Below are 52,492 nucleotides of genomic sequence, written 5' to 3'. Positions count from 1 at the left end.
GCTTCGAATAGGACCGGGAGGCAAGTCGGGTCGTCGATCTCTCCACGCGCGATCTTGCGGGCGCGCTCGATTACTTCCCAGGCGATGCTATCCTGCCCGCGCCCGGCGGTCGTGGCGACGACAAGCAAGCTATTGTCGGTCTTGTCGAGGCCGTTGGTCAGCACCTTCCAAAGGCCATCGCCGCGCCACACATGGATTTCGTCGGCCAAGACGAATGCGGGGGTGCGGCCTTCCTTGCTGGGTGCATCGGCTGAAATGACTTCAACCTCAGTCCCGTCACGCGGATAGGCGATCTTTTTGGCGCTGTTAAAGGCGTCATAGACCTTCGTCACCGGGACAAGGTGCTTGGCGTCCGCCTGAACGATGCCGCGAGCCTCTTTGAACGCGATACCGGCTTGGCTGCGGTCGCTGGCAGCAAAGATCACTTCGCCACCGGAAACCCGTTCAGGGCCGATGGTGTGAAGCAGGGCCAGGGCAGCGGATAGGCTCGTTTTGCGGTTGCCACGCGGGACCAGGATCACAACCGTCGATACGATCCGGTTACCGCTGCCGTCGCGTGGCCCATAGATAGCGCGAACAATGCGCTCTTGCCACGGATCAAGCTGGAATTGCTTGCGGGGCAGGGTGGATTTCGGGTGCTTCAAAGACCTGAGCCAGCGGACCGCGCGCTCGCCATACCCCAACGGGTCCGGAATGGGCGAGTTGTCGTAAATCCAATGCGGATAGGTATCAGACGATGTTGAAAGGGTTTTCATCATCGTCCTGTTCGTCATTGTCGCGGACTGCCGGTCGCGATCGGGAAACGGGGGTCAAGCCGAGCTCGGCCGCGAGCTGGCGCGCCGTCACCATGGCCTTGTCCTGCATGCGGAAGAGCTTTGGATCGATACCGGCGCGCAACAGCTTCTCAAGCTCGCGGATGCGGCCGATCGCGATGCAATAGCTTTCGAGGCTGCCGAGATCGGCCGTTGTCAGGATGCGCCGTTTGGCAAGCTCCGGCATGACGCGGCGCCATTCGGCCTTTGCTGCCTTACCCAGCCAGGACGGCGGTTTGGTCGTGGCGTCCAGTGCAGCGGCATCGGCGCTGAGTTCGGGCTTCCGTCCGCGCATCAGGGCCTCGCAAACTCGCCAAAGTGCTCGCGCGCCGCCGTGGCATAGGCTTCCGCCGCCGCCTCTTTGGTCGTGAACGTTCCCAGGTTTAGGGTGCGATCATTCACATGAATGGATGCGCGGAAATTACCGTTCGGGGTTTCGCGAATGCCTTTGATGCCCAGCTTGTTTCGGGCCGTGCGGCCGTATGCTGTCTGCTTAGGCGAGGCCAATCGGAGGTTTCCCCAGCGAAGATTCGCCGGGTCCTTGTCCCGATAGCTCACGCTGCGGGGCGGCCACTCGTCGGTCATGTACAGCCAGGCCAAGCGGCTCGCGAGGTAGGAGCGGTAATCTACCGTGATATAAACCAAGCGATCGGACGGCCGCGCCCAGCCGACAGCTTTACCGTCCCGGATAAAGACGCCGCTTGCGGGGTCGTAGGTCAGGATTTCGCGAAGCCGATCTGCGGCAAGCTGTGGTTTTTGGTGGGTCACGCCGCAACCCTCTCGACACCGCGCCAAACGCTCGGCATTTTGTCAGCATGAACAAATTTTCTCACTGGCATGCCATTCTTCTTGGAGTATGCGCAGGCATATCCCTTTCGTTCTTTACTCTTCCCCTCTGGGTGGTCGGGCTTATCAGTTTCACACGCGATGGAAATCGTTCCGACTGGTTGGGATTTGTAGGAGCGATGATAGGAGCCATTGCAACGCTGGTGGCTGCCGGAATGGCCCTCTTTGCCGCTTACCGGACGCTCGCGCCCGTCAAGGCGCAGCTTGATCAACTCGTCAAACAAAACGACTACAATTTGTTCGAACGCCTCAGCGGCAGGGCAACAAGCCTGAACAACGAAGAAATTCTTATTCAGAGGGTTGCTGCTAATTGCCAAGTTTTGAGTAATGCTCTGGAGCCGTTTCAAGGAACTCAGCAAATTACTTATGTCACGTCCGCTGTCAGCGCACCCGTTGCTGCACTCCGAGTCGCAGTTGAAAGATTGCAAGACTCGGTGGTGGAAATTCAAAAACAGAGGGGCGAGGTGTGGGGCAATACAAACACCCAGGGATTGCGCAGGAGGTTCATCGATGTGGCTTTGATAGCTGCCGCGCATGGATTGGAGATGTTGACGACGGCGGAGGGGAATCAAAGAATGGCGCACATTCTCTTGAAGAAAGAAATCGAGCACTGGAAAACGCTGAATAAAGAGATTCACGAGTTCGGTAATCAGTTGTTCCAGTTGGGACAACTCGAATCGCAAAAAATCGGCAGGGCCATTGCCGAAGTTGAACAGAGGCTGTTTTAAACTCACGGTCCAACCCTCCGACAGATGAGGTCGAGGCCGCGGCGACGCCCGATCTCACTCATACCGATGATCTCGAATTGCTGGCCCTGATAGGTAACGCGGTTCTCCAGTGTGACGCCGTCCAGAAAGCGCGTCCGGAAGGTCAACGCTGCGTTGGTGGTCTCGCCGCGTTGGCCTTCCTGCGTGTCGCTGGCATTCTTCAAGAGCTGGGCGCGCATGGTCGCGACCGTCCTCCAGTCCCGGATTGGCGTGCCGTCTATGCGGCTGATCGCGGTGACTGCGCGCTCAATGACGATGAGGCGATCGAGGTTACCGGCGCGCATCAGTTTGCTTTCATGATGCCTGCGACGGTGACCACGCCATGGCTATAGGAGCCGTGCGGGTCGCGCATGAACCGGGTCTGCGTCACCATCAGGTCGTGACAGGTGAAGTTATCCAGGGCCAAGACGCCGCTAACCTGGGCGTCAACGCGCAAGGCCTCAACGATCGCGCCAACGGCTTGCTTGCACCGGACCAGACCCGGTTCCTGAAACCAAACGTGCAACGTCGCGTGGGTAGTCGAGTCCCAACGCCGGAAGATGGTTTGACCCTCGCCGATCTGGACGCACGGCCTGCGTTCAGGGCGTCCATTGGCGTCAATGATCGCGTCGGGATCAACAAGGGCCGCAAGCTCTTCGGACGCGATCAGGCGCGCCCGGATGGCCTTTTGCAGGTCATATGAGGGATCAGAAGCGGTCATTATCCGAAGCAAAACGCGCGGTAAGGGGCCAAAAGATCGATGAAACCGAACGGCAATTCCTGGGCGGTGACACCCACAAGCGAGGCTTCCCGGTTCTGGTAGAGATGCGCCGCCAATTGCAGCACCGCTTCGTTCACCGGGGCCGGGGTGCCGTCCGTGTCCACATTCGAGGCTGTATAGGCGCCAACCCACGCCTTTGCTGCCGCCAGCTTGTCAGTAAGCAAGGCGTCGTCGGCGTCGATCGTGACGTTCAGGTGGGCCTTGGCTTGCTCCAAGGTGATACCGGGCATGGTCAGAAAAACTCCAATTAGACGCTCTCTTGTGCGACCCGGGGGCACCGGTCGCGGCGACTTTCTGCGAACATTTCGACCACCCCCGGGGTGTCTGTCTCTTCGAACACGTAGCTGCCGATTCGCTTGCGGAAGACACGCAATGCGCCATCGATCGAACAGACGAGCTTGTAGAACTCACTCTCTAGTATAGCGCCGCGCGTTGGCTTGGTGCGCTTGCGTGCAGGCATGGTCAGGGTCTGCTCGACAGACCAACCGATGTTGAGGCGGCGATAGATTGCCTGCACCGGAATGCCGGTGCGGTTGGACCACTCACGGATGGTGAGGGTATGACCATCATGTGTTAGGCGGCGGACTGACATTCGGTGTTCCTGCTAGTTCTGCGGCGGCGAGGTGCGTCGGTGGTAAGGGGTTGATCGTGCTGAGCGGCCTTAGCGACAAGATCGGCCGCGTAGGACCGCAAACGCATGGGCTCTAGGCCTGCGAGATTGCAGACGACGGTGAAATCCTTGTTGGGCTTGGTCAGCCAATCGCGGGCGTTCAGTTGTTCAATCCGGCGCCACTTGAACTTGGTCGAGAGCGGCTCTGTTGCGTCAATGACCGCTTGCTGGATCACGGCACACCACAATTGCTTTTCGCTCATTGCTGGCGCTCCCTCGATTGCTTGCGGCTCGCGTGGCAAGGGGAGCTGGCGAGCGGCTGCCAGTTGGAGCGGTCCCAGAACAGCTTCATGTCGCCGCGATAGGGAACCTTGTGGTCGACGCAATCCGCGATGCGACCGCAGCCGCATGCACAGAAGCGGTTCTGAGGTAGCGCAAGGAATTCCTTGCTCTCGCGGCGCCACTTGGAGTCGTAGCCGCGCTGGTGTGCGGTGGGCCGGAGGCGATCGGCTTCAGCCTTGCGTTTGACCTGACAGGGGCACAGCTCGCCTGCCCAAACGAGCTTGCCGCAGCTACAGACGCGACGGGGTTTGAAGGGCATTAGCGTTGGCCCCTACCGATTGCGTTGATCTCTTTCCGGAGATCAGCGGGCATGCCTTTGGTTGCGTCGATTGTCTCGGTGTCGTCGCGCTTGCCGAAGATGGCGGCAAGCATCTGAACGCGGCCTTCCTTGGCGTTGATGATCTCTGCCGGTGTCGCGTTCCAGGTCGCTTCGGGGGTCCATCCGAGCCAGCCGGTGCCGATCTGGTAGAGCTGGGTGAAAGATTCTTCAAACGAGATAGGCTCGCTGGTTTGCGGTTCGTCGTCGCCCTTGTCGTTGGCGCCGCACAGCACGGGGATGAATGCAAGCAAATGGTCGATCACTTCCGGCGCCAGCAATTCCGCAATCGACGGCTCGCGGTATCGGTGACCGGCTTGCGCTGCGTCGATCAGGTCATTGATAGCGGTTAGATTGCCTTCGCGGATTGCCAGATAGAGAGGCTGAAAGCCGTCATATTTCTCATTAAGACGGAATGCCGCCCGCAAAGACGGGCGCAAGGCCAGTGTCACGCTTGGAGACAACGTGAGGACCAATTCGTCATATGCGAGCGGCATAACCATTAGGGCTTGGTCGACCTGATGACGATTGCGGCCTCGCTCAGCAACGGCTTGCCGCCGACGCGACGACGCCAGCGAACCTTGACGATACCGTTATCGGCGCCGGTCAGGTCATCGGTGCGAACAGCGAGGCCCACGCGGTCAACAATCTGGTAAGCGGAGGCCATGTCGCCAAAAACCACTGGATAAGTCGTGCCGGTGGTCGCTGGCAAAAGGCTCATGTCGATCGACTCATAGACCGGGCGCCCCAAGAGGGTCGGGGGCGTGCCGTTGGCGAGGCCGTCGGACCAGATCGGCCCTTTGGTGCCAATGACGATATCCGCCATCTTACGAATGAGGCCCATGGTCTCCCGGCGCATCATCCAAGAGCCGTTGGCCGCATAGGCGCCGGGCAACTTGTAGAATGCGTCAATCAGCGCCGTGACGATGTCGGAGCCATCGGCCGCAGCGTTGACGAATGCATAGTTCGCGGGCGTATTGAGCAGGCCGGTCGGCTTGCCGTTGCCGTCACCGATCATGAAGGCCTTGGCTTCCACCTTGCCGGTGATCTTGGCAATATGGCCCGCGACGAACGAAAGCAGGTCGATATCCGCGTCTTCCAGCAATTGCTGGCTGATCGGGATATAGCGGGCATTTTCGAACGTCTTGATGTTGAGCTGGCCGAATACCGGCTCAGTCGCGGTGCGGTTGCCGGTTTCCGTAACCCAGCCTTCGCCGTCCGCGTCGGTTTCCAGCGTCGGGATATAGACCTCGGTGGTGCCGATGGTCATGGCGCTGGCGAGACCGCGAAGCGGCGAATACTGGCGCACTTTTTCCAGCACGCTCTTGCCGTATTCCGGACTGACGACGTAACCGCCCGCCGTGGTGGTGCCAAGATTGAGCGTCTTGCGCTCAAGGTCGTCGAGGGCGCCGACACCACCGCGCAGATACTTGTTCAGCGCCTTGGTTTCGATACCCGGCTCATTGTCGTTAGCGGCCCGACCGTTGGGCCGATTCATCTTGGCCTCGATACGATCCAGGCGCTCGGTGAGCTTGGTGTTGTCGTTGGCGGCCATCTTCGTGTTGAGGTCTGACTTCAAAGCCGCCAGTTCCTTTGCGACTTCAGCAATCGGATCGTCGGCATCGCCGGTGTCCTTGAATTCCAGTGCGTTCGCAGTCTTCATTGGGTAGTCAAAGCTCCTTGGACTATAGGCATTGCCGGAAATGCCGGATGAGGTCGGCCACGGCACGCGCCGCGTCGTCGGATTTCGTGCCGGTGACCCGGGCACGCGGATGGGCGGGGTTGCGCACAATCGACGTTTCGAACACGTCAAGCGCCGTGATGAGGCGCCGTGAGCCTTGTTTGACTGCGGCCTTAGTGCGGAAGCCAATGCTGAGACCCTTGGCGATCTCGCCTTTGATCATAGCGAGCACAGAGCGGGCGCGCGGGCGGTCCATGTGGAGCTTGCCCTTCACGATCAAGCCTTCATCGGTTTCTTTCACTTCCGTCCAGGTGCCAATGAGGTCGCTGGGGTCGTGGTTGAAAAGGATCGGCATGTCGCTGACAGCGATGTTGAAGGCGCCTTTTTGAATAAGGTCGCCGTAGCTGTCCGGCCCCGCATTGAACGGCCAAGCGATGCCGGTGATCTCTCCTTCATCGCTCACGCTCAGCCTTGCTTTGATCTCAAGGCGATCCATTTAGGAGCGGACCCAATTGCTGACTTTGGTCAGGTTGGCATCGGTCCAGGTGTTGGTCTGGGTCCAGGTGTTGATGCCGTCCGTAAACCAGACGGTCGCGAGCGTGCCGTCAGCGTTGTAGGTCAGGTTTTGCGGATAGTTGCTCGGATTGATCACCGCGCCCGTGCTATCGAGCAAATTGCCGAAGCCTTTGATGGGCAGCGGGTTGGTGTCGCTGATGGGTGTGCCGGTAGCGAAGCTCACTTAGTCGTTTCCTTTCTCGTGGGGATTGCCGCACAGCGTCCGCTCAAGGACCTTCGCGGCGAGTTCGTATGATTCGATGAGGGGCCGGCCTTCGACGTAGGCCACGACCAATTCATGGGCGCGCTTAGCGCTCATGCCGCCGCCGACGAGAGCGAGGCGGATGGTTTCGTTGATGTCGGCCTGGGCGAAGTTGCGCGCGAACAGACGATTGGCGATGGCGCCGATACCGGAGCCGCACTTGACTTGAAGCTCTTCGATCTCGCGCTTGGTGAGGCGGAATGTGTGTTCGCCATCGGCAAAAAATGCGATGTACGTCATGCTTCGTTGCCCCAATATGCAGGGTTTTCGCCGAAAGCCTCTTCGATCGATCCGGCCGAATTGGCGTAAACGCTGATGTCTTCGATCTGAGAGGCAACGGAGATGGTGATCCCAGGTGTCAGCACTTCCCCATAGATCAGCGGAATGGCGCTGCCTTGCTGGCCCGCCTCGCCCTGGGCAGCACCGGAAACCGAAACGTCATTGGAGCCGCCGGTTTGTTCGGAGGTCTTGGTAAGCAGCGTGGAGGCGCCGGAGAGGGCGAGGCCCACGCCAACCAGGGCGATGTTGCCCCACGTCATGCCGCTGAGGAGGCCAGTCGAGGCAAGAGGTGTTGCGAGTGTGCCACCCGATGCAAATACCGCGACGCCGACGAGCGCGGTGCCGAGAATGAGCTTTGTGGTACCCTTGGCAGTCTGGGTCTGGGCGCCGGAGGCAACAGGGATGAAGTGCAGATTTGCAGCGCCGAGCCGGAGGCTGGTCAGTAGCTCAAGGTCTAGCTCCATGCCTCGGTCAAGATCGCCGCGCACAACCCGGTAGGAGCCGCCTTCAAGCGCTTTCAGAAATTTGCCCGGGAATGCACAATTGAAGGCGCGGACGGCTTCAGCCGCCGTGTCGATCTCGAAACGGAAGCTCTCACCGAATTCGTCACCAAGGGCGCCGTGCAAAAATACAGTTCTCATGCGGCCTCCGCCTGAACGTTGCCGTTGAGCTTGCCGCCCTGATGCGCCGAGCTGGTATTGGGATTTTCAAAGACGTCGCCGCCCTCATAGGCCGGGTAGCCAAAGCCGAGTTGCCGCGCTTCGTTCGGGTTCAGAATGCGAGCGGAGACGGTGGCGCTGAGCGCTTGGGCACGCGCGAGAAGATCGGCGCGGGCGAAGCCATCAACGTTGAATTCGATGCAATATTGCTTCCGCTCTTCCGGGGTCAGAAGCTTCAACTCAAGCTCTTGCTCGAAAGACTTGAGCCGGGGCAGCAGAGCTTGCGATAGGAACTCTTGGCCGATGGCTTCAATCGACCGGGGCTGAGCACGATCGACTTGCATCAGCATGTGCAACGGGACGCGCCAGAGCCGCGCGATCTCCGCAACTGCATATGTGCGCATCTCCAGAAACTGCGCATCGACGCTGTTGAGTGTCAGGGACTGCCAATTGAAATCGGCGGGCAGAATTGCGGTCCCGCCGGACTTATTGCCGCCGTGGGCAGCATTCCAAGCCGTGGCAACCTTCGCGATTGCTTCCGCCGTGGCATTGCCCTTTGATGTGAGAACACCGCTGGGGCGGGCGCCCTTGCCGAACAGCCGCGCGGCGTGACGTTCCAGGACCAGGGCGAGAGCGATGGCCTCGCGGCCTTCGCCAACCAAGCCCTTGCGTGGATCGTAAGCCGGGGTCGGGAGATGGATCAGGTCCGCGCCGTCGATCTCGCGGCCATCAAGCTTGTAAGTCGGCTCAATGTCGGAATCGTCTACAGCAACCGGATTGGTTCGGGGATCAAGGCGGATCAGCTCAGCGGGTTTGCCGCCGTCGACGCGGTTGATCAGCGCAAAGCCGCCATGGGGCTGCAACAGCGCGTCGGCCATTAACTGGGTACGGAATAGCGCAGCGGCGCTAAAGCTGTTCGGCGCGTCATGCAAGAGGCTGTAGAGCGGGTGCTCAGGCGCTTTCTCTTTGCCGCCGTCCGGAAGCCGCTCGTAAATGTGGAGGGGCAGCGAACCGGCTGCTTCGCTGATCGACCGCACGGCACATGCGACGGGGGCGCACGACATGGCCGAATAGGGCGTGACGGACACGCCCGAAAGGGTGGGGCTCGCGCCGAACATCTCGACAAGCCAAGGCTCAGGCGAGGAAATGCCCGACTTGGTTTCAAGGCCGATTAGTTGTTTGAGGCGCGACGTAAGAGACATAACCAAAAGGGGTTGCGCGTCCGCTGGATTGCGGATGCGTGGTGTAGTTCCCCTTTGTGTGCTCTGAAGTCGGGATCACGTTGCTCGCGTGCGATCACCGACGCAATTATGATCTCACACGCTTTCGAATTGCGCAAGCGAAAATTCGGATTTGTCGCATTTGTATTATTGTAGACGCAACGCCAAGGCTCCGGAGGAGTGTTAATCAGGCCCCGGTCAGCCGGGAAATTTACAGGTGGGTATAAGGGCTGACTTACATCAGAAATATTTTCGGCACCTAACCTCCCGATATGACGCGCGGTCGATATCAGCACCAGCTTACATCTTCGTCTTTAACGAAGTCGGGCGCTTGTCAGCGGTCCGCAAATCGATTCATCTCGGTTCCGTTGCATCATCAACATGGGGCTGACATGACTGAGGACTATCTGCCGAATTCCCTTTACGCGATCATTGTCGAGCGCGTGACCAAGGTTGCCGGGCAGGATGACGTTGAGCTGATCAAAATCGCTATGGGGCCGCTGCTCAATGACCGTCCCGGACTGGCGGAACGGCTTGCCCGCCTAGAGCCGTGCCCGTGCACCGGGCGGATGACCGGTGATCAGGTCAAGCACTGCCTCGGTGAGCATGGCGACTATTGGCCGAAGGAAATCTATGGTGCGGCACTGTTGGCGGCGGTCGAGGGCTCAGCGGTTTGCTGAGCACGAACCAATTTGTGAAGAAGGCGCAGGAAATCGCGCCTCCTTATTGAAAGCTTGCGCTCGGTGAGGTTGAATACGATTCGGCAGAAGCCAGCAATTGAATCCGCAGACAATTTCAATGCCCAAAGCATATGACGACGACGAGATTATCTACAGTCAAGACGCGCCCAAATTTGCATTTGGTGAGGTCATCGCCGCATTGTCAGCGTTGTATGTCTTGTGCATTGCTTCTTTCAATGCCGGCTACTTCGCCCGCCTGAAAGGGCAGTTTTTACAACTTTTTTCGTTTGCCGATCTGATCGGATCAAATATTGCAATTCTCCAGTATCTGACCGTCGCTATTGGTTTCTACGTAATCCTGTCGTTCTATCTCTCCATCCTGCCCGGGGACGCTGCTGGCAATCTTGAGCGTTGGGCTCTCAAGAATTGGAACGCTCTTAACACTTTAGAGGTGCCCTACAACATTCTGGCGGTGATCGCTCTCCTATTCATCCCTTACGTGCTGGGATCCATGATCGAGAATTATAGCTTCACGCTGGCATTGTTGCCGACAGCTATTATTCAGGGTGTCTTTTTGCTCAGCCTTTGGACGGGATTTCAGGAAGGCACAACCACTTTTAAGGCTTTTGCTATTTGGACCGTGATAGCGGCCGCGAACTTTTCCTACTCGTCGGGAAGCTTTTGGGCCGCTAGCGAAATCTCGGAGCCGCGTAATCAGCAATCTCTGATGCTGGCAAGTGGCACATGTATTGACCGGATAATCCTTCGGACCAACTCTTCTGGCTTCCTGCTCTATAACTTCACGCTGCATCAAACGGAGTTCAGAAGTAAAGACGACGTGCGCACCGTGTTTGAGTCAAAATCTTGCACCTGAATTGTGCGAGGACACTCTTGGTTCACAAGAAATCAGAACGTAGAGCGATCGATGGGCCTCTGCCGCCCGAATACATGGAGGCACTTAATCTAGTTGTTAAGCTTGTTTCCGCCCGCATCGATGGCGAGCCCGGGCGCATGAAGGCGGCAAATGACAGTTTGATGGCCGATCTCCTTGGTGATGATCCGCTCCCGGTACCCTTGTCACCGGTTGACCAATCTGTCGTCAGGTTGCTTCATGGCCTTCTAGAACTAATGCAGGTGCCAAACCGTTTCAATGCTATGGCAACGATGGTGAAGCTCTACCCGTGGGGAGGGAAGATTTCTCGTTCGCAGCATTTGGAAAATTGCTACTACCTGATCGTGCACGAAACGTACATTTTAGAGGAGCGTCTCAAGGTCTTCCTGAACGCGCTGATCGATTGTGCAAAGGTGCGTTCGCTTCATGTGGACTTATCGCCTATCGGTAGAATGATCACCAAGCTGCATCAGGGATTTTTCGGGAAGATGGTGGCAGCGAGAGGCATTCACGTACATCAGCAGTCGAACGTTCCCAGAGAGATCAAGCGCATCGGAATGCTCGAACTCCTCTTGATGGGGAAGGGGGAGGAAACTGAGGAGGCGCCATGGAGGGTGTTGCAGCGTTTAGCGTTTGCTGAAGCCCGGAAGCGGTGGGTAACGAATGCCGATGATGCAGCTAAAGCCGCGCAGTACATCATCGGTCGTTTGCTGGTTCAGACGCAGCTGGTCTGGCGGACGGTTATCCAGGAGGAGCTTGACAAGGTACAAGGCACCGAATCTGAGCGATCTAGACCCCGTAACTGATCGCCTCAATCATCTTTACCCGATCCTGAAGCGGCCCCTCCGGCATGATGCCGTAGCGACCGGTCGTCGTCGCCTTGGCATGACCGAGCAACACGCCATGCTGTTCGTCTAGGTATCCAGCGGCCCGGAAAGCGTCCGCGACGCCATGCCGGAAGCTGTGGAAATTGTGCCGCTTGTCCGTCTTGACGCCAATCCGCTTGAAGTAGCCCGCAAAGAACCGTGAGGGCGTCCGCGAGAAGAATCCCCGGGTGTCCGGCTTCAACTCAGGGAATAGTTGGGCCTCGCCGCGCGCGGCCATGGCCGCATGATAGTCGAGGAAGCCCAGCTTGATCAGCTCGCTATGGACCGGCACCACGCGCTGACTGCCGTCTGTCTTGGTCGACTTAAGCCGCGAGCCTTCGCGGGTGACGTGGAAAATCCAGACGCCATGGAGCTGGCGAACGTCCGCCGTCATCAACTGCGCCAGCTCGCCCAACCGGGCGCCAGTATAGATCGCGATCAGCGGCAACCAATAACGCCAATCTCTGATCTCAACGTCGCCGGGCTTGTGCTCCTGATCGTCGCCAGCGCAGCGCGTGAGCAGCGGCGAAGTGAAGATGGTCCGCAACTGTTCGTCCGAATAGGGGAACACCTTCTGCTTTTTCTTGTCGATCGCGAGGAACATGCCCCGGATCACGTCCTGCTCTATGAACTCATTGTTGAGCAGCCACTCGCAAAAGCCCGCGATGGCGGACAGATAGCGGTTGGTGGTGTTCTCGCTGATCGTCGGTTTGCCGATCGTCTTGTTTGCCTCAATGATCTTCCGGAAAGTCATGCCCTCGAATTCTTTGATCTTGAGGGCCTTCACAGGCCATGAGGAGAGGGCGTGTTTCCAGTCGCGGACGGCCTTCCGGGTGATGGCTGTGACGTGCGAGGTCTCGCCGATGAACTCAAAGAACAGCCCGACGATCACGCGGTTTTGCGTCCAGGTGTCGAGGCTGACGGAGGCCTTCTTTTCGCTTTCGAACCGGTCATAGAGTTCCCAAAGGCTTTCGCCGGGCGCCGCCTTCTTACGGCCCGCCGTGGGGTCTGCTGGTGCCACCGCCGAATCAGTAGGGGTGCCGGACCAGTTGCCCTGGTCGCGCTCCGCTGAACGTTCCAGCGCCTGAATTTCCGCCCGCTGTAGCTTCTGGCAGAGATCGCGGTAAGCCGGGGAGCCCTTTTCAATGAGCAGCCGTTCCTGCTCAATCACCGCGTCCGCCGCCCATTCGATCGCGCCGGTCTCGCCCGTGGCGAGATGCTTGCGGACCTGGGCCAGCTTGATCGCCCGCCGCTTCTGCGCATAGGCGGGTGCATCCTTCATCACCATCAGGTCCACGGCCGCGCCGAGCTGAACCGCCGGATCGTCGGACCAAGGCACCGCCCCAGCGGTAATGTCGGCCATCAACTGATTCTTGGCTGTCTCAACCTGGGCCGATGTCGGCATGGCCGCACGCTCGCGGCGGTCGTATTCCAGGGCGGCTTCATAGTGGCGCCAGACGGCCGCCTGTAGGTCCCCGGGCGTCGGCTCTTGCCGCTGGGCCAGCTCTTCAAACTGCGCTCTGTACTTCGCCAGAATGGGCAGTGCGGCGATGCGTGCCGCCTTCGGTTCCCGAACCCCGGTGCTCTTCCAAATCTCTTTCTTGCCGACGATGGACTGAAGCTTTTTGGGGACTGCGAGCCGAACGTAATAAACGGCGGAGCCGCCCCGCCGTTGGATGTTTGAAGCCAGTCCCATTAGCCCCTCGTAATACGAAGTCGTAACAGTTGATGGGGCTATCAGTAGCCAATAAGCCTTTGTGATTCAATCGTTTATTGATTTTGTTGGGTTTTTGGTAGGGGCAGAACCAATCCAGCTGCCCCGACCAGTGATTTCAAACACTTACGGCAAGACAGGAACGTCCGGCCTTCCCGGCAAATTCGAATTGGGAAGATGCCGGGGACGAGGCCGTCTGCCGCAGCCCTGATCGTTCGCCGCCATCGCGATCAATCTGCTGGAGGCTCAACGACGATCAGCTTGGCTTTGCCAAAATATTTGGCGATGCAATCCGTATTCACCATCACGTCGGCACTCAGCAGCAGAGACGGCGTCCATCGATGCTTCGGCACTGTCACGACCGAAGCGCCGGTGGTTGCAAGAAGCCGGTGCCGCGCGACTGTTTCCCGCCAGTACGGGTACAGGCTCGATCCTTCCGCGTAGACCAGGAACGCCGTTTTGCTAAGCAGGAGCAATGCAGCGACAAGAAAAGCCAGGGTGACGGGAAGGGGTCCCGAGCTGAGGGACGAGATGGTCGTGCTCTGCGCAATCATCCGCTCCAGCGGACTGCGATAGGTTCGGACCAGTAAGGAAGCAGACAGGCCGGAGCCGAAAAGAAGCAGGATCAGCGCCTGGTTTTGCGCCCGTTCAACCAACCGAATCCCCGTCGAATAATAGTGCGCGAAGTATTCGAGGTAGCAACAGGCCAGACAGAGAACGATGATGCCGGGCGCCAGGAAGCGCGCACGGGGATGAGCGGCCTCGGACCGATCAGGGATTGCGTACGTCAAGGCGGCGACGGCGACCAGCCAAGCGATCACCGCGGGTTCGCGCAGGAATTGTCCGAATTGCACCATCCCGAAACGCAGCCCCTCGAGGAGCGAATGGCCGATATGACCCCGGTCGGCGAACTGCGCCATACGTGCGCTGTTACCTTGGGCTGCAACAACGATCACCCAGCCGGCCGTGACGGCAATTGCGATCAGCGCGTGAGCACCGATCTGCATCTTCTGCTCGAGCATGCGACGCGCGACGGTTGAGCCCACGAGAATCGCGACGAGCCATATGCCCGTATACTCGTTGCACAGAGCTGCAACGAAGCCGCCGGCCGCCATCCAAAGGATCGCAGCGGACGAAAACTCCATCTTGCTGTCGAGGGCCCGAAGGCATTCAGCCAAAATCAGGATGCAAACGATCGCGGGGGGCACGTAGCAGGCCACGCCGGGCAGCCAGTAGAGCAGATCACGTACGCTCGTCGAAGCACCCAGCACCGCAGCAGCGAAAACGAGACCGAGGAAAATCGATGGCAGCCCGCGAATGCGCGGCCATGCACGCGCGACCGCGGCCATGCAGCCGGCGAGGAAAGCAACTGCGCCTGTTGCCATGGTCAGAGAATAGGCCGACAGCAGACTTAGGCCTGTCGCTTGCGAGATGGCAGCAGGAACGTCGATGAGACCATAGGCTACGATCCGACCTCCGAGCTCCCCGTAAAAGCCCCGGATCGAGGTCAGCCCCTGCTCGAGATAACGGTGTGAAAAGCAGAAGTCGTCGTGCTGCGGGTCCGCAAGGACCGTCAACACGAGGAAGAAGAGCACGAAAAGCGCGGGCGGGAGGGCAGCAAGAACCCAAGGCCACCGAGCTCGGTCGTAGTGCCGCCCCATTAAATTTCCCAACGAGTCATAGAAGGAATTTATCAAGAATCGGCGGCAATCGATAGACGAACTCCCGCGGGACGCAAGCGGCATTCCACATGGCGTTCCTTATGAAGGTTTCCGCCACGCCCCCTGCGGGAACTGGCGGATTTGGCCGGCGGCAGAAACATGACACGGCAGCTTCTATGGCGCCACAGCCGCGGATCAGAATAACAGCCAATCGGCGAGGCGCCAGGCGATCCAGGCGAGGGCGCAGATCCAGCCCAGCATGACGATCCCCGCGACGCCAAGTCCGCACAGTGCGAACAGCGAGTTTTCGGGCTCCGGCGCCTCCGGGAGTTTCTCGGTCGTATCGATCTGGCTCACAGTGTCCCCCTGCCTTGCGGCCCGTTGTTCATTGGTCTCTTCTCGCTCGACGAAATTCACCGACCGCGCTCCAGCTCACACGGACGTGAGACGAGATGACCGTCCATCCATGACACGCGCGCCGATCGTTGGCGCGCGCCGGTGCCCTGGACGGATGGGAAAACGCTGCAACGCGCCGTGCGGCGATTGGTTGCTGCCGTCCGGCTCGGAAAATGCGTACCGGATCGAATTTTTCACGCTGCCGGCGCCTGCTTTGCAGGCCCGGCGCGTTGAAGGAGCGGATAGGGCGCGCAACCGGCGCTGCACCCGGGATCTCCTTCAGCGAGGGTTTTCATGTCGATCAGCGCGATTGCATCAGCCAGTGCGGCGGTAACGACGTCCCCGTCCACCGCGACGTCGTCGGCCTCATCGACCACGGCGGCATCGTCGACGTCGGCGGCATCGGCGACGTCCTCGACGTCGGAGACGTCATCGTCGCAATCGGCGGGGGGAAGTTCGGGATCGGGAGGCAGTGGCAATTCGGCGAAGACCGTCGTCAGCGAGGTCTCCATCACCATCGACGGCGTCACCACCACCACGACCACCTATTCCGACGGTACGACCGAGGTCGAGACGTCCGTGAGCGCGCAAGGCAGTCAAGGCAATCAGGCCGGACAGACCTACAATGCGCAAGGATCGCTCGGCACCAACGCCACGAGCGCATCCGACAGCACGTCCAGCGCCAGCGCCAGCGCCGCCGCCGTCTAGCCGGGCTCGATCGCCGCAGCGGGCCGCGCGGCGTATGCGTGCTGAAAAGCTTGCGCGGCTCGCGCCTGACCCCGGCCTGAAGACGTTTCGTTCGTTCCTTGCGCAGCACGACTTCCGCACGATTTTTCAAGGCATTGGCGCGGGCGGGCCAGCGCAAAATTACCAAAGATTCATCGAACCTTTGGCTGTCGCCACAGACATATGGATGTTGGGGATTTCAGCGCCCAATACCTAACGGACGCCGCCAAGCGATAATATTCCGCTTGTGCGGCGTTGCGCTTTTCAGGCGTCACGTTCTTCAGAATTGGCCAATCAGCCCGACGCGTGCCAGCCGGACGGAAACGGCACGAACGGCCAGACCGTCTGGTTGTCGTTGGCGGCCTTTGGCGGCTCATGAGCTGACGTCCCGACGGCCGGGACGGGCGGGGTCGATCGCACCGCCAAGCGCAGACATGCACACTGCAAATTCATTTTCAAAAATTCCAGGTTCTCTAAAAACGCGACGTCATTTCAAATTCATGACGCGTCCCGAAAATGGCGCGCCTGTTCTCAAATCACGCTTGCATTGTAGAAAAACCGGCGCCGGCTTTCAACCAGTCCGGCGACCGATTCACGACAGGTAAGGTTGATGGGTTAGGTTAAGGGCGAGCGGTTGTTGCGGCCACTTTGGCGACTGTTATCAGATTGGCGCCGGCGCGCGATGGGCTGCCTGGAATCCGTGCTCACACGAGATCACAGTTCGTCGCGGCGCGCGTATCCTGTGAGTTCTGCGTCATGTCTTTCGATCGCAACTTCAAAACCGTCAGTCCGCAGTCGAGCTGGACCGAAATCTGGCACCTCTGGACCGTGATCGTGCCGCGCCGCTCGATCAATGGGCAGCTCGTTTATGGCAAGGTCTGGCGCCGGCACGACGGCCGCGACTGGATCTACAGGAAATTCACCGAGTTCGACGGCGAAGAGGCGGCCTGAAGCGATGCGATCGTAAATCGTCATCCCTCATTCAGGTTGGTGCCTGCACGCGCGGCAGCGGCAATTTGAAGTGACGTTTTGCGTAAGCGATGATCTCGCTGTCGGAGGGATGATCGGCCGCCTCCACTGCGGCAATCCGCTTGGCGACATCTGGCGCGTGGGCGCGGATGTGGCTGGCGAGTTCGGTCTTCGCGTTGGCCGGGCCGAGGATCAGGACTTCGCCGGCATCGGCGAGGGCTTTGGTCACCTCAGCGTAGAACGTCTTGTCGGGCGCGGCATGGCCGCTGCCGATCTCATTGGCCTTGTGATGGAGGTGGCGCGTCGCCAGATGCGGATGCAGCGTGATTTCGTCGGAGCCGCTCAGGCCGAGATGGAAGATCCGGGCCTGCGAGTGGTCGATCCATACCACGGCGTGAAAATGAGAGGGCATGTGCTTTGGCCTTGTCCGGGAGGAGGCGCCGACGTCGGTGCGGCGGCGCGAGTCGCGGCGACACTAGGTCGGCCGGCACCGGCCCTGGTTGACGCAGGTCAATCCGATCCCGGCCGAACCGGCCGCGGAACGGCCCACCTGGACGAGCGGACGTTCCGGCTTAGGCGGCCTTCGCCTCTGCTGCCGGCTTGGCCGGCGGCGGCTTCAGCGGCTTGTCCTGCTTCTTCGACCACGAGATGTAATAGGCCACGGTCGTCATGATCGCGATGCCGGCGATGCTGACGAAGAGCTGCGCGAATAGCGAGCCCGAGCTCATCGACAGCTCGAAATGGCCGACGAAGGACAGGAACACGCCGACGCAGAACACCGCGAGTGACTGCTGGCCGCACACGATCAGAGGGTCGAACACCTTCCACTCCAGGCCCGGCCAGTCCTTCGGCACGAAGCGGATCACCAGGATCACGATCACGACGAAATGGAGGAAGCGGTAAGGCGCGAGGTTGGTCTTGTCGTTCGGGTTGAAGGCCGAGAACAGCCATTCCGGGAACATGCCGCCGAAGGCGGGGAAGCGGCCAGCCATGGTCATGATCAGCGCGAACAGCATATAACCGAGACAAAGCCACAGCGTGATCGGCGAATTGATCAGCGTCATCGAGCGCCGAGCGCCGCCCATCGCGCACCAGGCGCCGAACACGAACAGCACCTGCCAGCAATACGGGTTGAAGTACCACTGGCCGGCCGGATAGGCGGTCAGATTCCAGCCGAACTGGCGCGCGGCGAGCCACAGCACGATCGACAGCGCCATCGTCAGGTCGGGCTTGCGCAGCATGAACCACAGCACCGGCGGAAACAGGCCCATCAGCACGATGTACAGCGGCAGCACGTCGAGATTGAGCGGCTTGAAGCGCAGGAACAGGCCCTGGCGCAGCGTCTCGGTAGCGTTGTCGACGAGGCCGGCGACGTTGAACTCGTTGATCATCTCTGAATCGCCGAAGCGCAGCGCCAGATAGCTGATCGAGGCGATGTAGATCACGAACAGGATGATGTGGGCGACGTAGAGCTGCCATACCCGCTTGGTCAGGCGCGTGGCGCCGACGATGAAGCCGCGGTCCAGCATCATCCGCGCATAGACGAAGGAGGCGGTGTAGCCGGAGATGAAGACGAACAGGTCGGCCGCGTCGGAGAAGCCGTAGTTGCGGGTCGTGATCCAGTTCACGACGTTTTCGGGGATGTGGTCGAGGAAAATCGCCCAGTTCGCGACGCCGCGAAACAGGTCGAGCCTGAGATCACGGCCCTTTTCGGGGAGCGTGGCGTTGATGTTCAGGAAGGCCATGCGACGGGAGCTCTCGGAGGGGACAAATGCGCTGATGTCGGCGAGGCAGTGCGGCCGGGCGGAATCCCGGCGCGGAAGGCGGGTACGGAATTGTCACGGTGCAGCATAATGACTATACCGTCGGTGAGGGTGACCGGGGGGCCGGAATCACCGATCAGTTCCCGATCGGTGTCTCTATACTATCCCTGAGGTTTCCACCAACTGCCACCCTGACGCATCGAAATCGAACGAAAAGACAAAAAGGCCCGGACGACCCATGACCGCACGCATTTTCAAGCCCGCCAAGAACGCGATGCAATCCGGCCGGTCCAAGACCCGGGAATGGCAGCTCGACTACGAGCCGGAGCAGCCGCGCGCGGTCGAGCCGCTGATGGGCTGGACCTCGTCCGGCGACATGAAGCAGCAGATCACGCTGCGCTTCCAAAGCAAGGAAGAGGCGGTCGCCTATTGCGAGCGCAAGGGCATCGCCTACCAGGTGATCGAGCCCCAGGATTCGATCCGCCGGCCGGTTGCCTATGCCGACAATTTCTCGTTCCGGCGCGGCGAGCCCTGGACGCATTAAAGACCATTCTCGTCCAAGACGTCGTCATGCCCGGGCTTGTCCCGGGCATCCACGTTTTGGCGGGAGGGTGAAGAACGTGGCTGGCCGGGACATGGGCGAGCGGAAGCGACGCCGTCCTTCGGACGGCTGCGGCCGGCCATGGCGAGAGGCAGCCGGCCGTCGAGGCCCTTGGCAGCAATTCCACCCCATGCTTCGCTGCCGCGCATGACAGGCTCAGGGCGAGGTGGGGTATGGCCGGGCGTGACCAGCTCGACGGCGTCGATCTGAAGATCTTATCCGAGCTCCAGCAGGACGGGCGGGTGCGCAACAACGAGCTGGCGCTACGCGTCGGCGTGTCCGCGCCGAACTGCCTGCGGCGGTTGAAGTCGCTGTTCAGCCGCGGCGTGATCCGGGCGGTGCGCGCCGTCATCGACGAGCGGCTGCTCGGCTATGAGGTGGTGTCGTTCGTCTCGATCCAGCTCGGCAGCCAGGCCCAGCCGGTGCTGGAGGCGTTCGAGGGCTCGATCGCCGCGATCCCGCGCATCCAGCAGTGCTGGCGCATTTCGGGCGACACCGATTATCTCCTGAAATGCGTCGCGCCGAGCGTCGAGAGCATGCGCCAGCAGCTGCTGCACTTCGCCGCGATGCCTGATGTCAAGAACGTCCGCAGCTTCCCCGTGTTGGGCGTCGCGAAGGACGTGCCGCTGCCGTTGCAGGCGGTCGCGGCGCCGGCAGGATAGGGGGACGCCCTTGCGTGGATCGATCGGGAATTTCACAAAAGCCGAATACTGACACATTAGTATCTCACCTAACTGTGACATGTGATTTGGGAAGTCCTGCCGGGGCCGCGGCCTCGCGCAGGCCTTAGCGGTACCGTCCGCGAAACTCGCGCGGCGAGGCGCCGGTCCAGCTGCGGAAGGCGCGCGAGAAGCTCTTCTCGTTGCGGAAGCCGGCGATCTCCGCGATCCGCTTGATCGGGGTGCGGCCACGCATCAGCTCCTGCTTGGCGAGCTCGAACTTCGCTTCTTCCTTGAGATCGCGCAGCGAGGTCGCCTCCTCGCGCAGGCGCCGGTGCATGGTGCGGGTGGAGAGCGCCAGCTCGCTTGCGACATCCTCGGCGCCGAGACTGCGTCCGCGCGCGTTGCGCAGCACGCGACGCACGCGCTCGACCAGCAGCCGGTCGCGCCGATAGGGCAGCACGGTCAGCCTCAGCGCGCCCTTGAGCATGTTGTCGAGATCGGCCGGGCTGCGCGTGAGCGGCAGCGAAAGATAGTGCTTGTCGAACACGATGCGGGCGCCATCCGCATCAAAGCTCAAATGCCTGCAGAAGATCGTCGGATAGACCGAGACGTGGCCCGGCTCGGAAAAGGGAAACTCGGCCGCGCGCAGCGCGATCGCGGAATCGACCGCCCAGCAGGAGAAGCCGAGGACATAGCGGAGCAGGGTGACGAGGCAGAATTCGCGCAAATGGCCGAGATCGCGCTGCTCGCGAAGGGAGATGGTCGCAGTCTCATCACCAAGCGAGAGCTCGAACAGCACGTCCTCGGTCAGCAGGCGATGATGCCGGCACCAGCGTTTGAGCGCGACTTCGAGATTGGGGGCCGTGATCGAGGCGCGGCACAGCATGCCATAGGTTCCCCAAGGCAGCCGGCGCGAGAACCAGCCGAGCGCCTCGTCGTCGAGCTCGCGCATGGCGTGGCCGGCCAGCGCCTCGAACTGGGCCGCCGTCACCCGTCCGTCCTGGGATCGAACGAGGTCCTCGGTGACCTGCCCCTTGCCCAATGCTTCGGCCGGATCCCGCCCGTAAAGGGCATAAGCGGCAACCACGCCGCGGACGAAGGCGGCTGGGGTCATGGCGCGGCGCGGCGTCGCGGTTGCGGCTTGGGACGGCATGAAAAATCCTCGCCAAACTTGGCGGAAAATGCAACCTTTTCGACCGCCAGGACGCCTGGGCGGGGGTAGGTTCGGACCCGACAAGAATACGGAGGAATCGCCTTGAACATCCCGAGCATCGATTTCGATCTGGGCGAAGACATCAGCATGCTGCGCGACACGCTGCGCGCCTTCGTGGAGGCGGAGATCGCCCCGCGCGCCGCCGAGATCGAGAAGGCCAACCTGTTCCCGGCGGACCTCTGGAAGCGCCTTGGCGACCTCGGCCTGCTCGGCATGACCGCGCCGGAGCAATATGGCGGCTCCAACATGGGCTATCTCGCCCATATCGTCGCCATGGAGGAGATTTCGCGCGGCTCCGCAGCCGTGGGTCTTTCCTACGGCGCCCACTCCAACCTCTGCGTCAACCAGATCCGCCGCAACGGCAATGACGCGCAGCGGCAGCGTTATCTGCCCAAGCTGATCTCCGGCGAGCATGTCGGCGCGCTCGCGATGTCCGAGCCCGGTGCCGGCTCCGACGTCGTCTCGATGAAACTGCGCGCCGACAAGCGCGGCGACCGCTACGTGCTCAACGGCTCCAAGATGTGGATCACCAATGGCGGCGACGCCGATGTACTGGTCGTCTACGCCAAGACCGATCCGGAGGCCGGCCCGCGCGGCATGACCGCCTTCCTGGTCGAGAAAGGCTTCAAGGGGTTCACCCACGGCCAGCATCTCGACAAGCTCGGCATGCGCGGCTCCAACACCTATCCGCTGTTCTTCGATGAATGCGAGGTGCCGGAAGAGAACGTGCTCGGCAAGGCGGGCGAGGGCGTCAAGGTGCTGATGTCCGGCCTCGACTATGAGCGCACGGTGCTGTCGGGCGGCCCGCTCGGGATCATGGCGGCCTGCATGGACGCGGTGGTGCCCTACATGCACGAGCGCAAGCAATTCGGCCAGCCGATCGGCGACTTCCAGCTGATGCAGGGCAAGCTCGCCGACATGTATGCGACCTGGCAGGCCACGCGCGCCTATGTCTATGCGGTGGGGCGCGCCTGCGACCGCGCCGACCACGCGCGGACCCTGCGCAAGGATGCCGCGGCGGCGATCCTCTATTCCGCCGAGAAGGCGACGTGGATGGCGGGCGAGGCGATCCAGGCGCTCGGCGGCGTCGGCTACACATCCGAATTTCCGGTTGGACGTCTGTGGCGCGACGCCAAGCTCTACGAGATCGGCGCGGGTACATCCGAGGTCCGCCGCATGCTGATCGGCCGCGAGCTGATGGCCGAGACGGCGTAAGTCCGGCGCAATTGAAATTGCCGCGGTCCAACCTGGCCGCCGTCTCTCACCAGATCACCAGAAACGCGGGACAACATGCCGCTCCATTCCAGCATCGATCCGTCTTCATCAGACTTTGCGCGCAATTCCGAGGCCATGCGCTCCCTTGTCGCAGACTTGCGCGAAAAGCTCAGTCAGGTTGCCGGCGGCGGCGGCGAGGTCTCGCGCAACCGCCACACCTCGCGCGGCAAGATGCTGGCGCGCGAGCGCGTTGACCTGCTGGTCGATCCCGGGACCTCGTTTCTGGAGCTGTCGCCGCTGGCGGCCTACGGCCTCTATGGCGGTGACGTGCATTCGGCGAGCGTCGTCACGGGGGTGGGGTGCATCTCGGGCCGCGAATGCGTGATCGTCGCCAACGACGCCACCATCAAGGGCGGCACCTATTACCCCATGACCGTGAAGAAGCATCTACGCGCGCAGGACATCGCGCGGCAGAACAATCTCCCCTGCGTCTACATGGTGGATTCCGGCGGCGCCTTCCTGCCGCTCCAGGACGAGATCTTTCCGGACGAGCGCCATTTCGGCCGCATCTTCTACAACCAGGCGCAGATGTCGTCGCTAGGCATCCCGCAGATCGCGATCGTGATGGGCTCCTGTACCGCCGGCGGCGCCTATGTGCCTGCGATGTCGGACGAGAGCATCATCGTGCGCAACCAGGGCACCATCTTCCTCGGCGGCCCGCCGCTGGTGAAGGCGGCGACCGGCGAGGTCGTGACCGCGGAGGAGCTCGGCGGCGCCGACGTGCATTCGCGGCAATCAGGCGTGACCGATCACTACGCCCAGAACGACGCCCATGCGATCGGCATCGCCCGGCGCATCGTCGGCACCTTGAAGCCGTCGAGCCGGCCGAACCTCAACATGCATCCGCCGCGCGATCCGCTGTTCGCTGCGGAGGAAATCTACGGCGTGGTGCCCGTCGACGGCAGGAAGCCGTTCGACGTGCGCGACATCATCGCCCGCGTCGTGGACGGGTCGGAGTTCGACGAGTTCAAGAAGCTCTACGGCACGACGCTGGTGTGCGGCTTCGCCCATATCTGGGGCTATCCGGTCGGCATCATCGCCAATAACGGCATCCTGTTCAGCGAGAGCTCGCTGAAGGGGGCGCATTTCATCGAGCTGTGCTGCCAGCGCGGCATTCCGCTGGTGTTCCTGCAGAACATCACCGGCTTCATGGTCGGCAAGAAATACGAGGCCGGCGGCATCGCGCGCGACGGCGCCAAGCTGGTGACGGCGGTCGCGACCGCCTCGGTGCCGAAATTCACCGTGGTGATCGGCGGCTCCTACGGCGCCGGCAATTACGGCATGTGCGGCCGCGCCTACTCGCCGCGCTTCCTGTGGATGTGGCCGAACGCGCGCATCTCGGTGATGGGCGGCGAGCAGGCCTCGATGGTGCTGAGCCAGGTCCGGCGCGACAATATCGAGGCCAGGGGCGATAGCTGGTCCAAGGACGAGGAAGATAAATTCCGCGAGCCGATCCGCGCGCAATATGAGAGCCAGGGCCATCCCTATTACGCGACCGCGCGGCTGTGGGACGACGGCGTGATCGACCCGGCCGACACCAGGCTCGTGCTCGGCCTCGGCCTCTCGGCGGCGTCGAATGCGCCGATCGAGCCCACGAAATTCGGCCTGTTCAGGATGTGATGCGATGGACCGCTCAAAGCTCTACCGGCGTTTTCGCACCCTTCTGATCGCCAACCGCGGCGAGATCGCCTGCCGCGTCATCCGCACCGCGCGCGCCATGGGCCTGCGCACGGTTGCGGTCTATTCCGAGGCCGACCGCGACGCGATGCATGTCGCGCTCGCCGACGAGGCCGTGCTGCTGGGGCCTGCACGGGCCCGCGACAGCTATCTGAACGTCGAGCGGCTGATCGAGGCCGCGCGAAAGACCGGCGCGGAGGCCGTGCATCCCGGCTACGGCTTCCTGTCGGAGAATGCCGAGTTTGCGCATGCCTGCCTCGATGCGGGGCTGGTCTTCGTGGGGCCGACCGCCGGAATGATGACGGCGATGGGCTCGAAGTCCGGCTCGAAAGCGCTGATGGAGAAGGCCGGCGTGCCGCTGGTGCCCGGCTATCACGGCGAAGCCCAGGACGAGGCGACGCTGGCGAAGGCGGCGGACAAGATCGGCTTCCCCATTCTGGTGAAGGCGTCCGCCGGCGGCGGCGGCCGCGGCATGCGCATCGTGCGCTCGGCCGCCGAGCTTGGGCCTGCGATCGTCAGCGCCAAGCGCGAGGCCAAGGCCGCGTTCGGCGACGACCGCATGCTGATCGAGAAATATGTCGACAATCCCCGGCATATCGAGGTGCAGATCATCGGCGACAGCCACGGCAACCTGCTCTCGCTGTTCGAGCGCGAATGCACGCTCCAGCGCCGGCACCAGAAGGTGATCGAGGAGGCGCCGTCGCCAACCCTCAATGCGTCACAGCGCGAGACGGTCTGCGCCGCGGCGCGCAAGGCGGCGGGCGCGGTGAACTATGTCGGCGCCGGCACGATCGAGTTCGTCTCCGACGGCAAGGACGTGTTCTTCATCGAGATGAACACGCGCCTTCAGGTCGAGCATCCCGTGACCGAGCTGATCACGGGGATCGATCTCGTCGAATGGCAGCTGCGTGTCGCCTTCGGCGAGGCGCTGCCGCTCAGGCAGGATGAGATCCGCCTCAACGGCCACGCGGTCGAGGCGCGCGTCTACGCCGAGAATCCGACCAAGAACTTCATGCCCTCGGTCGGCAGGATCTCGACCTGGCGGCTGCCGGCGGAAACCGGGGGCCTCCGCATCGATGCCGGCTATCGCGAAGGCGACAGCGTCTCGCCCTATTACGATGCGATGCTGGCCAAGATGATCGCGTGGGCACCGACGAGGGATGTCGCGATCGAGCGGCTGAACCGCGGACTGGAGGACTCCGACGTCCGCGGCATCGTCACCAATATCCCGTTCCTGTCGGCGCTGATCACGCATCAAAAAGTGCGGGCGAATGCGATCGACACCGGCTTCATCGAGCGCGAGCTGGCGGTGCTGACGCAGGCCACGCCGGCGCCCGGCGAGCTCGAGCTGTGTGCTGCGGTCGCCGCTGTTGTCAACGACGAGCGGCAGGCAGCGCAAGTGGGCGCGCATTCGCCGTGGCAGACCTTTGGTTGGATGCCGGTCGGCCGCCGTCAGCGTCATTTTGCCTTCCGCGCCGGACATGGTGTTGGTCATGGCGTTGGTCATGGGCCCGAGCAGAAGATCACGCTGAACTATGGCAGCGGCCCGTCGACGCTGGTGATCGGCGACCGCGAGCTGGCATTCGCGATTGCACCGAAGGATGGCGGCTTCGATCTGACGCTCGACGGCGTCAAATCGGCCGTCGCGGCCGTGATCGACGGCCATGAGCTGTACCTGCGTACGCGCAACGGCCGCTTCGACCTGCATTGGGTCGATCCGTTCGGCGGCGAGACCGAGGAGCAGGCCGGCGCGGACAAGATCGCGGCACCCTTGCCCGGTACGGTCGTCGCCGTGCTGGCCGAGGAGGGCGCAACGCTGGAGAAGGGCGCGCCGATCCTCACCCTCGAAGTGATGAAGATGGAGCAGACGCTGCGCGCGCCCTATGCCGGCGTGCTGACGTCGATCAAGTGCAAGGTCGGCGACATCGTGCAGGAAGGCGTCGAGCTCGCCGTGGTCGAGCCGTCGGGAGAATGAGATGAGCGATCCGGTCCGCATCATCGAAATGGGGCCGCGCGACGGCCTCCAGAACGAGAAGATGCCCGTCAGCGTCGAGGCCCGCATCGCCTTCGTCGAGGCGCTGGTCGGAGCCGGCCTCAATACGGTGGAGGTCGGCGCCTTCGTCTCGCCCAAGGCGATCCCGCAGATGGCAAGCTCCGATGCCGTGCTGCGCGGCGTTGCCCACATGACTGGCGCCGAATTCCACGTGCTGGTGCCGAACGAGAAGGGCTATGACGCCGCGCGCGCCGCGGGCGCGAAAGTGGTCTCCGTGTTCGCGGCGGCCTCCGAGGGCTTTTCCCGGGCCAACATCAACTGCACGGTCGCGGAATCCATCGAGCGGTTCAAGCCGGTGCTGGCACGCGCCAAGGCCGACGGCGTCAAAGTGCGCGGCTATATCTCCTGCGTGCTGGGCTGTCCGTTCGACGGCGAGATCAAGCCGAAGGCCGTTGCCGATCTTGCGAAGACATTATGGGACCTCGGCTGCTACGAGATCTCGCTCGGCGACACCATCGGCGTCGGCACGCCTGATAAGGCGAAGGAGATGCTGCGCGCGGTCAGTGGCAACATTCCCGCCGCCAAACTCGCGATGCATTTCCATGACACCTACGGCCAGGCGCTCGCCAATCTCTATGCCGGGCTGGAGGAGGGTGTCCGTGTCATCGATGCGGCTGCGGGCGGCCTCGGCGGCTGCCCCTATGCCCCCGGCGCGACCGGCAATGTCGCGACCGAGGACGTCGTCTACATGCTCGAAGGTATGGGTATCAGCACCGGCGTCGATATGGACCGGCTGCTGGCCGCCACGAACGAGATGAGTGCCGTGCTGGGCAAGCCGCCCGTGAGCCGCGTGGCGTCTGCACTGAACGCCAAGAAGAAGCGGGTAGCTTCGTAAAGTCGCTGTCATTGCGAGCCAACGGGTCCGCGCAAAGCGCGGCCCGATGACAGGCTCCGCGAAGCAATCCAGAATCCCGCCGCGGAAATAGTCTGGATTGCTTCGTCGCACCAGCGCAAAATTGCCTTGCAATTTTGTCGCGGGCTCCTCGCAATGACGACTGAGAGAGCTTTCGTCAGGCGGCCTTCAGGCCAACATCAGGCAAACGCGGACGGTTCTTGAGTGCCTTGACCATCATGGCCTCGACCTCGGCCTTCTCCTGCGGCAGCAGTGCGAGGCGCGGCGGACGGGTCAGCGCGGTGCCGCGGCCCATGATGTGCTCGCACAGCTTGATGCACTGGACGAGGTCCGGGCGCGCGTCGAGATGCAAGAGCGGCATGAACCATTCGTAGAGCGGCATCGCCTCGGCATAGCGACCGGCCTTGGCCAAGCGAAACAGCGTCTCGCCCTCGCGCGGGAAGGCGTTCGACATGCCGGAGACCCACCCCACCGCGCCCATGGCGACGCTCTCGACGATGACGTCGTCGAGGCCTGCGAACAGCACGAAGCGGTCGCCGACCATGTTCCTTGTGTCGATGAAGCGCCTTGTGTCGCCGGAGGAATCCTTGAAGCAGACGACCGTCTCGACGTCGGCGAGCGAAGCCAGGATGTCGGGGGTGACGTCGTTCTTGTAGATCGGCGGATTGTTGTAGAGCATTACGGGCAGGTCCGTCGCGGTAGCGACGGCGCGGAAATGCGCGGCGGTCTCGTGCGGCTTCGACGAATAGACCAGCGCCGGCATCACCATGACGCCGTCGATTCCGACGCGCGCGGCTTCCTTCGCCGTCTCGACCGCGAAGGCCGTGGTGAATTCGGCGATGCCGCACAGCACGGGCACGCGGCCGGCAGCGACGGATTTCGCCGTCTCCATGATCGCGACCTTCTCCTTGCGCTCCAGCGAGGTGTTCTCACCGACGGAGCCGCAGACGATCAGGCCGGAGACGCCGTCACGGATCAGCCCGTCCATCACCTTCGCGGTCGCATCGATGTCGAGCGAGAGATCGTCGTGGAATTGCGTGGTGACGGCCGGGAAGACGCCTTCCCAGGTAACGCGGCGGCTCATGGTCTAACTCCAAGCGAATCTGACGTGTGAATTTGGCGTGTGATTTGGCCGGCGGGGGGCTGGATCCGCCGGCCGTGGTGAAGAGGATGGGGGATCAGAGCGTGGCGCCGACCTTGCGCAATTCGGCGAGGACCGGAGCCTTGGGCAGCCAGATCTTGTCGAACTCGGCAATGACCGCCTCGGTGTCGCCGGCCGGGACCTGACGGATCGGGATCGGCGCGTTCTTGAAGTTCTCGATCAGGGCCGGCTCGTTGCCGGCGAGCTCGTCGATCTGCGCGTCGAGTGTGGTTTTGATCGTCTTGGTGATCAGCTCGCGGTCGGCGGCCGGCAGCGTCTGCCAGACCCGTCCCGAGACCACCGCAGCCATCGGCATGAAGACGGCGTTCATCTGGAGGATGACCTTCGAGACCTTGTCGAAGCGCTGGTTCCAGGAGAATTCGAGATCGGCCTCGAGGCCGTCGACCTGGCCGTTGGCCATGGCGTCGAACACCTGGGGCGTCGGGATCGGCGTCGGCGCGGCACCGAGCGAGGAATAGAAATCGCGATAGACCGGCGTCGGGTTGATGCGCAGCTTCATGCCCTTGATGTCGGCGAGCGAGGTCAGGTCCTTGGACGAGAACACCGCGCGCATGCCGGTGATGCCCCAGCCGAGCCCGATCGTGCCGGTCTCCTGCGGCAGCACGTCGAACAGCTTCACCGCCGCCGGATGCCGCACGAATTTCGCCACCGCCGGCGTCGAGCGGACGATGTAGGGCGCATTGATCGCGGCGATGTGCGGCACGCGCGAGCCGAGCTCGGCGGCCTGGATGAAGCCCATGTCGAGCGCACCGGACTGCAATTGCTGCATCATCGCGGGCTCGTTGCCGAGCTGGCCGGAATGGAACACGGTCAGCGTCAGGCGACCGTTGGTGGCTGCCTTGAGGTCATCGCCGAATTTGATCGCGGCCTTGTTCCAGGAATGGCCGTTCGGCGTGATCAGGCCGAGGCGGAATTCCTTGGCCTGGGCGAGCGCCAGCGACGGCGCGAACACCGATGCGGCTGCGCTGGCGGCGAGAAAGCGGCGACGTGAAAGCAACATGGTCGGGCTCCTTTTGGACGGGCCTATTTGACGAGGATCAGCGAGAGCGACGGGTAGAGCGAGAGCAGCACCAGGAGGACGCAGGAGATGACGAAGAAGGGCAGCGTCACCATGAACATCTTGCCGGGCTTGGCGCCGGTGACGGCGGCCGCGACGAAGAAGCAGAGCCCGACCGGCGGCGACAACAGGCCGAGCACCAGGTTGATCACCACGACGACGCCGAAATGCCTGGGGTCGATGTGGTAGACGTCGGTTGCAACAGGCAGCAGGATCGGCACCGTCATGATCAGGCCGGGAATGCCGTCGATGACAGTGCCGATCACCAGCAGGATGACGTTGCAGATCAGCATGAAGCTGATCGGGTCCTTGGCGGCCGTCTGGATCCACGCCGCGGTCTCCTGCGGCACCTTGCCGAAGATCAGGACCCACGAGAACACCGCGGCGGCGGCCACCAGGAACAGCACGATCGCGGAATAGATGCCACTGCGCAGCATCATCTGGGGCAGCTGCGAGAATTCGAACTCCTTGGTCCAGTATTTTCCGACCAGGGCTGCGGCGACCGCGCCGACGGCAGCGGACTCTGTTGCGTTGGCGAGGCCGCTAAGGATGGTGCCGACGATGACGATCGGGATCAGCAGGGTCGGCGAGGTCCGCACGATCGTCATCACGCGCTGGCGCGGCGTCTGATAGTCGGCGCGGGGATAATTGTAGATGTATCCCATCAGCGCGATGACGAGGCAGAACATCACGGTGAGGATGACGCCCGGCACGATGCCGGCGATCAGCATGTCGCTGACCGAGACCTGCGCGAGCACGCTGTAGACCACGAACATCACCGAGGGCGGGATGATCGGCCCGAGCATGCCGCCATAGGCGGTCAGTCCCGCCGCAAAAGTCTTGTCGTATCCCTTCTTCTCCATCTCCGGCACCATGATCTGGGCCATGATCGCGACCTGCGCGGTCGCAGATCCCAGGATCGAGGAGATGAACATGTTGGCGAGGATGTTGACGTAGGCGAGCCCGCCCTTCAGCGAACCGACAAACGCCATCGCCATGTCGACGATGCGGCGGGTGATGCCGCCGCCATTCATGATCTCGCCGATCAGGATGAAGAGCGGAATGGCGATCAGGCCGTAGCTGTCGACGCCGCCGAACAGCTGGAGCGGATAGGACTGGAACAGCACCGGATTGCCCGATGCGGCGATATAGACGAGGCCGGCGAGGCACAGGCAGAGCCCGATCGGCACGCCGACCAGCATGATCGCGACGAAGGCGGCAGACGTGATCATCAGTTGACCCCGTCGAGCTCGGAGAGCTGAAAGCCCATCAGTGGCGTGCGCGGGACCAGCTCGAGATCTTCGAGCAGATTGGCGAGGCCGTGAATGGTCATCGACACCGCGAAGATCGGCAGCGTCAAATAGAGCACCCAGGTCGGCCAGTTCAGCGTCTGGGTGTGCTCGGTGTAGAGGAAATTGAAGGTCTCGGCCGCGAGCTTGCGCCCGTCGAAGCCGGCGCGTGCCAGGCCGATCGGATCCATCCAGAGCACGCAGGTCATGATCAGGGCGACGCCGAACACCACGACGAGGCCGGTCGAGATGACCTTGGCGAGCTTCTGGTGCCGCGGCGAAAGCCGCTCCGTCAGCATCGTGACCGCGAAGTCGAGCCGCAGCCGCGTCATCGCGGAGGCGCCGATGAAGGTCAGCCAGACCACGCAATAAACAGCGGATTCATCGATCCAGTAGATCGGGAAGTGCGAATAGCGGGTGACGACGTTCACCAGGATCAGGCCGGTGAGCAGGTACATCAGGCCCATCAGCGCGAGACGCTCGAAGGCCAGCAGCGCGCTCGACGCCCTGATCACAATCCGCCGCGCGCTGAATGCGCGCGTTTCCGGCATCGTCCCTTCGATCATCAAAGGCCCCAACCCCCGCAAGATTTCTCGTGCCAAGGCCAAATGTATAATTTATACATTTTGGGTGTCAAACGGAGATTGCGGTCATTTCGGCGGCAGGACGCGCTTTTGCTGGGCACCTCACTTTTGCTGAGCACGCCAACATGCAAGAGAGGGACCGCTTCGCGCCGACGAGTCGGGAAGGACAACAGAAGGTCAGATGAAACAGCCTCTGAAGCATCGCACCCTGTCGGCGGCGATCGTGGACCAGCTCCGGCAGGCGATCCTCGACGGCACCTATCCGGCCGGATCGCAGCTGCGCCAGGATGCGCTTGGCGATGCCTATGGCGTCAGCCGCATTCCGGTGCGCGAGGCGCTATTCCAGCTCGAGGCCGAAGGGCTGGTGCGGATCGTTCCGCAAAAGGGCGCCATCGTCTCGGAGCTGTCGCTGGACGAGATCAACGACGTGTTCGATCTGCGCCGCATCCTTGAGCCGCGCCTGCTGGCACAGTCGGCGCCGCGTTTCACCGCGGATGATTTCGAGGGGCTCGACGACATCCACAAGCACTTCGAGAAGGCGATCAAGGCGCGCAATGTCAGCGAATGGGGCCAGCTCAACGCCGACTTCCACATGGCGCTCTACGTACACGCGCCGCAGCCGCGCACGCGCGCTATCGTGCTGTCGCTGCTTCAGACCAGCGACCGCTACACGCGCCTCCAGCTCTCCAACACCAAGGCGATGGGGACGGCCGAGAAAGAGCACGCCCATCTGATCGCACTGTGCCGTGCGGAGAAGGTCGATGAAGCCTGCCGCTTCCTGGAACGGCACATCGAGGCCGTGCGCAAGGATCTGTTGCAGGTGGTGGCCGGCAGCGCGCTCGCGCCGCGTGCGCGGCGCAAGCCGCAATCGTAGGGTGGGTTAGCCGAAGGCGTAACCCACCACCGTGTGTCTCCGCGGAAGCAGAAGAGGTGGCTTACGCCTCGCGGACTGCGCTGCGCGCATCCGCAAGGCTAACCCACCCTACGATCTTTGCCCACCTTACCGGCAGTTGCGATTGCCGCTACCTGCTGCCGTCGGGCCCCATCACCAGGTCCGGCAGCCAGGTCGAGATTTCAGGCACGAAGCAGAGCAGCAGCACCGCGAGCATCATCAGGAGCACGAAGGGCAGGGTGCCCCAGATCACCTCGCTCAGCGGGATGTCGGGCGCGACGTTGCGGATGACGAAGATGTTGAGGCCGACAGGTGGATGGATCAGCCCCATCTCCATCACGATGGTCATGACCACGCCGAACCAGATGATGTCGAAGTTCGCCGCGCGCAGCGGCGGCAGGATGATCGGCGCCGTCATCAGGATGATCGAGACCGGCGGCAGGAAGAAGCCGAGCACGACGACCATGACGAGGATCGCGAACAACAGGCCCCAGCGCGGCAGGTGCATCGCGACGACGGATTCGGCGGCCGACTGCGAGATGTGCAGATAGCTCATCACGTAGGAGTAGAGCAGCGACATGCCGATGATCATCATCAGCATGGTCGATTCCCGGATCGTCGACTTCATGATGGGCGCAAGGTCGCTCGGCCGCCACACGCTGTAGATCGCCGCGATCAGCGCCAGCGCCAGGAGGCCCCCGAGGCCTGCGGTCTCCGACGGCGTGGCGTAGCCGCCATAGAGCGCGATCATGACGCCGGTGAGCAGCAGCACGAACGGGATCACGCGCGGCAGCACGCTGAAGCGTTCGGCCAGCGTGTAGTCGTCGCGGGCGAGGATTGCGGCTTCCGGTCCGCCATTCTTGTAGATGGCTTCAGCCGCTGCATATTCCCGGCGGAAGCGGATCACGGCATAGGCTCCGAACAGGGACACCAGCAGCAGGCCCGGACCGATGCCGGCAAGGAACAAGCGCCCGAGGGACTTTTCCGCCGCGACCGCGAACAGGATCATGGTGATCGAGGGCGGCAGCAGGATGCCGAGCGTGCCGCCGGCGGCGATGATCCCGGCGGCAAAGCCGCCGGAATAGCCGCGCTTGCGCATCTCGGGGATGCCAGCCGAGCCGATCGCGGAGCAGGTCGCGGGCGAGGAGCCAGCCATTGCCGCGAACAGCGCGCAGGCGAACACGTTGGCGACGCCGAGCCCACCGGGGACGCGGTGCAGCCAGGCATGCAGGGCCAAATAGAGATCCTGGCCGGCACGCGACTTGCCGATCGCCGCGCCCTTCAGGATGAAGAGCGGGATCGACAGAAGCGTGATCGAGGCCATTTCCTCGTAGACGTTCTGGGTCACCGTATCGAGCGAGGCCGATGGCATGTAGATGCCCATGAACACGACCGCGACCGCGCCGAGCGCGAAGGCGATCGGCATGCCCGAGAACATCACCAGCAGCGTCGCAATCGCGTAGGCGAGGCCGATACCGAAAACGCTCATGGACGCTTGGCTCCTGCGAAAGGCAGCGCAAGCTGCACGAGAATCTGGACGCAGAGCAGGCTCATGCCGAACGCCATCAGCGAATAGGGAATGGCGAGTGGCGGCGACCACATCGAGTTCGAGACCTGACCATCGACATAGGCCTCATGGGCCAGCGTCCAGGACTTCCAGGTGAAGAAGGCGCAGAACAGGAATGTCGCGGCATCGACCAGCCAGAGCCTGATCCGGTTCGCCAGCGGCGAGAGCAGGCCGACGAAGGCCTCGATGCCGATATGACCGCGGTTCTGCTGCACATAGGCGGCCGTCATGAAGGTCGCCCCGACCAGCAGGAACACGGCGGCCTCGTCCTGCCAGTAGTTCGCGGCCTTGAACAAGGCGCGGCTGAGCACGCTGTAGCTCAGGATGGCGCAGGCCGCGACCAGCGCGATCGCTGCGAACACGATGATGATGCTGTTGAGGATGGCGAGACCGCGATCGATCGCCGCCGCAAGGCCGGTCCTTGCGGCAGCGTTTGCCTGGTCGTCACGATCCGGAAGCGGACCGTGGCTCATGCCGAGACGTCGGAGGCGAGCTTGAGCAGGTTCGCGGAGGTGGCGGTCTTGGCGCCGTAATCCTTCCACGCGGTGTCGCGGGCGATGTCGCGCCACTTGCCGACGGTCGCGGCATCGAGCACCGAGACCTTGGCGCCGGCCTTCTCGTAGACCTTGGCGACCTCGACGTCGTCGTCCTGCGCGCCCTTGCGACCAAAGGCTTCGAGCTCGGTGCCGACCGCGAGCAGCACGTCCTGCTGGTTCTTCGGCAGCTTGTCGAAGATCGCCTTCGACATCATCAAGGGCTCGAGCATGAACCAGTAGGAGGCGCCCGCGCCTGATGTCAGCGACTTCGCGACCTCTTCGAGGCGGAACGAGATCAGGCTGGTGGAGGAGGTGAGAGCGGCGTCGCAGGCGCCGGTCTGCATCGCCGCGTAGATTTCGTTCGAAGGCACCGACAGCACCGAGGCGCCGGCGGTCTGGAGCACCATGTCCATCTCGCGCGAGCCGCCGCGCACCTTCATGCCCTTGGCGTCTTCCGGCACGACGATCGGCTTGGAGCGGCTGGCGAGGCCGCCGGCCTGCCACACCCAGGTGAGCAGGATGATGCCCTTGTCGGCGAGGAAGTCCGAGAGCGCCTTGCCGACCGGCTCCTTCTTCCAGCGCATGCCCTGGTCGTAGGTGGTGACGAGGCCCGGCATCAGGCCGATATTGGTCTCGGGCAGTTCGCCGCCGGCGTAAGGCATCGGATAGAGCGAGATGTCGAGCGCGCCCTTGCGCATCGCGGAGAACTGCGCGTTGGTCTTGATCAGCGAGGAGTTCGGATAGATCTCAGCGGCAATGTCGCCATTGCTGCGCTTGGCGACTTCGGCGGCGAACATGCGGCACAGCCGGTCGCGGAAATCGCCCTTGTCGATGGTGCCGCCCGGGAATTGATGCGAGATCTTCAGCGTGGTGGCGGCATGCGCGGTGCCGGTGCCGAAGCGGAGAATGGCGGGTGCGGCGACGGCGGTCGCGATCAGGTGGCGGCGCGTGAGCATGGTGTGATTCCCTTGAACGTTTTTTTGAACGGTTCTTGTTTGGTGTGATTTGGGTCGGGCCTTGTGAGACCGGCGCAGAGGCCCATCCTAGCCGGTCTTTCGCCCGATGTTCTCTCATCTGATAGTTCGAGACCGAATGCCGCGGCAAGTGTCGGCCGTGCTGCGCTGCACACTTCCGTTCCCCGCAGGCTACGCCGAACGATGGACGGCGGCGGCGCGCAGAAATTTATCTGCGACCGCGTAACAACGCCGCGTGGCAATCCGTCGAGATTGAATAGCGGCGTCCGTCGCTGACAAACACCATCTCGAAGGGAAGACTAGTCATGACCATCCGCACCCGCATCGCGCTCGGCGTCTCGGCTGCCGCTCTCTCGCTTGGCCTCGCGCTGTCGCCGGCCGCCTTTGCCCAAGACAAGATGGGCGACAAGATGGGCAAGGAGGACGGTATGATGAAGAAGGACACGATGTCCAAGGACGGCATGAAGAAGGATGCCATGACCAAGGACGACGGCATGAAGAAGGATCACATGTCGAAGGACGGGATGAAGAAAGATGACGGGATGATGAAGAAGAACTGATCTTCCGTCGTCGCGGGAGGCGTTTGCGCAAGGCAGACGCGCGCTCTCGAAAGTCCGGGGGCGGTCAGGTGGACCGCCCCCGGAGCGATGTCTAGTTCAATTGAACGTGATTTGTGAACGTTACTTGCGCTTGGCCTTGCGGGCGGCGTAGCGGGCGTCGCGCTTGGCCTTCTGTTCAGCCTCGAGCGCAGCCGCCTTGGAGGCCGCTTCCTCGGCCTCACGCGCAAGTCGCGCAGCTTCGGCGGACTTGGCTTCTTCCTCAAGTCGCTTCTGCTCGGCCCTTTCGGCCTCGCGCGCAGCCTTTGCCTCGGCGCGCTTGGCCGCGAGCGCCTCGCGCTCGGCACGCTTCGCCGCAACCGACGGATCATCTGGCCCGGGCTGGGATTTGAATTTGTTCAAAAGATTTTTGCGGGCGTCTTGCGCCGCCTTTTGCCGGTCTGCAAAACCGGGTTCCCTGAATCCACTCATCGACGAGCCTTGTCTTCCTCGCTTTCGACCCTACATCACTGCGTGTTGGTACGTCGGCTGGGCATAGCGGGCGCCACGCGACGCACATGCGTGTACATCGCCGCGCGTCGCAACGCCACCCAATTCGCAGCCGATCAGGTAGACGAAAATCGCCCCCCGACGATCTCTCGTAGCCCGGAAAAACTGCCGAATTGTGATGTCCCTCATAAGGGAGCATGCGGTGCGGCGCCTAGCGTCCGCGCCAGCAAGACGGAGCACGGGCATGACTATCTTCCGATTGAGCCTGAAGGCGCTTGCAATCACTGTCGTGGTGGTCGCTGCGGCGGCCGCCGCGCTGCTGCTCGCCCGTCCGCAGCCGATCGAAAGTGCCGTCCTCGGCGCCGGCTGGGAGTGCAGCCAGACCGCATTCGTGCTCACGACCTGCGCACCACGCGTCCGTGAGTCGATCCCCGCGGTCGAAACCTCACGCAAGGATGCGATCCGGGCGACCCGCGGCTGAACCGGAGCTGATTGCGATGTGACGCGACGCCGCAGAGGTGTTAAAGCCGGCTCGCCCCCCGCGATCAGTCCGTCATGACCAAGCCCGAGTCCAAGCCAAAGCCAAAGCCAAAGCCAAAGCCCGAACCGGGTGACAGGCCCAGATCCGCGTCACCTCAATCCGGTGACAACCGCCGCGGCGCGGTCGCCGGCCTGATCATCGCGATCGTGATCCTCGGCGTCGGCTGGTGGCTTGCCCGCGATCTCACCGCCGCCAGCAAGATGCAGGACTGCCTGATGTCGGGGCGGAGCAATTGCAACGTGATCGAGCCGGCCCGCTAGCAGTGCTCAAGCACGCCCAATAGAGCCAAAAAATGCCGTGATCTTAATCATTTGTAACGGGACTTCGCCGATCAGGCAGGCCAGTTATGTCAGCCGGCATCAGCCCAGCGCGCGGCGAATCGCCTATCGCGCTGGGACCACGGCAATCGAAAGAGTAGGGGGTCAAGCACGCATGAGTGCGTCCAGCCGTATGAAGATCATCATTCCCTTGGTTTCGGCCATGTCGCTGCTCGCGCTCTCGGCGCAGGCGCAGGAAGCCCGGCCGCCGAAGGACGCGGGCCAACCGCCGGCAGGGCGAGCCGCGGGCGCACCGCCCCAGAACAATCAGAACATGCGCAAGGGCCCGCCGCCGCAGCAGGCGGCCCGGCCTGCGCCGCAGCCCGGCGGCCAGCCCCATGCGGGGCCCGGTCATCCAGGTCCTGGTGCCGGCCCAGCTGCCGGTCCAGCTCCTGGCCCGCGCAATGCGGGCGGTCCGCCGCCCGGCCGTAATTACGCCAGGGGTCCCGCACCGGCGCGCGACTGGGGCGGGCACGCCTATCGCGGCAATGTCGCCTGGGATGGCGGGCGCTGGCGCCACGAGGTCCACAACGGCCGCTCCGGCTGGTGGTGGGATGTCGGCGGCGTCTGGTACTATTATCCGCAGCGGATGGCCGGTCCGCCCGGTTATATCTCGGAGGAGTATTACGACGACGTGCCGGTCGCCTACGCCCCGCCGCCCGTTGCCTACGAACCGCCGCCTCCGCCGCCGCCGGCTGATCCCGGTGCGAGCGCGCTTGGCGGTGCCATTGTCGGTGGTGTGCTCGGCGGCCTGATCTCGGGTAACGCGTCGGGCGCCGCCGCAGGCGCCGTGATCGGCGGCGCCACCGGCGCGATCGCCGGTGCGACCGCTGCCTCGCGTCCCGGCTACTATCTGGCCGAGGGCAATTGCTACTACCGCTATCCGAGCGGCCAGTATGTGCAGGCCGATCCCCGCGCGTGCTACTGAGATTCCAGGCAGCTCTGAAACGAAGAGGCGGGCGAAAGGCCCGCTTCTTTTTTGTCCCGGTTTGTCATCCTGGCGCCGCGGCAGAATGACCGATCGCCTCGCGCCTCAAGACACCAGCCAGGTCATGAACGCCATGAGGCCCCAGACCAGGCCTGCGATCCACGCCAGCATCACGATGCCGATAGTCGCAAGAAAGGTGACGCCGAACACGTCGGGCCTTTTTCGCTGCGTGGGGACGTGAGCCTCGGCTGCTGCTTCTCGTGTCATGACCGCAAGACCACCCGTGCTTTCTCCCGCCTTTGGGAGCACTGAGATGTTCTAGCCGAGGCGCCGGGCGCTGGCTGTGACGCAATTCACATCCGTCTGGATGACGCCGGGTCTCACGGTTTCGTGCGGTATGGGCGTCGCACGGTCGCCGTGGCGCGTTTTAAAACCGCGGGTGCAGTTTCATATCCTGCACAATGTAAGCGTGTGGAAATCGCTCGCGACAACGCTGGTTATCCGCAATCATACGGACGAAATTGCCATGCACTTGTCCAGATCGGACGGCTAGAATCCGCCTCATGTGTCACAAGTACGATCCACAGCACGAAGCCGAGGCGGCGATGAAGCGCGCTGCGGCATCCGAAGGCCCCGACCGGCAAAGACTCATCGAGCTCGCCATTGCCTGGCATCAGCTGGCCCGCGACCGGCGCGACGATGAACCGACGGAATAGTCGGATTGAGGCGACGACTGCCGGCCGAATCCTTTAGCCTTCGATCCAGCACAAGCGACGTCTCGTTCCTGTTGAAGCATGAGCCGCAGCCAACGTGCTGATCTCGTTCCAGGCTGCTGCTGTCAAACGCCGGGATCAATGCTCGCCGGTTTCGGCCTGGGCTCGTGACCCTGGATGCATGGTCGATCCGCCGAACGGCGGTTCTGGTCGCTCCCGCCCGCCAGCGAACGAACGGCGAAGGCCAGCTGGTGCTGGCTCGCCGCGACGCTCATGATGGAAGCTTGTGCCACCTCGAGGTGTCTTGCCATCCCGCCGGAGTTCAGGTCCACGCCCGCATCGATCGCCAAAAACGACATTGCGGCGACGGCAATTCCGGACCCGACGGCCATTCCTGTCCATTCAGATGACGGCATCACAAAAATCTTCGACACCTTTTTCGCGTGCCCGATAGATAGGACCCTCTCGTCGCCAGGACAGGCCTGCGCACGCATTCTTGAAGTGCGACAGATTTGCAAATCACGTTGCCACGGAGATCGCGGGCCGGGATGATTTCTGGCCCTGCCGTCGGCTCGGCCAAGCCAGAATGAAGCCAATCCGCTCGAAGAGCTAAGACTGGCGATCCCAGCAGAACAAGCACATCAAGCCATTCCAGCAACTTAGACTGGCAAACTGGCCATCCGGACCAGATTGACCCGCAAGCGCTTTTTCCGACGTTGGCAAATCTCGCGGAGATCCGGGCGAGGAGGGTGGCTCGGCTCTACTCACTCCCGATCGCCACGGCGGCGACGGTCTCCATGCTCGCCTACGGGGTACGGGCATGATGGCGCACCAGATTGCCGCCAAAGCCGCTGGCGGCCGGGTCTCTGTCGTCCTGTTCCGCAACCCTGCCGACGGTAGCGAGGCCTCCGGGGTCGCCTATATGGCCGTCGGGAGCAGCACCGCCGCGGACTGGATCTCTCCGCAGCGCTTTACCGACCAGGCGCACGCCGATGCCGCCGCTGCCGTGCTGGCAGCCTTCCTGGGGGTGCGCGTGGGGGCGGGGCAATGAGCTGGCAAGCCACCGCGTGGGCCGCCAAACAGCGGGCGGGCTCGCCGGGCGCTAAGCTGTTGCTGTTGGCGCTCGCCAACTACGCCGACGACACGGGGCATTCTTGGCCGTCCCAGGAGACGTTGGCGACCGACACGGAGCAATCGGTCGACACGGTCCAACGCCAGCTACGCAAGCTGGAAGCCGCAAAGCTCATCGAGAAGGCCGTGAGGCCTCAGGGCCGTGGTCGGTGGCCGGGCCGGACCTACAGGCTGAACATGCCTGTTGCAGAAAAGTCCAAGCCGCAATCTGCGGCATGGTCAGAACAGGAAAACCCGTCGATCCCGCCCGAGGGTTTCGGGCCTCACCATGCCGCACCAGACCCGTCCACCGTACCGCATAGCTATGCGGTGTCTCCGTGCCGCACAGCTATGCGGCATGAACAGACAATAGAACCGTCAAAAGAACCGCCAGCCCAACATCAGCATCTCAGAGGTGCTGCGCGCGAGAGCCCCAAAGGAAGGCCGTCAGTCGCGGAGAGGCAGGCGGGTTTCCAGAGGAAGCGAGGCAATGTCGAGACCGTTCAAAACCGCATAGCACAGCGGCTAGGTGCGGACGGATGGGTGATCCTCCAAGCAATCGGGGAGCGTGATCTAGACCGACTGACTAAGCTCCAAGAGCGGGGGCGGCTATCAGACAGCGCCATAGAGCGCCTCCGGCTCGCCTTCAGGGCGATGAGTGCAGCATGACTCGGCCAGTGGATGCATGGGCTCCAGGGGGCGGAGGGGCAGGTCAAATCTCTCGAGCCGTTTCCTTTCCGGACCGGTGGCATCCCAAAATTCGCACCTTGGCAAAATTGCATCGCGGAAATCGAGTTTGACATGACCAGAGGACGAAAGCCTAAGCCTCCGCATCTCCGCTTGGTCGACGGGACCCACAGGCCCGATCGTCACGGTGATGCAAAGCAAGTCCAAGACGGCGTGTCTCAGGCGGCTGCCGCCTTCGGCCCGCTCCAGAGGCCAGCGTACCTGAAGGCGTTCGCCAAGGAAGCCTGGGAGCGCTACGTCGCGCCGGCGAGCTGGCTGGACGCTTCGCGGGAGCCGGCAGCAATCGCGTTCTGCGAGCTCTGGAGCGAGTTGCGGAAGGCACCCGCACAGTTTCCCGCGGCTAAGCACACGCAGCTTCGCGGCTTCATGTCCGATTTGGGCCTGACCGACGAACGTCGGCGGCCGGTCAAAGCTGACCAGGGCCGAGATGAGTTCTTCGATGACTAAGCTGTCTTTGCTCGAATGCGCCTCTCTGGAAGAGGACGCAGCTGAGTTGGCGCGCCGCGCGGACCGATCGACGAACCCCGCTGTCCGTAGCGTATACCTCCGCGCATCCCGACTTCTGCTGCAAAAGTTCGTCGACGACGACAAGCTAATCGATGATGCCGAAAACCTGCTTGCCTCGGGCACAGCGCATTCCATCAACAATGCGCTGGAGATGGTCGCTCGCGCTGCCGGCGCGCACAGCGCCCGTGAATTGCACGCCGACGTCGAGCGACTCCGACGTCGGCTAAAGAAGAGACGTGCACGGAAACCTTCCCACGAGTGGAGCGAAAACAGTTCTCCAGATGCAGAAGTGTAGATAGCGTGTCGGTGGTCGAAGTTTCGAGGAAATGTCATATGGCGGTTGCTGCATTGAAATCGGCGAAGCGAGAATTTGTCGTTCCCTCACTTTCGGAGGCGTCGCCCCAGTACGCTAAGTTGCTCACGCGTAGGAATGAGTTGCAGGCCCAACGGGCAACGACCGACGCGGAGATCCGCCGGCTGGTTACGGCGCTGCAGAGTACACCGCGGGAGCTGCATCGGACCAAAATAGCGGAGCTTTTGGGAGATCAGGTGCCGCACGGTGCCGAACCCGCGCCATCGCGAGAGCAACTGAATGAGCTTCGGCAGCATCTCAGCGCTATCGATGAAGCTGTTTCGTTGATCGAAACCCGGATCGCGCAAGAGCGCATCAAGGCATCCGCTGTGGTTTGTGATCAGGTTCAGGACGAGCACCGACGGCGCGTGCGGGATATCTGCTTCAAGCTTATCGAGTTGCGCGAAGCCATGCTGGCTTACTCGCAACTCGTCGACACGTTCAACGATGAGGATATTGCTTGGAGCCGACTGTTACCGTCGCAGCTACTTGCTCTCGGCAATCCGCGTGATCGGCAGTCAGAAGCGGCGCTGTATCTGCGTGCGGCCGTCAAGAGCGGCTTTCTTGATCAGAACGAAGTGCCGGAGGCTGTCCGATGAAGGAAGTAAGTTTTCAATCCGCGGCGCAGGGAGCTGCGCGCAAAGCCAAGTCTGACACCACCCGAATCTGCATCCTTAGATTTTCCGATGGCCGCAAGCTTGAATTCAGGGATGGTGACGTGCCCTCGGCGAAAGAGATTGCCCTCTTCTACAAGAAGAGGGCGGAAAAGCGCGCAGTTTGCGCGGCGAAGATCCCCGAAATGAAGCGCCGCTTGGCGGCATTGCGTGGGGCCAGACTGGCGCGAGCGCACTAGAGCGCCGCAGCAACAACAGCGGAATGAGAAGAGGTTTCAGGTCATGACAAACAGCTTTCGCGTCGAGGTTAATGGTCGGAGCCTGTCAACAATTCGGGATGCTTCCTTGGCCGATCTCGAGGCCCTAGGTGTGCGGCTCGGAGTTCAATGCGAGCAGCGTATTATGAGGGGGTACGACAAAGATCCCGCTCAGCCGGATACATCATCGCTCGCCGTGCAGGACCATTACACAGCGATGGTGAACGATTTTGTTTCACACTGGCGCGCTACCACCGGTCTGACTGATGCCGGCGAAGCTGCCTATCGGAAGGGCTTCCAGTGCGGGTTCCAGAAGGCGGACCATGACCCGCGCGAGGAGGTGTCTCGTAGCATATCCGCGACTGAAGATGCATCGCTGAAGCCCTACTTGGAATCGAGAGATTGAAGGCCCCCGGCCCCCAGGGGGGTGGATCGAATCTCTTCGACCGTTTCCTTTCCGGACCGGTGGGGCCCCCAAAACATAGATTTCGCAGAATTCTAGAAAGCGGGACATGGGACGTAGGAAGAAACTGGCAGAAATCGATCGTTTGGACGGCAATCCGAGCCGGCGTTTGATTGAGGAAAGCGGCATCGAAGCGCTGGGGGAGCCCTTCATCCCTGAGCACCTTTCCGATGACGCTCGCGGATGCATCGATGTGATCAAACAGGCGATGCCGCCGAACATCTACTCCGCCCTCGACAGCTTCATACTTTCGGCGTTTGCGACGGCTTGGGCGATCCATAAGAAAGCCACGCTCGTTATCAGCGATCCGAAGTTTCAGTGGATCGAGGCCAGCAAGCGCGGTGCCGGTATCGAGAGCGCTTGGATCAAAATGCAGCGACAACAGGCGGCCCTAATGGCTTCGCTTGGTGACCGGCTCGGCCTCGATCCGAAGAGCCGCGCAGCGCTCAAAATGCCAGACGCGACCAAGCGGAAGAGCAAGTTCGCAGGTCTGCTCGGAGCCCAGTCCTATTCATCGTCTCTAAAAAATTGAAAGGCCCCATGCAGATGGAAGCGGATAAGATGCAGAAACTGAGCAAAGCAGAGCTCGAATTACTCGCGAAGTTGCGCAGCGGCGATCCGTTCCGCCTCGCGATCAATTGCCAGGGACCAAGAGAGTGGACGGTCACGACCGCGCCGGCGCTTCCCGAAGTTCACCCGGTCAATACCGGGGGCGGCTACTCCTTTGACGACGCCTGGGAGCATTGCCACCGATGACCCTCGCCCGAAAATCGTTCTTTGTGCAGGACCGCGACGGAAATATCGTCCCGGGTGCGCATGTGGAAGTGCGCAAGGAGGAGCTGGGCCAGCCTCTTGCACCGCTCTACACGGATCGGGCTGGAACGATCAGCGCCGGAAATCCCATCGACGCGGACTCGGAAGGGTATGTCTATTTCCACGTGGCCGGAGGCTACTATCAAATCCGAGTTTACACCGGCACTAGCGGGGCTCCGACCACGGAGCATTTTGATCGCTATGTCGGCATTGGTCTGGCCCAGGGCAGCGATGTGGCGCCGACGCCAAAACCGATCGTCATCCTCTGTATGGGGCAATCTGACTTCGTGCAGCGTCCGGCCTATACCTGGACTCCGGCGTCAAACGTATCGTCATGGAATTGGGACGACAACGACGGCACCGTCGGCACGGCGTTCGTGGCCGTGCCTGGCTCGACCATCAACATGCCGGAGCGCATCGGCTCAGTTATCGCTGAGATATATGCTGATCGACCCGTGTACGTCATAGGTATTGCAATCGGCAGCCAGCCGATCTCGCACTGGATGACCGGCGCCAGCTCGCCGGACATGTACGCCAACACCAAGGTGAACGTGGAGGCTGCACTTGCCGTACTTGGCCTCTCCAAGATCGACGAGGTTTATTGGTGGCAGGGCGAGAACGCGACCTCCACGCCGGAGACCTATGCGGCGGACTTCACGACCGTCATGAACCGCTTCCGCGGAGAAACGTGGTTCCCGCGATCGACGCCGATCACCATTTTCAGCATTGCGCCGACATCCATCAGCGGCAATGCCTACACTGACCAACAGAATCTGATGCTTCAACAGGTCGTGCGGGACGAGCCTGATCTTCGGCGGTTTGTCTACACGGGCCAACTTGGCGCCGCCGCTTGGGCGGATACTCTGCACCCTAGCGGCGTCGGAATGTTCGACATGGGTAGGATGGGCGCGGAGGCTCGCCACAAGGGCGAGACCCACCAGCCGCTGTTCGATCCGGTGACGCACATCCAAAGCAATGGCTCTCTGGGCCGTCCGGCGGCTCGCAACCTCATCAAAGGTGGTGACTTAACCGTCAATCCTTGGCGGTACGGCACGTCGTTTACCAGTGCGGCGAACGGCGCGAAGATCCTTGATGGTTTTACGTGGGTCCAGTCTGGCGCCGGCGTTGTCGATATCTTGAAAACGACTGACGCGCCGACCATCGCGCAGGCCGGAATCTTCACTCAGCACTGCCTGCATGTCGATGTTACAACGGCTGATGCCTCGATCGGGAGCACTGATTACTACGGCATCCAGGCGACAATCAGCGGTCTTGATTGCAGCTTCCTTGGCTTCGGTCAGACTGGCGCGCTCTCGATCGTCATTCCGTTTTGGGTGAAATCGTCGGTCACAGGAAATTATTTCGTCGCGGTCGAGAACAGCGCGCAGAATCGCTCCTATAATGTCCAGTACACCATCAACGCCGCAGACACGTGGGAGAAAAAGTACGTCGTCATTCCGGGGGACACCTCCGGAACGTGGCTATACACGTCAGCAATCGGCTTGCGAGTGCTCTGGACCATCGCGTCGGGCGATACGTATCTGTTCACGCCGAATGTCTGGAACGCCGCGGACGTTCGCGTTGGCAACGCCACGCGCGCCAATGGCATGTCTTCGACCAGTAACAATTTCAAGTTGGCGCTGATCCAGAGCGAGGAGGGCAGCTTCCCGTCAGTCTTCGCTCGCGTGCCTGGTACGCCTGGCCTAGTGGGATATGCAATCGGGTCCGGCGGAACCGTCACTCAGGCGACGAGCAAGTCGACTGGCGTCACGTTGGATGCCCTCTGCGGCGCCGTCACCATGAATGCAGCTGCGCTCGCTGCCGGCACGATCGTTTCGTTTCCGATGGTTAACGTCACGGCCGCTGCCGGCGATCTCGTGGTTGCGAACCACGTGTCTGGCGGAACGCCTGGTGCCTACACCATCAACGCGAGGTCAACGACGGGTTCGGTGACCTTCGACGTCAGGAACAACACTGCCGGCTCTCTCTCGGAGGCGATCGTCATCCAGTTCGCAATCATCAAGGGCGTGACGAGCTAACGTCCTGCGCACCCTTCGATTGTGAATACGCCAGCTAATTTCGTGCCAGACCCATCAATTCTCAGGTCAACTAATCGGGAGGCTTCACATGGCCGGATCAAGCGTGGTGGGGGCTTTAAGGGTCGTGGGGGCACGTCGTTGCCATGCTGGAGGCCATCCAGGCGGAGTACGATCGCCGGCAAGGGACATCGAGCGCCGGCCGGACGCCGATCGGGCGGGCGTAGGCGCGCGCCGAAGTCCTCGTTACTAGCCGTTAGTAACGAGGCTTAGGATGACCCGATAGAACGTCTGTACAGTGGGAATTAACAAGAGTGCAAATCCGATAGCATAGCAGCCTGCAGTGCACAGCCGTAGGATCGGTTTGCTGTGATCTTGGGCCATGTAGGAAAGGGCTAGCACGTCGTTGCGAGTATTCTCATTAAAGGCCACGTCTGCCAGTTCGTCGACAAATATCGATCGTATCCTATTGGGAAAGGCCATCGCATAAGCCAATTTCGACGTATCTGGGGGCGCGTGTCGATCCTCGTAGACTTCGTGATCCAGTTCGCTTTCTGGATTTTCGCGGGCCCATGCCCCAAAGACCTCTAGAACAACATTGTGGAAGAGTATCTGAAAATCGCCTGGCGCCCCCGCTCGGCGAAACCAGACCGGCGATGTGATGAATAGCTGCTCATCCTCGCTAAACCAATCCCAAAAGCAAGACTCGTATGCAATCTGGCGCAGCATAATCCTGAATTTTGGCTTGCTGGCGAACTGTGATTCAATCGACTGAAAGGCGGATGCCGACGAGTGATCCTTAATCGTTGTAGGACAGAATAGACCGAATAAAGCTGATCCAAAGCCGAGGAAGCTGAGACCGAAGTAGGTGTAATACAAGCGAGATAGCGTCAGTACGTGAGCCGCATCGTTAAGCTGTTCGCCACCGTCTTGGTTCAGGTGTAGCCACCGCCTGACCAGCTCTGGAGAGAGCGAAAGGGCCTCGACCACGGTTTGGTTGAAAAGAATGGTCGACCCCAGAAATGGTACGATCACGGTAAAGGCCAGCAGCCGCGACTGGCCAATGCGACGAATTGCCGACCAAGGGACTTTAGCAATTGGGTGATTTTCCAACGTCCGGAAGATCGCGCTATTCCACCTTTGGCGAAACGCGCTGCCCAAACCGGAGAGCTTACTGGTGACAGATGTAAGGTCCATGCTACATGCAACGCGGGCAAGAGATTAGAGACGATCGAGGTTGGCCAAAAGCCAAATCTTGAACTCGACCATGCGAGGCGACCAATTTTCTATCTTTGACGCCGCTCTCGCAATCATGAAAGCCGCGGAGGAGCAGGCGATCTCCATTGATGGTTGCCCCCCATGCTTGAGCCAATCGCGCTCTATATTAAGGATAGATATCCACTGGGCCTTGGTGAACCGTTCTAACGCTTTTGGCGATGACTTTAGCTCGCCGAACATGTGCAAGCCTTTTCGTTCGATCATGCCTTCGGCTGCACCGGCCAAGGTAAGGGCTACATCGAAATCACCGGCTTCCAGGGCATCAATTGCCGCGTCGACCTGACGGCACATCGCTTGCTCAATCGTCAGGAACCGGGCGGTGCCGATCGATACGTTCAGAGGTGATTCTGGAAGCGGCATAGCATCAGATGTCGCTGAACTCTTCTCGCAACGACAGGCTTTCCATCAAACCTTCTTCTGAGCCAAAGAGCCCGTAGGCGTTCAATCCGTAATCCTCCAATTCAGTCATGACCTTTTCGCGCTCCGAACTCGGTAGCTCGAATTTGAAGATGATGTCCTGCTGGAAGTCCTTCTTAGGGTCGAACGGCTTGCAAACGTCGTTGTGGCTGAGGAAATATGGTCCGCCGTCGCTCCACATCGTGCAAACAGTATATTGCGAGCGTTGCGCGAAATGTCGCCTTGGACCTGAAACATAGGGCCCACACACGCGGATTGACGGCACGTCATTGCCGCCAACCTTCATCCCGCTTTTGTCGCGCTCACGATATGCGAAAATAGCCACGTTGTCCGCGATGGGGTGTGCTCTGAAAGCAAAGAACGCCGCCACGAACCGCGACGTGCTCCAATCCAATAAAGGAGAGGGGAAGCCGTGGTGGCGAAGGTACGACATGTAGGCATAGTGAGGCGGCGCTTGCCTGGAGAAACGCATCGAGAAGTCTTCGTAGGTGGAGCATATCCTTTGAATTTTCGGATAATCGACATCGGCATCGTCGCTCCACTTTAGGCCGGTGAAAGCTTCGATTTCCGATTTGATCCGCAGTACCATGCCGTAGTGATCTTCCACAGAATCGCTATGCGTGCTTCGTTCGAGAGTTGTCTGAAGGTCCCAATCGCTAGACGAGTGGCCCCTGAAAAGAATCGATGCATGATCTGCGCGCGCCTGATCAATCAGCCGTGTGGTCTGCGATTTGAAGTCATCCCAGGAAACAACTGTTGCGGTCACGATGCACCCCTGCCAATCGTCGTGATTAGGGATTGAGATCTGCGGTTTTGACAAGGATCCTGGGTTCGCTTTGTTCAAACTGATCGGCGTAATACTTTCGACTGGCGCAATCTAAAACACGGTCTCTTAACCGTTCGAATTGGTCATCTCGCTCGTGGGCTCTAATGTCGGAACGTCTTTCTGCATCGTCCATCGCTGCGTCACTGACGCCACACTGGACCACCGAACCGCCATCGAGCATATCGAAAAGGTAGGTGCCGGTTCGGGAGTTGTGGCCGCGGGTTCGTTGAAAGGTGAGGGGCATCAGGCGTTCCGTCGAATAATTAGTTTCAGCGTGGTTTGGTAGATTGAGGTGCAAACGCTTGGACGAGCGACGTTATGAATAGCAGAGCCGACGGCAGACCCTGAGTAAGTCAATGACGTCTTAGGCTCCCGCGGGACCTTGGGCCACATCGATTACATGTCGGTCTGTGCCTACGGTGATAACGATAGTGTAGGTCTTAGGACCGCCGCCTTGGTCAGTTGGTGGCGCAAGGTGGAGTTGTCCTCCGTACCATTCGGCTGGCATCAAGGTGTTGTCCTTGATTACGGCTTGCTCTAGCGCCGCCATGTTGCGCTGGCCTGTCTCGACAGTGGCCGCGATCATTGCTTCGTTTTGAACGGCCGCGTTGTTCTGCGCGATCACGGCCGCAGTGGGGCTGTAGAACGTTCCGGTACGTCCGCTGGGAGTTGTGTAGCTCCCGTGCCCAGCGTTCGCGGCACTGTAAGCGTTGGCGCCCGCGGCCAAGCCGGTGAGGAGGGCTGCGGCTACTTGCCGGCTTCGCTCCTCTTGGACCAGCATCTCGTAGGTCACGACCTTCATTTCGAAGTCGGAGCCCGCGGCATGCTGGACGGCTTCGACTTGCCCAACGCGGAAGTCCACCGGCTGCTTGCTTAGATTGTTGATGCCGATAACGAAGACGGGCCTTCCGTTCGCCTGCAATTGCCTGGCCGCAGGCCGCACCAGGACAAGCGAGCTCTTCTGCCGAGAGACAAGGGCCGGCTGCCCGTCTCGCATGAGTGCTTGCTGCTGCGGATTTGACGCGCGGAAAGAAACCGTCTCGCCGGCGGACATGCAGCCGCCCAGCACGGCGCAAAGCGCCAAAATAACCAAATTACGCATGAAGGATCCCCCGACCCGGAAAAAGACATCCAAGCTCAACCGCTGCGCGAGTGCAATAGGCCGGGCACGTAAAAGGCCGGCGACCTGGGAATATTACGGGTGGCACGGGGTCGGTGCGGCTGTAGGCATGCACCGCGATAGTGCACATCTATGGTCGGTGGATTGCCACCAATGATCCTTTGACCCGCCGCGACTCAGGTGCCGCTTTCAGCAGCGCAATTCTGCGCTTCGGTGGAGGCGGAAATGGCAAGTGCTCAGCAGACCAGGTCAGAGTCTCACCGTGCCGCTTATCTGAAGTGGCACGACGTTCCGCCCGGCATGCCGGCAGACCTGGCTGATGAGTTTATGAAGCGTCTCACGGAAGGAAGCACGCTGCGAAAGCTCACATCCGGGAGCAAAGGCTGTGCGCCGGCGCTGGTGACGCCGCAACGCTTCAAAAAGCATTGCGAACTTCATCCGGAATGGGCTGTTGAGGCAATGCGCTTAGCGAAAGCCAACGCCAAAGCGGCCGACCGATTGAAATCCGTCAACAGCTTCTGGAGGAAGAGGACACAAGAGCTGTGTTTGAAGGGACTGCACCCAATGGTCGGCGACAACTTGCGGATTGATCCATCAACCGGAAGACGCGCCTGCCTCGCCTGCCGGAAAATCGCGGCGAAGAACCCGCCGCCTATGAAGCCGGCTATGATTGCGCTTGTAAAGCGCGAGCTCGATCGGGGCATCTCCTTGAGCCAGATGACCTTCGGTCGCCCGACTGGTGGAGGCGCGGTAAACCCCTCCTTGAAAATTGTCGACCCTGCGGTCTTCTACCATCAGCGACGAATTGATCCGGAGTTCGATCGTTACATCGTCGAGCGCATCGCAAATAACAGCAGCCGCGGCCAACGGATCAGATATGCGCGGGCTCGAGCCCGCGTCCAATCGGCGGAGCGTCGCGAAGAAGCAAATGACTACGAAAAGATCCTCGCACTATTCCCGATCAGCTTCCCTGGTCGAGAAGACGCTGCGCAAGACGTCTTCGTTGCATTGTTCGATAAATCGCTAAGGCGGGAGGACGTCAGGGCGCGGGTGAAGCAATTCATAGCTGGCCACAATCGGATGTTTCCCACCAACTTCGCAAAGTTTGGCGATAGCCCCTTGGTGTCCCTAGATGAGGCCCTGTTCGAAGACGGTTCGGGTACTAGGGGCGAAAACGTGTCCCGTGGGCTCTGGGACTAGGCGCGCGCCGAAGCGCCCCCCGAAGTTCCATGTTATTCAGGGCGGCAAATCTTAGCAGTGTTGCGAAAAAGTGACCGGTCGACCCTATTGCAGCAGGAACTTGACTGTACTACGTGAATTACGTACAAATGCATGGTACGTTAATTACGTAGTAACCGAACCATGCATACGGTCGCCCGTACTAAACCATTTGACGCAGCCGCGAAGCAAGCGGGCCTGAGCGAAGATGAAGTCTTCGACATCATAACCTATCTGGCGGAGAATCCCGAGGCCGGAGAGGAAATGGTGGGTACCGGAGGGTGCCGGAAGGTTCGATTCGCAGGACGCGGCAAAGGGAAGAGCGGCGGGTATCGGACGATCACGTTCTACTCTGGTGAGACAATGCCGGTCTTTCTCATCACGGTATTCGCTAAAGGGGAAAAGGCAACATTGACAGGCAAAGAAGCGGCGGGGCTGAAGGCCCTCACTAAACTGATCGTAGAAGAATACAAAAAGAAAATATCCAGCTTGGCAGAGCGGAGAGGATTAGCGGGATGAGTAAAAAAGCTTTTGACAAGATCGCAGCGGGCCTGACCGAAGCGCTGGAGATCGCGCGCGGCAATTCCAAACCCACTAAGCTCTATGTCCCCGCCGAGATCAACGTTCGCGGCATTCGGAAAAAACTCGGACTCTCTCAGGACGACTTCGCGCAAGAGTTTGGATTTACGATCAATCAAATCCGCGATTGGGAACAAGGCAGGTCTCGTCCACTGGACGGCTTGCGCGCCTATCTGATGATAATCGAACGAAACCCGCAGGCAGTTCTTACCCTGCTCCGAGACGGCGCAAAGTCCGCCAAGGGTGCTCGAAAGAGCCGCAAGGCGGCGGCCTGACTGTCTAGCACGCGAATCGGCTCGCCATTTCCCGCGCAGAAGTCCATGGTACTTTGAGGCGCTTGAGGACTATGTGAAGCGCCAGAAAAGGCGCCTAGAGCGGGATGCGAAAGAGGCCGCCAAACTGAGGCGGCCCACGCGAGGAGGCAATTGTGAGCCTGCAAGAGCCAATGTCGTTCCTGACCAAGATGTTAGGTGAGACCGTTGGCTTCGTTGTGTTCGCAATATTGTTCGCTGCCTACTTTCCCGTTTTTGCGGCTTGGTTCATCGCGAACGCCATTTCTATGGGTGTTTTCGCGATGCTGACTGATGGTTCTCCCCCTGAGAATCGCGGGGGTCTGTGGTGGATATTTCCGGCAATTCCAACCTTGGTTCTGATCGGGGGCGGTATTGTGTGGACCGTGTTGCTGGCGTCAGCTCTGCTTCGCAATCTTTGAAATTAGGACAGTCGCCAAATCAACTTAAGACACTAGGGGTCAAATACGGACAGTACCGCCCTGTTCGTTGATGGCTCAGGGACCAGGGGCGACAACGTCAGCCGCGGGCTCTGGGATTGAGGCGCCCAAAGAGCATCGATTTCTACCAAATGAATGGTACGATGGGTTGCGGAGCCGGAGAACTCCCGCGCGCTGCCTGCGGCAGTCCTGAGGACGGGTTTTGGAATGTCAGAAGGCCGTATCGGACCGATCCGCAAGACAATCGTGCTGTGCTTCTATTTGGCCCTGATTGCACTTGGCTCCTGGTGCACTGTCGAATGGTTGGTTTACGGCGGCAGGGGCATCCTGTTTAGAGCCGCTGGCTTTCTAGCCCTTTTCGGAGGGTACCTTTTGTGGACAGACTTCCTGTCTCCAAATCGAGAGCTTTAATGCCCTAGCGCGGCGCATCATTGCCTAAGAACGCGCCGAAGCGCACCCCGAAAGGGGTGGATTTTTAACCAAATCAGTGGTGGGATGCTCGCGGAGCTTCAGAACTCCCGATGCGGTCCCTTGCCGGGGATTTGCGCATCATCCGCGATAGGCGGGCCAAGAGCCTTGCCGGGCTTCCTTGTCCGCTGAAAATTGTACCGTGCCCATTTGCCGTGGGCCGCGACCGGCTCACTATGCCGGGAGTGCCACGGCTATGCAATACCCCTCGGGGAAAGGCCGTGGCGCACGTTCTCGCGGA

Annotated in this window: 69 protein-coding genes (1 of these 69 only partly in view); 31 read left to right on the top strand and 38 right to left on the bottom strand. The window is 61.4% G+C overall.

The features are described from left to right. The 3 genes in view from BM118_RS03610 to BM118_RS03600 are tightly spaced (each overlapping or abutting the next) and all read right to left on the bottom strand, a layout consistent with a single transcriptional unit that may run on beyond the window. Positions 1 to 755 carry the 5' portion of a terminase large subunit gene (locus tag BM118_RS03610; RefSeq protein ID WP_092182291.1) on the bottom strand. 877 nt of this gene lie to the left of the window's left edge, so 755 of the gene's 1,632 nt are visible here — the first part of the coding sequence; its start codon is at positions 753 to 755; its stop codon lies off the left edge, out of view. Further along, on the bottom strand, positions 730 to 1,107 hold the full coding sequence (locus BM118_RS03605) for a phage terminase small subunit P27 family (RefSeq protein ID WP_092182290.1): 378 nt from the start codon (positions 1,105 to 1,107) through the stop codon (positions 730 to 732). Before BM118_RS03605 ends, BM118_RS03610 begins: the two co-directional genes overlap by 26 nt. Beyond that, complete coding sequence (locus tag BM118_RS03600) at positions 1,107 to 1,580, bottom strand: HNH endonuclease (protein ID WP_092182288.1); 474 nt, start codon at positions 1,578 to 1,580, stop codon at positions 1,107 to 1,109. The genes BM118_RS03605 and BM118_RS03600 overlap by 1 nt, the downstream gene beginning before the upstream one ends. A gap of 47 nt (positions 1,581 to 1,627) precedes the next feature. Here BM118_RS03600 and BM118_RS03595 point away from each other — a divergent pair, with 47 nt between their 5' ends. Then, complete coding sequence (locus tag BM118_RS03595) at positions 1,628 to 2,386, top strand: hypothetical protein (RefSeq protein WP_143099416.1); 759 nt, start codon at positions 1,628 to 1,630, stop codon at positions 2,384 to 2,386. A 2-nt stretch (positions 2,387 to 2,388) separates the two neighbouring features. On the opposite strand, the gene BM118_RS03590 is transcribed toward BM118_RS03595, so the two are convergent. From BM118_RS03590 to BM118_RS03530, 13 genes are read right to left on the bottom strand one after another with little or no spacing between them, the layout of a single operon-like run. After that, complete coding sequence (locus BM118_RS03590; protein ID WP_092182284.1) at positions 2,389 to 2,709, bottom strand: phage head closure protein; 321 nt, start codon at positions 2,707 to 2,709, stop codon at positions 2,389 to 2,391. Next, positions 2,709 to 3,125, bottom strand: coding sequence for a DUF3168 domain-containing protein (locus BM118_RS03585; protein ID WP_092182282.1), 417 nt, complete (start codon positions 3,123 to 3,125; stop codon positions 2,709 to 2,711). Before BM118_RS03585 ends, BM118_RS03590 begins: the two co-directional genes overlap by 1 nt. Then, positions 3,125 to 3,415 carry a head-tail connector protein gene (locus BM118_RS03580; RefSeq protein WP_092182280.1) on the bottom strand — a complete coding sequence of 97 codons (291 nt, stop codon included), beginning with the start codon at positions 3,413 to 3,415 and terminating at the stop codon, positions 3,125 to 3,127. The genes BM118_RS03585 and BM118_RS03580 overlap by 1 nt, the downstream gene beginning before the upstream one ends. A 17-nt stretch (positions 3,416 to 3,432) precedes the next feature. Then, positions 3,433 to 3,777, bottom strand: a complete 345-nt coding sequence (locus BM118_RS03575; RefSeq protein ID WP_092182278.1) for a hypothetical protein — start codon at positions 3,775 to 3,777, stop codon at positions 3,433 to 3,435. After that, positions 3,759 to 4,058: a hypothetical protein gene (locus BM118_RS03570; RefSeq protein ID WP_092182276.1), complete on the bottom strand. Its 300-nt coding sequence runs from the start codon at positions 4,056 to 4,058 to the stop codon at positions 3,759 to 3,761. The genes BM118_RS03575 and BM118_RS03570 overlap by 19 nt, the downstream gene beginning before the upstream one ends. Further along, positions 4,055 to 4,396, bottom strand: coding sequence for an HNH endonuclease (locus BM118_RS03565; RefSeq protein WP_092182274.1), 342 nt, complete (start codon positions 4,394 to 4,396; stop codon positions 4,055 to 4,057). The genes BM118_RS03570 and BM118_RS03565 overlap by 4 nt, the downstream gene beginning before the upstream one ends. Then, positions 4,396 to 4,956: a phage tail assembly chaperone gene (locus BM118_RS03560; RefSeq protein WP_143099415.1), complete on the bottom strand. Its 561-nt coding sequence runs from the start codon at positions 4,954 to 4,956 to the stop codon at positions 4,396 to 4,398. The genes BM118_RS03565 and BM118_RS03560 overlap by 1 nt, the downstream gene beginning before the upstream one ends. Further along, positions 4,956 to 6,116: a phage major capsid protein gene (locus BM118_RS03555; RefSeq protein ID WP_092182270.1), complete on the bottom strand. Its 1,161-nt coding sequence runs from the start codon at positions 6,114 to 6,116 to the stop codon at positions 4,956 to 4,958. The genes BM118_RS03560 and BM118_RS03555 overlap by 1 nt, the downstream gene beginning before the upstream one ends. 22 nt (positions 6,117 to 6,138) lie before the next feature. Beyond that, positions 6,139 to 6,630: an HK97 family phage prohead protease gene (locus tag BM118_RS03550; protein WP_092182268.1), complete on the bottom strand. Its 492-nt coding sequence runs from the start codon at positions 6,628 to 6,630 to the stop codon at positions 6,139 to 6,141. Beyond that, the gene (locus BM118_RS03545; RefSeq protein ID WP_092182266.1) at positions 6,631 to 6,873 is read right to left on the bottom strand and encodes a hypothetical protein; all 243 of its coding nucleotides are present in this window, start codon (positions 6,871 to 6,873) and stop codon (positions 6,631 to 6,633) included. After that, positions 6,874 to 7,191, bottom strand: a complete 318-nt coding sequence (locus tag BM118_RS03540; RefSeq protein WP_092182264.1) for a gene transfer agent family protein — start codon at positions 7,189 to 7,191, stop codon at positions 6,874 to 6,876. Further along, positions 7,188 to 7,871, bottom strand: a complete 684-nt coding sequence (locus BM118_RS03535) for a tail assembly protein (protein ID WP_143099414.1) — start codon at positions 7,869 to 7,871, stop codon at positions 7,188 to 7,190. The genes BM118_RS03540 and BM118_RS03535 overlap by 4 nt, the downstream gene beginning before the upstream one ends. Further along, positions 7,868 to 9,007 carry a phage portal protein gene (locus BM118_RS03530; protein WP_244550043.1) on the bottom strand — a complete coding sequence of 380 codons (1,140 nt, stop codon included), beginning with the start codon at positions 9,005 to 9,007 and terminating at the stop codon, positions 7,868 to 7,870. Before BM118_RS03530 ends, BM118_RS03535 begins: the two co-directional genes overlap by 4 nt. 494 nt (positions 9,008 to 9,501) lie before the next feature. Between BM118_RS03530 and BM118_RS03525 the strand changes: the two genes are divergently transcribed. From BM118_RS03525 to BM118_RS03515, 3 genes are all read left to right on the top strand, one after another. Continuing rightward, positions 9,502 to 9,789, top strand: a complete 288-nt coding sequence (locus tag BM118_RS03525; RefSeq protein WP_092182258.1) for a hypothetical protein — start codon at positions 9,502 to 9,504, stop codon at positions 9,787 to 9,789. 118 nt (positions 9,790 to 9,907) lie between these two features. Next, positions 9,908 to 10,663: a hypothetical protein gene (locus BM118_RS03520; protein WP_092182256.1), complete on the top strand. Its 756-nt coding sequence runs from the start codon at positions 9,908 to 9,910 to the stop codon at positions 10,661 to 10,663. Positions 10,664 to 10,680: 17 nt separating this feature from the next. Continuing rightward, on the top strand, positions 10,681 to 11,487 hold the full coding sequence (locus BM118_RS03515; RefSeq protein ID WP_143099413.1) for a hypothetical protein: 807 nt from the start codon (positions 10,681 to 10,683) through the stop codon (positions 11,485 to 11,487). Here BM118_RS03515 and BM118_RS03510 read toward each other — a convergent pair. From BM118_RS03510 to BM118_RS42155, 4 genes are all read right to left on the bottom strand, one after another. Beyond that, complete coding sequence (locus tag BM118_RS03510; protein ID WP_092182252.1) at positions 11,471 to 13,243, bottom strand: site-specific integrase; 1,773 nt, start codon at positions 13,241 to 13,243, stop codon at positions 11,471 to 11,473. The two genes, BM118_RS03515 and BM118_RS03510, sit on opposite strands and share 17 nt — an antisense overlap. 248 nt (positions 13,244 to 13,491) lie before the next feature. Continuing rightward, on the bottom strand, positions 13,492 to 14,856 hold the full coding sequence (locus tag BM118_RS03505; protein WP_143099412.1) for a DUF6056 family protein: 1,365 nt from the start codon (positions 14,854 to 14,856) through the stop codon (positions 13,492 to 13,494). A gap of 261 nt (positions 14,857 to 15,117) precedes the next feature. Continuing rightward, positions 15,118 to 15,339: an RNA-binding protein gene (locus BM118_RS03500; protein WP_092182247.1), complete on the bottom strand. Its 222-nt coding sequence runs from the start codon at positions 15,337 to 15,339 to the stop codon at positions 15,118 to 15,120. A gap of 173 nt (positions 15,340 to 15,512) precedes the next feature. Continuing rightward, positions 15,513 to 15,857 (bottom strand): hypothetical protein, encoded by a 345-nt coding sequence (locus tag BM118_RS42155; protein ID WP_244550042.1) that lies wholly within the window; start codon positions 15,855 to 15,857, stop codon positions 15,513 to 15,515. A 40-nt stretch (positions 15,858 to 15,897) separates the two neighbouring features. Here BM118_RS42155 and BM118_RS42520 point away from each other — a divergent pair, with 40 nt between their 5' ends. Together BM118_RS42520 and BM118_RS03490 are read left to right on the top strand one after the other, a co-directional pair. Beyond that, on the top strand, positions 15,898 to 16,026 hold the full coding sequence (locus tag BM118_RS42520) for a hypothetical protein (RefSeq protein WP_283806350.1): 129 nt from the start codon (positions 15,898 to 15,900) through the stop codon (positions 16,024 to 16,026). Positions 16,027 to 16,800: 774 nt separating this feature from the next. Next, the gene (locus BM118_RS03490; RefSeq protein WP_092182243.1) at positions 16,801 to 16,995 is read left to right on the top strand and encodes a hypothetical protein; all 195 of its coding nucleotides are present in this window, start codon (positions 16,801 to 16,803) and stop codon (positions 16,993 to 16,995) included. Positions 16,996 to 17,026: 31 nt separating this feature from the next. Here the strand turns inward: BM118_RS03490 and BM118_RS03485 are convergent, their stop codons facing one another. Further along, the gene (locus tag BM118_RS03485; protein ID WP_092182241.1) at positions 17,027 to 17,425 is read right to left on the bottom strand and encodes a translational machinery protein; all 399 of its coding nucleotides are present in this window, start codon (positions 17,423 to 17,425) and stop codon (positions 17,027 to 17,029) included. Positions 17,426 to 17,585: 160 nt separating this feature from the next. After that, positions 17,586 to 18,758: an OpgC domain-containing protein gene (locus BM118_RS03480; RefSeq protein WP_092182239.1), complete on the bottom strand. Its 1,173-nt coding sequence runs from the start codon at positions 18,756 to 18,758 to the stop codon at positions 17,586 to 17,588. A 256-nt stretch (positions 18,759 to 19,014) separates the two neighbouring features. Between BM118_RS03480 and BM118_RS03475 the strand changes: the two genes are divergently transcribed. Both BM118_RS03475 and BM118_RS03470 read left to right on the top strand, forming a co-directional pair. Then, positions 19,015 to 19,320: an ETC complex I subunit gene (locus BM118_RS03475; protein ID WP_092182237.1), complete on the top strand. Its 306-nt coding sequence runs from the start codon at positions 19,015 to 19,017 to the stop codon at positions 19,318 to 19,320. A gap of 230 nt (positions 19,321 to 19,550) precedes the next feature. Then, on the top strand, positions 19,551 to 20,039 hold the full coding sequence (locus tag BM118_RS03470; RefSeq protein ID WP_092182235.1) for an Lrp/AsnC family transcriptional regulator: 489 nt from the start codon (positions 19,551 to 19,553) through the stop codon (positions 20,037 to 20,039). Between the two features lie 124 nt (positions 20,040 to 20,163). Here the strand turns inward: BM118_RS03470 and BM118_RS03465 are convergent, their stop codons facing one another. Then, entirely contained in the window at positions 20,164 to 21,192 is a 1,029-nt protein-coding gene (locus BM118_RS03465; protein ID WP_092182233.1) for an AraC family transcriptional regulator, read from the bottom strand. 147 nt (positions 21,193 to 21,339) lie between these two features. Between BM118_RS03465 and BM118_RS03460 the strand changes: the two genes are divergently transcribed. The 4 genes from BM118_RS03460 (at position 21,340) to BM118_RS03445 (ending at position 27,092) form a co-directional block, all read left to right on the top strand. Beyond that, complete coding sequence (locus BM118_RS03460) at positions 21,340 to 22,467, top strand: isovaleryl-CoA dehydrogenase (protein ID WP_092184241.1); 1,128 nt, start codon at positions 21,340 to 21,342, stop codon at positions 22,465 to 22,467. Positions 22,468 to 22,542: 75 nt separating this feature from the next. Then, positions 22,543 to 24,147, top strand: coding sequence for a carboxyl transferase domain-containing protein (locus BM118_RS03455; protein WP_092182231.1), 1,605 nt, complete (start codon positions 22,543 to 22,545; stop codon positions 24,145 to 24,147). A gap of 4 nt (positions 24,148 to 24,151) precedes the next feature. Continuing rightward, the gene (locus BM118_RS03450) at positions 24,152 to 26,179 is read left to right on the top strand and encodes an acetyl/propionyl/methylcrotonyl-CoA carboxylase subunit alpha (protein WP_177233986.1); all 2,028 of its coding nucleotides are present in this window, start codon (positions 24,152 to 24,154) and stop codon (positions 26,177 to 26,179) included. Position 26,180: 1 nt separating this feature from the next. Then, positions 26,181 to 27,092 carry a hydroxymethylglutaryl-CoA lyase gene (locus BM118_RS03445; protein WP_092182227.1) on the top strand — a complete coding sequence of 304 codons (912 nt, stop codon included), beginning with the start codon at positions 26,181 to 26,183 and terminating at the stop codon, positions 27,090 to 27,092. A gap of 175 nt (positions 27,093 to 27,267) precedes the next feature. On the opposite strand, the gene BM118_RS03440 is transcribed toward BM118_RS03445, so the two are convergent. From BM118_RS03440 to BM118_RS03425, 4 genes are all read right to left on the bottom strand, one after another. Beyond that, entirely contained in the window at positions 27,268 to 28,194 is a 927-nt protein-coding gene (locus tag BM118_RS03440) for a dihydrodipicolinate synthase family protein (protein ID WP_092182225.1), read from the bottom strand. A gap of 94 nt (positions 28,195 to 28,288) precedes the next feature. Further along, positions 28,289 to 29,272 (bottom strand): TRAP transporter substrate-binding protein, encoded by a 984-nt coding sequence (locus BM118_RS03435; protein WP_092182223.1) that lies wholly within the window; start codon positions 29,270 to 29,272, stop codon positions 28,289 to 28,291. Positions 29,273 to 29,295: 23 nt separating this feature from the next. After that, positions 29,296 to 30,561 carry a TRAP transporter large permease gene (locus BM118_RS03430; RefSeq protein ID WP_092182221.1) on the bottom strand — a complete coding sequence of 422 codons (1,266 nt, stop codon included), beginning with the start codon at positions 30,559 to 30,561 and terminating at the stop codon, positions 29,296 to 29,298. Beyond that, on the bottom strand, positions 30,561 to 31,169 hold the full coding sequence (locus BM118_RS03425; RefSeq protein ID WP_092184239.1) for a TRAP transporter small permease: 609 nt from the start codon (positions 31,167 to 31,169) through the stop codon (positions 30,561 to 30,563). Before BM118_RS03425 ends, BM118_RS03430 begins: the two co-directional genes overlap by 1 nt. Positions 31,170 to 31,383: 214 nt before the next feature. On the opposite strand from BM118_RS03425, the gene BM118_RS03420 reads away from it, so the two are divergent. After that, on the top strand, positions 31,384 to 32,076 hold the full coding sequence (locus tag BM118_RS03420) for a GntR family transcriptional regulator (RefSeq protein WP_092182219.1): 693 nt from the start codon (positions 31,384 to 31,386) through the stop codon (positions 32,074 to 32,076). A gap of 148 nt (positions 32,077 to 32,224) precedes the next feature. Here BM118_RS03420 and BM118_RS03415 read toward each other — a convergent pair whose 3' ends face one another. The 3 genes from BM118_RS03415 to BM118_RS03405 are packed head-to-tail and all read right to left on the bottom strand — an operon-like array spanning position 32,225 to position 35,153. Further along, a complete protein-coding gene (locus tag BM118_RS03415) occupies positions 32,225 to 33,583 on the bottom strand; it encodes a TRAP transporter large permease (protein WP_092182217.1) in 1,359 nt (452 codons plus the stop codon). Beyond that, positions 33,580 to 34,134 carry a TRAP transporter small permease gene (locus BM118_RS03410; protein WP_092182215.1) on the bottom strand — a complete coding sequence of 185 codons (555 nt, stop codon included), beginning with the start codon at positions 34,132 to 34,134 and terminating at the stop codon, positions 33,580 to 33,582. Before BM118_RS03410 ends, BM118_RS03415 begins: the two co-directional genes overlap by 4 nt. Then, positions 34,131 to 35,153, bottom strand: coding sequence for a TRAP transporter substrate-binding protein (locus BM118_RS03405; protein WP_092182213.1), 1,023 nt, complete (start codon positions 35,151 to 35,153; stop codon positions 34,131 to 34,133). Before BM118_RS03405 ends, BM118_RS03410 begins: the two co-directional genes overlap by 4 nt. Positions 35,154 to 35,476: 323 nt before the next feature. On the opposite strand from BM118_RS03405, the gene BM118_RS03400 reads away from it, so the two are divergent. After that, on the top strand, positions 35,477 to 35,731 hold the full coding sequence (locus tag BM118_RS03400; RefSeq protein WP_092182211.1) for a pentapeptide MXKDX repeat protein: 255 nt from the start codon (positions 35,477 to 35,479) through the stop codon (positions 35,729 to 35,731). Between the two features lie 120 nt (positions 35,732 to 35,851). Here BM118_RS03400 and BM118_RS03395 read toward each other — a convergent pair whose 3' ends face one another. Beyond that, entirely contained in the window at positions 35,852 to 36,199 is a 348-nt protein-coding gene (locus BM118_RS03395) for a DUF6481 family protein (RefSeq protein ID WP_092182209.1), read from the bottom strand. A gap of 262 nt (positions 36,200 to 36,461) precedes the next feature. On the opposite strand from BM118_RS03395, the gene BM118_RS03390 reads away from it, so the two are divergent. The 3 genes from BM118_RS03390 (at position 36,462) to BM118_RS03380 (ending at position 38,003) form a co-directional block, all read left to right on the top strand. Then, positions 36,462 to 36,698, top strand: a complete 237-nt coding sequence (locus tag BM118_RS03390; protein WP_177233985.1) for a hypothetical protein — start codon at positions 36,462 to 36,464, stop codon at positions 36,696 to 36,698. Between the two features lie 74 nt (positions 36,699 to 36,772). After that, entirely contained in the window at positions 36,773 to 37,018 is a 246-nt protein-coding gene (locus tag BM118_RS03385) for a hypothetical protein (RefSeq protein ID WP_092182205.1), read from the top strand. Between the two features lie 172 nt (positions 37,019 to 37,190). After that, on the top strand, positions 37,191 to 38,003 hold the full coding sequence (locus BM118_RS03380) for a hypothetical protein (protein ID WP_092182203.1): 813 nt from the start codon (positions 37,191 to 37,193) through the stop codon (positions 38,001 to 38,003). A gap of 105 nt (positions 38,004 to 38,108) precedes the next feature. Here BM118_RS03380 and BM118_RS03375 read toward each other — a convergent pair whose 3' ends face one another. Next, positions 38,109 to 38,270, bottom strand: coding sequence for a hypothetical protein (locus BM118_RS03375; protein WP_092182201.1), 162 nt, complete (start codon positions 38,268 to 38,270; stop codon positions 38,109 to 38,111). A gap of 571 nt (positions 38,271 to 38,841) precedes the next feature. Beyond that, positions 38,842 to 39,150, bottom strand: a complete 309-nt coding sequence (locus tag BM118_RS42150) for a hypothetical protein (protein ID WP_244550041.1) — start codon at positions 39,148 to 39,150, stop codon at positions 38,842 to 38,844. Positions 39,151 to 39,536: 386 nt separating this feature from the next. Here BM118_RS42150 and BM118_RS03365 point away from each other — a divergent pair, with 386 nt between their 5' ends. The 10 genes from BM118_RS03365 (at position 39,537) to BM118_RS03320 (ending at position 45,618) form a co-directional block, all read left to right on the top strand. Then, entirely contained in the window at positions 39,537 to 39,767 is a 231-nt protein-coding gene (locus tag BM118_RS03365) for a hypothetical protein (RefSeq protein ID WP_092182199.1), read from the top strand. Then, a complete protein-coding gene (locus BM118_RS42730) occupies positions 39,764 to 40,495 on the top strand; it encodes a helix-turn-helix domain-containing protein (RefSeq protein WP_092182197.1) in 732 nt (243 codons plus the stop codon). Before BM118_RS03365 ends, BM118_RS42730 begins: the two co-directional genes overlap by 4 nt. Positions 40,496 to 40,726: 231 nt before the next feature. Further along, entirely contained in the window at positions 40,727 to 41,020 is a 294-nt protein-coding gene (locus tag BM118_RS03355) for a hypothetical protein (RefSeq protein WP_210189029.1), read from the top strand. Beyond that, positions 41,013 to 41,375: a hypothetical protein gene (locus tag BM118_RS03350; protein ID WP_092182193.1), complete on the top strand. Its 363-nt coding sequence runs from the start codon at positions 41,013 to 41,015 to the stop codon at positions 41,373 to 41,375. Before BM118_RS03355 ends, BM118_RS03350 begins: the two co-directional genes overlap by 8 nt. A gap of 38 nt (positions 41,376 to 41,413) precedes the next feature. After that, positions 41,414 to 42,031 (top strand): hypothetical protein, encoded by a 618-nt coding sequence (locus BM118_RS03345; protein ID WP_092182191.1) that lies wholly within the window; start codon positions 41,414 to 41,416, stop codon positions 42,029 to 42,031. Further along, complete coding sequence (locus BM118_RS03340) at positions 42,028 to 42,285, top strand: hypothetical protein (RefSeq protein ID WP_092182189.1); 258 nt, start codon at positions 42,028 to 42,030, stop codon at positions 42,283 to 42,285. The genes BM118_RS03345 and BM118_RS03340 overlap by 4 nt, the downstream gene beginning before the upstream one ends. 106 nt (positions 42,286 to 42,391) lie before the next feature. Continuing rightward, positions 42,392 to 42,709, top strand: a complete 318-nt coding sequence (locus BM118_RS03335) for a hypothetical protein (protein WP_143099410.1) — start codon at positions 42,392 to 42,394, stop codon at positions 42,707 to 42,709. A 106-nt stretch (positions 42,710 to 42,815) separates the two neighbouring features. Further along, a complete protein-coding gene (locus tag BM118_RS03330; RefSeq protein WP_092182185.1) occupies positions 42,816 to 43,298 on the top strand; it encodes a P27 family phage terminase small subunit in 483 nt (160 codons plus the stop codon). Between the two features lie 8 nt (positions 43,299 to 43,306). Then, positions 43,307 to 43,522, top strand: a complete 216-nt coding sequence (locus tag BM118_RS03325; RefSeq protein ID WP_092182182.1) for a hypothetical protein — start codon at positions 43,307 to 43,309, stop codon at positions 43,520 to 43,522. Further along, entirely contained in the window at positions 43,519 to 45,618 is a 2,100-nt protein-coding gene (locus tag BM118_RS03320) for a sialate O-acetylesterase (protein WP_092182180.1), read from the top strand. Before BM118_RS03325 ends, BM118_RS03320 begins: the two co-directional genes overlap by 4 nt. A 246-nt stretch (positions 45,619 to 45,864) precedes the next feature. On the opposite strand, the gene BM118_RS03315 is transcribed toward BM118_RS03320, so the two are convergent. From BM118_RS03315 to BM118_RS03295, 5 genes are all read right to left on the bottom strand, one after another. Next, positions 45,865 to 46,812, bottom strand: a complete 948-nt coding sequence (locus BM118_RS03315) for a hypothetical protein (protein WP_092182178.1) — start codon at positions 46,810 to 46,812, stop codon at positions 45,865 to 45,867. 24 nt (positions 46,813 to 46,836) lie between these two features. After that, complete coding sequence (locus BM118_RS39925) at positions 46,837 to 47,253, bottom strand: hypothetical protein (protein ID WP_143099409.1); 417 nt, start codon at positions 47,251 to 47,253, stop codon at positions 46,837 to 46,839. Positions 47,254 to 47,257: 4 nt separating this feature from the next. Then, positions 47,258 to 48,076: an FRG domain-containing protein gene (locus BM118_RS03305; RefSeq protein WP_177233984.1), complete on the bottom strand. Its 819-nt coding sequence runs from the start codon at positions 48,074 to 48,076 to the stop codon at positions 47,258 to 47,260. Between the two features lie 25 nt (positions 48,077 to 48,101). After that, positions 48,102 to 48,380, bottom strand: coding sequence for a DUF1488 family protein (locus BM118_RS03300; protein ID WP_092182170.1), 279 nt, complete (start codon positions 48,378 to 48,380; stop codon positions 48,102 to 48,104). A gap of 120 nt (positions 48,381 to 48,500) precedes the next feature. Continuing rightward, positions 48,501 to 49,238 (bottom strand): hypothetical protein, encoded by a 738-nt coding sequence (locus BM118_RS03295; RefSeq protein WP_092182167.1) that lies wholly within the window; start codon positions 49,236 to 49,238, stop codon positions 48,501 to 48,503. A gap of 243 nt (positions 49,239 to 49,481) precedes the next feature. On the opposite strand from BM118_RS03295, the gene BM118_RS03290 reads away from it, so the two are divergent. The 4 genes from BM118_RS03290 (at position 49,482) to BM118_RS03275 (ending at position 51,765) form a co-directional block, all read left to right on the top strand. After that, positions 49,482 to 50,456, top strand: a complete 975-nt coding sequence (locus BM118_RS03290) for a hypothetical protein (RefSeq protein ID WP_143099408.1) — start codon at positions 49,482 to 49,484, stop codon at positions 50,454 to 50,456. Positions 50,457 to 50,618: 162 nt separating this feature from the next. After that, a complete protein-coding gene (locus BM118_RS03285) occupies positions 50,619 to 50,993 on the top strand; it encodes a type II toxin-antitoxin system RelE/ParE family toxin (RefSeq protein ID WP_092182159.1) in 375 nt (124 codons plus the stop codon). After that, positions 50,990 to 51,328, top strand: coding sequence for a helix-turn-helix domain-containing protein (locus BM118_RS03280; RefSeq protein ID WP_092182156.1), 339 nt, complete (start codon positions 50,990 to 50,992; stop codon positions 51,326 to 51,328). The genes BM118_RS03285 and BM118_RS03280 overlap by 4 nt, the downstream gene beginning before the upstream one ends. Positions 51,329 to 51,480: 152 nt before the next feature. Next, positions 51,481 to 51,765, top strand: a complete 285-nt coding sequence (locus tag BM118_RS03275; RefSeq protein ID WP_143099407.1) for a hypothetical protein — start codon at positions 51,481 to 51,483, stop codon at positions 51,763 to 51,765. The last annotated feature ends 727 nt before the right edge of the window (positions 51,766 to 52,492 follow it).

The organism is Bradyrhizobium sp. cf659, assembly GCF_900113725.1.
GTDB lineage: Bacteria > Pseudomonadota > Alphaproteobacteria > Rhizobiales > Xanthobacteraceae > Bradyrhizobium.
Note: the sequence above shows the minus strand (reverse complement) of the source record. Positions and strands in the feature narration are given on the sequence as shown.

Excerpts from the sequence above, each read along its gene's own strand:
- BM118_RS03605 (WP_092182290.1), bottom strand. The coding sequence starts at position 1,107 with ATGCGCGGACGGAAGCCCGAACTCAGCGCCGATGCCGCTGCACTGGAC.
- BM118_RS03565 (WP_092182274.1), bottom strand. The coding sequence starts at position 4,396 with ATGCCCTTCAAACCCCGTCGCGTCTGTAGCTGCGGCAAGCTCGTTTGG.
- BM118_RS03410 (WP_092182215.1), bottom strand. The coding sequence starts at position 34,134 with ATGAGCCACGGTCCGCTTCCGGATCGTGACGACCAGGCAAACGCTGCC.
- BM118_RS03435 (WP_092182223.1), bottom strand. The coding sequence starts at position 29,272 with ATGTTGCTTTCACGTCGCCGCTTTCTCGCCGCCAGCGCAGCCGCATCG.
- BM118_RS03290 (WP_143099408.1), top strand. The coding sequence starts at position 49,482 with ATGGCAAGTGCTCAGCAGACCAGGTCAGAGTCTCACCGTGCCGCTTAT.
- BM118_RS03380 (WP_092182203.1), top strand. The coding sequence starts at position 37,191 with ATGAGTGCGTCCAGCCGTATGAAGATCATCATTCCCTTGGTTTCGGCC.
- BM118_RS03285 (WP_092182159.1), top strand. The coding sequence starts at position 50,619 with ATGCATACGGTCGCCCGTACTAAACCATTTGACGCAGCCGCGAAGCAA.
- BM118_RS03490 (WP_092182243.1), top strand. The coding sequence starts at position 16,801 with ATGTCTTTCGATCGCAACTTCAAAACCGTCAGTCCGCAGTCGAGCTGG.
- BM118_RS03595 (WP_143099416.1), top strand. The coding sequence starts at position 1,628 with ATGAACAAATTTTCTCACTGGCATGCCATTCTTCTTGGAGTATGCGCA.
- BM118_RS42730 (WP_092182197.1), top strand. The coding sequence starts at position 39,764 with ATGAGCTGGCAAGCCACCGCGTGGGCCGCCAAACAGCGGGCGGGCTCG.
- BM118_RS03530 (WP_244550043.1), bottom strand. The coding sequence starts at position 9,007 with ATGTTCGGCGCGAGCCCCACCCTTTCGGGCGTGTCCGTCACGCCCTAT.
- BM118_RS03510 (WP_092182252.1), bottom strand. The coding sequence starts at position 13,243 with ATGGGACTGGCTTCAAACATCCAACGGCGGGGCGGCTCCGCCGTTTAT.
- BM118_RS03485 (WP_092182241.1), bottom strand. The coding sequence starts at position 17,425 with ATGCCCTCTCATTTTCACGCCGTGGTATGGATCGACCACTCGCAGGCC.
- BM118_RS03575 (WP_092182278.1), bottom strand. The coding sequence starts at position 3,777 with ATGTCAGTCCGCCGCCTAACACATGATGGTCATACCCTCACCATCCGT.
- BM118_RS03480 (WP_092182239.1), bottom strand. The coding sequence starts at position 18,758 with ATGGCCTTCCTGAACATCAACGCCACGCTCCCCGAAAAGGGCCGTGAT.
- BM118_RS03460 (WP_092184241.1), top strand. The coding sequence starts at position 21,340 with ATGCTGCGCGACACGCTGCGCGCCTTCGTGGAGGCGGAGATCGCCCCG.
- BM118_RS03430 (WP_092182221.1), bottom strand. The coding sequence starts at position 30,561 with ATGATCACGTCTGCCGCCTTCGTCGCGATCATGCTGGTCGGCGTGCCG.
- BM118_RS39925 (WP_143099409.1), bottom strand. The coding sequence starts at position 47,253 with ATGCCGCTTCCAGAATCACCTCTGAACGTATCGATCGGCACCGCCCGG.
- BM118_RS03450 (WP_177233986.1), top strand. The coding sequence starts at position 24,152 with ATGGACCGCTCAAAGCTCTACCGGCGTTTTCGCACCCTTCTGATCGCC.
- BM118_RS03385 (WP_092182205.1), top strand. The coding sequence starts at position 36,773 with ATGACCAAGCCCGAGTCCAAGCCAAAGCCAAAGCCAAAGCCAAAGCCC.
- BM118_RS03390 (WP_177233985.1), top strand. The coding sequence starts at position 36,462 with ATGACTATCTTCCGATTGAGCCTGAAGGCGCTTGCAATCACTGTCGTG.
- BM118_RS03555 (WP_092182270.1), bottom strand. The coding sequence starts at position 6,116 with ATGAAGACTGCGAACGCACTGGAATTCAAGGACACCGGCGATGCCGAC.
- BM118_RS03580 (WP_092182280.1), bottom strand. The coding sequence starts at position 3,415 with ATGCCCGGTATCACCTTGGAGCAAGCCAAGGCCCACCTGAACGTCACG.
- BM118_RS03315 (WP_092182178.1), bottom strand. The coding sequence starts at position 46,812 with ATGGACCTTACATCTGTCACCAGTAAGCTCTCCGGTTTGGGCAGCGCG.
- BM118_RS03400 (WP_092182211.1), top strand. The coding sequence starts at position 35,477 with ATGACCATCCGCACCCGCATCGCGCTCGGCGTCTCGGCTGCCGCTCTC.
- BM118_RS03590 (WP_092182284.1), bottom strand. The coding sequence starts at position 2,709 with ATGCGCGCCGGTAACCTCGATCGCCTCATCGTCATTGAGCGCGCAGTC.
- BM118_RS03520 (WP_092182256.1), top strand. The coding sequence starts at position 9,908 with ATGCCCAAAGCATATGACGACGACGAGATTATCTACAGTCAAGACGCG.
- BM118_RS03405 (WP_092182213.1), bottom strand. The coding sequence starts at position 35,153 with ATGCTCACGCGCCGCCACCTGATCGCGACCGCCGTCGCCGCACCCGCC.
- BM118_RS03445 (WP_092182227.1), top strand. The coding sequence starts at position 26,181 with ATGAGCGATCCGGTCCGCATCATCGAAATGGGGCCGCGCGACGGCCTC.
- BM118_RS03280 (WP_092182156.1), top strand. The coding sequence starts at position 50,990 with ATGAGTAAAAAAGCTTTTGACAAGATCGCAGCGGGCCTGACCGAAGCG.
- BM118_RS03455 (WP_092182231.1), top strand. The coding sequence starts at position 22,543 with ATGCCGCTCCATTCCAGCATCGATCCGTCTTCATCAGACTTTGCGCGC.
- BM118_RS03585 (WP_092182282.1), bottom strand. The coding sequence starts at position 3,125 with ATGACCGCTTCTGATCCCTCATATGACCTGCAAAAGGCCATCCGGGCG.
- BM118_RS03470 (WP_092182235.1), top strand. The coding sequence starts at position 19,551 with ATGGCCGGGCGTGACCAGCTCGACGGCGTCGATCTGAAGATCTTATCC.
- BM118_RS03560 (WP_143099415.1), bottom strand. The coding sequence starts at position 4,956 with ATGGTTATGCCGCTCGCATATGACGAATTGGTCCTCACGTTGTCTCCA.
- BM118_RS03420 (WP_092182219.1), top strand. The coding sequence starts at position 31,384 with ATGAAACAGCCTCTGAAGCATCGCACCCTGTCGGCGGCGATCGTGGAC.
- BM118_RS03395 (WP_092182209.1), bottom strand. The coding sequence starts at position 36,199 with ATGAGTGGATTCAGGGAACCCGGTTTTGCAGACCGGCAAAAGGCGGCG.
- BM118_RS03365 (WP_092182199.1), top strand. The coding sequence starts at position 39,537 with ATGATGGCGCACCAGATTGCCGCCAAAGCCGCTGGCGGCCGGGTCTCT.
- BM118_RS03375 (WP_092182201.1), bottom strand. The coding sequence starts at position 38,270 with ATGACACGAGAAGCAGCAGCCGAGGCTCACGTCCCCACGCAGCGAAAA.
- BM118_RS03330 (WP_092182185.1), top strand. The coding sequence starts at position 42,816 with ATGGGACGTAGGAAGAAACTGGCAGAAATCGATCGTTTGGACGGCAAT.
- BM118_RS03345 (WP_092182191.1), top strand. The coding sequence starts at position 41,414 with ATGGCGGTTGCTGCATTGAAATCGGCGAAGCGAGAATTTGTCGTTCCC.
- BM118_RS03320 (WP_092182180.1), top strand. The coding sequence starts at position 43,519 with ATGACCCTCGCCCGAAAATCGTTCTTTGTGCAGGACCGCGACGGAAAT.
- BM118_RS03415 (WP_092182217.1), bottom strand. The coding sequence starts at position 33,583 with ATGAGCGTTTTCGGTATCGGCCTCGCCTACGCGATTGCGACGCTGCTG.
- BM118_RS03525 (WP_092182258.1), top strand. The coding sequence starts at position 9,502 with ATGACTGAGGACTATCTGCCGAATTCCCTTTACGCGATCATTGTCGAG.
- BM118_RS03340 (WP_092182189.1), top strand. The coding sequence starts at position 42,028 with ATGAAGGAAGTAAGTTTTCAATCCGCGGCGCAGGGAGCTGCGCGCAAA.
- BM118_RS03440 (WP_092182225.1), bottom strand. The coding sequence starts at position 28,194 with ATGAGCCGCCGCGTTACCTGGGAAGGCGTCTTCCCGGCCGTCACCACG.
- BM118_RS03550 (WP_092182268.1), bottom strand. The coding sequence starts at position 6,630 with ATGGATCGCCTTGAGATCAAAGCAAGGCTGAGCGTGAGCGATGAAGGA.
- BM118_RS03465 (WP_092182233.1), bottom strand. The coding sequence starts at position 21,192 with ATGCCGTCCCAAGCCGCAACCGCGACGCCGCGCCGCGCCATGACCCCA.
- BM118_RS03570 (WP_092182276.1), bottom strand. The coding sequence starts at position 4,058 with ATGAGCGAAAAGCAATTGTGGTGTGCCGTGATCCAGCAAGCGGTCATT.
- BM118_RS03475 (WP_092182237.1), top strand. The coding sequence starts at position 19,015 with ATGACCGCACGCATTTTCAAGCCCGCCAAGAACGCGATGCAATCCGGC.
- BM118_RS03425 (WP_092184239.1), bottom strand. The coding sequence starts at position 31,169 with ATGCCGGAAACGCGCGCATTCAGCGCGCGGCGGATTGTGATCAGGGCG.
- BM118_RS03325 (WP_092182182.1), top strand. The coding sequence starts at position 43,307 with ATGCAGATGGAAGCGGATAAGATGCAGAAACTGAGCAAAGCAGAGCTC.
- BM118_RS03540 (WP_092182264.1), bottom strand. The coding sequence starts at position 7,191 with ATGACGTACATCGCATTTTTTGCCGATGGCGAACACACATTCCGCCTC.
- BM118_RS03295 (WP_092182167.1), bottom strand. The coding sequence starts at position 49,238 with ATGCGTAATTTGGTTATTTTGGCGCTTTGCGCCGTGCTGGGCGGCTGC.
- BM118_RS03535 (WP_143099414.1), bottom strand. The coding sequence starts at position 7,871 with ATGAGAACTGTATTTTTGCACGGCGCCCTTGGTGACGAATTCGGTGAG.
- BM118_RS03350 (WP_092182193.1), top strand. The coding sequence starts at position 41,013 with ATGACTAAGCTGTCTTTGCTCGAATGCGCCTCTCTGGAAGAGGACGCA.
- BM118_RS03300 (WP_092182170.1), bottom strand. The coding sequence starts at position 48,380 with ATGCCCCTCACCTTTCAACGAACCCGCGGCCACAACTCCCGAACCGGC.